Genomic DNA, 57,671 nt, shown 5'->3' on the forward strand with positions numbered 1-57,671 from the left:
GTCGCCTGGACGGTGGCGGACCTCGTCGGCCACGATCGGCCGGACGCCGGCGACGTCGGTCTCGCCCTGCAACTGCGCACCGGGGTGCCACGGGGCGTGCCCATGGCCATCGGGGCCCTGACATGACCGGGGGCCTGCCAGGGCGGGGGCACCGGTACGACGGGGCACCCGACACGGCGGAGGTACCGGCATGAGCGCGGGCGACCGGGAGCGGAAGCCGGAGCGGGAGCTGCTGGACCGGGTCTTCCTCACCCGGGTCGTCGAGCCGGGCGACGAGGTCGCGGGCCGGTGGCTGCGGAGGTACGGGCCGCGGGAGACGGCGCGGCGGCTGCGGGACGGCGGGGAGCCGCTGCCGGGGGTGAGCGCGACGCGGTGGGGCGGCCTGGTGGCCCGGGCGCGGCGGGCCGATCCGGAACGGGACCTCGACCAGGCGCACCGGGCCGGCGTGCGGTTCGTGGGCCCGGGGGACATGGAATGGCCCGGCCAGCTCGACGACCTCGGCGACGCGCGGCCCCTGGGGCTGTGGGTCCGGGGGCGGCCCGGGCTGCGGATGTGGGCCCTGAGATCCGTCGCCGTGGTCGGGGCCCGCGCCTGCACCGAGTACGGCACCCATGTCGCCGGGACGCTCGCCGCGGAGCTCGCCGAGCGAGGTTGGGTCGTCGTCTCGGGCGGTGCCTACGGGATCGACGGGGCCGCCCACCGCGGCGCCCTCGCCGCCGGCGGAGCCACCGTCGCCGTACTGGCCTGCGGTGTCGACCGCCCCTATCCGCGCGGCCACACCGCCCTGATCGGCCGGATCGCCGAACAGGGTCTGGTGGTCGGTGAGTTGCCGCCGGGCGAGCATCCGACACCGAGCCGCTTCGTCCTGCGCAACCGGGTGATCGCGGCCCTGACCAGGGGAACCGTCGTCGTGGAGGCCGCCTGCCGCAGCGGCTCGCTGGTCACCGCCCGGGCGGCGGCGCGTCTGGGCAGGCTCACCATGGGCGTGCCCGGACCCGTCACCAGCGGGCTCTCCGCCGGCGTGCACGACATGCTGCGCGGCGAGGCGGTCCTGGTCACCGACGCGGCCGAGGTGGTCGAAGTCGTGGGCGACATGGGTGAGCTGGCTCCGCCCCGGCGGGGGCCGGTCCTCCCGCGTGACCTGCTGGAGCCGGCCGCCCGCGCCGTGCTGGCCGCCCTGCCGGGGGATCGCGTGGCCCCCGTGGGTGAGATCGCGTGCGACGCGGGCACCACGCCGGACGACGCGATCGCGAGACTGTACGAACTCCGAGCACTTGGCTACGTCGAACGACACGGCGACGGCTGGAAGTTGACACGCCAGGCGATGATCTCCGCCCGGACCGGCCGGGAGGGATGTTGACCGAGCGTGTTCGGCCGTCCGGGGGAACCCCCTACATCCTTGGGAATTCCCGGAGTTGGCACCCGCGTCCGATCACGCAGAGCGAGCCGCGCGGTGCGGCGGCAGACCCGGTGGGGGAGGTGCGCGCAGGGGTGGTGCCTCGCTGTTCGCACACCGCGACTCCTCAGTCACGCTACGCTCACGAAGTCCGGGCGCAGAACGCGCCATCTCCACATCAGGCCGACAGCTCACCCAGGTGCCCCACATCGGTGCACGACCCCCAGGGCACCGCACCCACCCCACCACATCCCACCTCAGGTCACTTCCCCCGCTCCACGGCAGAACACGGCACTTCACGGCAGAACGGCACAAGGCGACGAATGCCCCAGCACACCTCCGGGTCAGACCGGGCGGCGATCCCCCCAGCCGCCCGCGACGGTGGCAGCGTGCGGCCGCCCGCTCCCTCGACGCTCGACGAGCTGTGGCGGTCGTACAAGGCGACGGGGGACGACCGGCTGCGGGAGCAGCTGATCCTGCACTACTCACCCCTCGTCAAATACGTGGCGGGCCGGGTCAGCGTGGGTCTGCCGCCCAATGTGGAGCAGGCCGACTTCGTCTCCTCGGGCGTGTTCGGGCTGATCGACGCGATCGAGAAGTTCGACGTCGACCGGGAGATCAAGTTCGAGACCTACGCGATCACCCGGATCCGGGGCGCGATGATCGACGAACTGCGGGCGCTGGACTGGATCCCCCGGTCCGTCCGGCAGAAGGCGCGCAACGTCGAACGGGCGTACGCGACGCTGGAGGCGCGGCTCAGACGTACCCCCACGGAAGGGGAGGTCGCCGCCGAGCTGGGCATGGAGGTGGACGACCTCCACGCCGTGTTCAGCCAGTTGTCGCTGGCCAACGTCGTCGCCCTGGAGGAGTTGCTGCACGTCGGCGGTGAGGACGGGGACGGGCTCAGCTTCATGGACACGTTGGAGGACACCGCCGCCGACAACCCGGTGGAGGTGGCCGAGGACCGGGAGCTGAGACGGTTCCTGGCCCGGGCGATCAACACCCTGCCCGACCGTGAGAAGACCGTGGTCACGCTGTACTACTACGAGGGACTGACCCTCGCGGAGATCGGGAACGTGCTCGGGGTCACCGAGAGCCGGGTCAGTCAGATCCACACCAAGTCGGTGCTCCAGCTGCGGGCCAAGCTGGCGGCCTTCGGGCGCTGACTCCTCCCTTCCGCGGTGGCGGGTCCGTAAAGTGGTTGACGTGCCAAGGATTCGAGCGGCCTCCGTGGCCGAGCACCGGTCGATGCAGCGAGCCGCCCTGCTGGACGCGGCTCGGTCCCTGCTGTCCGAGGGCGGGACGGAGGCGCTGACCTTCCCCGCCCTGGCCGAGCGCACCGGACTGGCGCGCTCGTCCGTGTACGAGTACTTCCGCTCGCGCGCCGCCGTCGTCGAGGAGCTGTGCGAGGTCGACTTCCCGGTGTGGGCGGCCGAGGTCGCGGCGGCCATGGAGCGTGCGGCGACGGCCGAGGACAAGGTCGAGGCGTACGTACGGCAGCAGCTCACCCTGGTCGGCGACCGGCGGCACCGCGCCGTCGTGGCGATCTCGGCGAGCGAGCTGGACGCGGGGGCGCGCGAGAAGATCCGGGCGGCGCACGGGGAACTGGTCGCGATGGTCGTGGAGGCCCTCCGCGAGATGGGCCACGAGCAGCCCCGGCTCGCCGCGATGCTCCTCCAGGGCGTCGTGGACGCGGCCGTCCGCCGCATCGAACTGCTCGCCCCGGAGGACCCCTCCACGGTGACGGACGCGGCGGTGAACATGGCCCTGCGCGGGGTCCGGGGCTGACCCCACCGACCCCGCCCGGGCCGCTGACGCCACCTGCCCTGCCCGGGGCGCCGACGCTGACGCCATCTGCCCCGTCGGCTCCGGCGAGCTCCCGCCGCTGACGCCGTCGGCCTCTCCGGGCATCCGCCGCTGACACCACCGCCCCCGCCGGGCAGCCCGCCGTCGACCCCACCGAGGCCCCCGCCGCTGACGCCGTCGGCCCCGCCGCTGACACCACCGCCCCCCTCACCGGCCACCCCGCGGCCCCCCACCGGCCACCCTGCCCCGCATCCCCGCCACCCCGCCCCGCCGCCCGCTGCCTCGTTCACCTGCCCGTGCCCGGCCGCACGCGGCGGCCGTCACTCCGGCAGGGGCACGCCCAGGACCGGCAGCAGGCGGGACGGGTCGTTGCGCAGCAGCCAGGGTGGGAGCAGGGACAGGGGGTTCAGGTAGGTCTCGCCGCGCAGCAGGCCCCAGTGGACGCAGGTCGTGGGGCAGTGCGGTGCCGGTGTCTCGACCGTGCCGACCACCTCGCCCGCCCGCACCTCGTCCCCCTTGCGCACCGACGCGCGTACCGGCTCGTAGGTGGTCCGGAGGTCCGTGCCCGTCAGCTCCACCGACACCACACCGCGCCCGGCCACCCGGCCCGCGAAGGACACCCGGCCGGCGGCGACCGCCCGTACCGGGGCACCGGGCGCCGCGCCCAGGTCGACACCCCGGTGCCCGGGCCCGTACACCGTCGCCGGCGGCTCCCAGCCACGCAGCAGCACCGGCCGCACCCCCACCGGCCAGGCGCGTCCGATGGCCGGAACGCCGTCACCGGCCGGCGGCGCGGGTGCCGGCGCCGGCACGTCCGCCCGGGCCGGGGGAGCCGGCACGGACACCGCGCAGACCAGCGGCAGACCCGCCCACAGAGCCACGTATCGCATCACCCGTCGCATACGAGAACCCTCCACCGGGCGAACCGGTCATGGCCGGGATCTGTGGAGAACCCACCGCTTGTGGACAGCGGCGTCACCCGCCGCTCCGCCGGTCCCGTACACTTCTTCTGGCGATCCGGGTCACCGGGTCGACTTCGCACGCCCCGGTACGGCATCCGGAAACGGTTCGTACCAAGCGCCCCTCGGTCCCTAGCGGCACGGCGCATCGCGGGCGTCAGGCGCGGCCGCCGTCCGGCGGGCGCGGCACAACCGAGAAATTCAAGGAGATACGGCCATGGCCGTCGTCACGATGCGGGAGCTGCTGGAGAGCGGCGTCCACTTCGGTCACCAGACCCGTCGCTGGAACCCGAAGATGAAGCGCTTCATCTTCACCGAGCGCAACGGCATCTACATCATCGACCTGCTCCAGTCGCTGTCGTACATCGACCGCGCCTACGAGTTCGTCAAGGAGACCGTCGCCCACGGCGGCACGGTCATGTTCGTCGGCACGAAGAAGCAGGCGCAGGAGGCCATCGCCGAGCAGGCCACCCGCGTCGGCATGCCCTACGTCAACCAGCGCTGGCTGGGCGGCATGCTCACCAACTTCTCCACCGTCTACAAGCGTCTGCAGCGCCTCAAGGAGCTCGAGCAGATCGACTTCGAGGACGTCGCCGCGTCGGGTCTGACCAAGAAGGAGCTTCTCGTGCTCTCGCGCGAGAAGGCCAAGCTGGAGAAGACCCTCGGTGGTATCCGCGAGATGCAGAAGGTGCCCAGCGCCGTCTGGATCGTGGACACCAAGAAGGAGCACATCGCGGTCGGTGAGGCCCGGAAGCTCAACATCCCGGTCGTCGCGATCCTCGACACCAACTGCGACCCCGACGAGGTCGACTACAAGATCCCGGGCAACGACGACGCGATCCGCTCCGTCACCCTGCTCACCCGCGTGATCGCCGACGCCGTCGCCGAGGGCCTCATCTCCCGCTCGCGCGTCGCCACCGGTGACAAGGGCGAGAAGGCCGCCGGCGAGCCGCTCGCCGAGTGGGAGCGCGACCTCCTCGAGGGCGAGAAGAAGGCCGACGAGGCTGCTCCGGCCGCCGAGGCCGCCCCCGCCGAGGCCGAGAAGCCGGCCGAGGCTCCCGCCGCCGAGGCCCCCGCCACCGAGGCCCCCGCCGCCGAGGCCGCCCCGGCCGCCGAGGGCGAGCAGGCCTGACGTCAGCGTTGACGGCGGGGGCGGCACCAGCAGCGCCCCCGGCGCGGTGAAGTCCGCCCCCGCCGTTCACCCGCAGGTCGGCACGCCGTCCGTTGTCCGCGATCACATGTGGACCGGAGCGTGCCGCTCTCCGATCTCCCAAGACTTCGAGAAAGACTCACAGACTCATGGCGAACTACACCGCCGCCGACGTCAAGAAGCTCCGTGAGCTCACCGGCGCCGGCATGATGGACTGCAAGAAGGCGCTGGACGAGGCCGAGGGCAACGTCGACAAGGCCGTCGAGGCGCTGCGCATCAAGGGCCAGAAGGGCGTCGCCAAGCGCGAGGGCCGCTCCGCCGAGAACGGCGCCGTGGTCTCCATCATCGCCGACGACAACTCCTCCGGCGTCCTCGTCGAGCTGAAGTGCGAGACGGACTTCGTCGCCAAGGGTGACAAGTTCCAGGCCGTGGCCAAGGCCATCGCCGAGCACGTCGCCAAGACGAACCCGGCCGACCTGCAGGCCCTGCTCGCCTCCGAGATCGAGGCCGGCAAGACCGTCCAGGCGTTCGTGGACGAGGCCAACGCCAACCTCGGCGAGAAGATCGTCCTGGACCGCTTCGCGCAGTTCACCGACGGCTACGTCACCGCCTACATGCACCGCACCATGCCCGACCTGCCCCCGCAGATCGGTGTCTTGGTCGAGCTCGACAAGCCGAACGCCGAGATCGCCAAGGGCGTCGCCCAGCACATCGCGGCCTTCGCGCCGAAGTACCTCGCCAAGGACGACGTCCCGGCCGAGGTCGTCGAGTCCGAGCGCCGCATCGCCGAGGAGACCACCCGCGCCGAGGGCAAGCCCGAGGCCGCGATCGCCAAGATCGTCGAGGGTCGTCTCAACGGCTTCTTCAAGGACGCCACGCTGCTCGGCCAGCCGTACGCGCTCGACAACAAGAAGTCGGTCCAGAAGGTGCTGGACGAGGCCGGTGTCACCCTGAAGCGCTTCACGCGCATCAAGGTCGGCATCTGAGTCCGTACCGCGATCGACGCTCGACCCCTATAGGGTCGACAGCAGTCGTCCGGGCACACCGCCACACCCAGGCATGTGGCGGACGGCAGCAGATCTGACGAGGAGGCCATTGCCGCGCATGGGAGCGAAAAGCGAACCCATCGGCAATGGCCTTCTTCGTATGTGCAACACGTGAAAGAGGCGGGATCTCCATGACCACCAAGGCCCAGAAGAGCGACGACGGCAAAGTACGCGGCCGGTTTCTGCTGAAGCTGTCCGGAGAGGCCTTCTCCGGAGGCGGGGGCCTGGGCGTGGACCCGGACGTGGTGCACAAGATCGCCCGTGAGATCGGGTCCGTCGTCCGCGACGGCGCCGAGATCGCGGTCGTCATCGGCGGCGGCAACTTCTTCCGCGGCGCCGAACTCCAGCAGCGCGGCATGGACCGGGCGCGCTCCGACTACATGGGCATGCTCGGCACCGTGATGAACTGCCTCGCCCTCCAGGACTTCCTGGAGAAGGAGGGCATCGACAGCCGGGTGCAGACCGCCATCACCATGGGCCAGGTCGCCGAGCCGTACATCCCGCTGCGCGCCGTGCGCCACCTGGAGAAGGGCCGCGTGGTCATCTTCGGCGCCGGTATGGGCATGCCCTACTTCTCCACCGACACCACCGCCGCCCAGCGTGCCCTGGAGATCGACGCCGAGGCGCTGCTCATGGGCAAGAACGGTGTGGACGGGGTCTACGACTCCGACCCCAAGACCAACCCCGACGCCGTCAAGTTCGACGCCCTCGGCTACGGCGAGGTCATCACCCGCGAGCTCAAGGTCGCCGACGCCACCGCGATCACCCTCTGCCGGGACAACAAGCTGCCGATCCTCGTGTTCGAGCTCCTGGCGGAGGGCAATATCGCGCGGGCCGTCAAGGGTGAGAAGATCGGCACGCTGGTGGGTGACCCCGGCAGCCGGGACTGACCGGCACGCCCCGTCGCCCGGGGCACGCCACCTGTCCGGGGGACGGACGGGACGCACCCTGGCCGGGGGATGGACAATGTCCTGCCGGTCGGGAACCGTGCAGGAAGAAGACGCGACGCAGCCGGCCGCCGCCCCTACGAGGAACCGCAGCCGGGCCTTACTCAAGACACGCAGGAGCAAGTGGTGATCGAAGAGACCCTCCTCGAGGCCGAGGAGAAGATGGAGAAGGCCGTCGTGGTCGCCAAGGAGGACTTCGCCGCGATCCGCACCGGCCGTGCGCACCCGGCGATGTTCAACAAGATCGTTGCCGACTACTACGGCGCCCTGACGCCGATCAACCAGCTGGCCTCGTTCTCCGTGCCGGAGCCGCGGATGGCCGTCGTGACGCCGTTCGACAAGAGCGCGCTGCGCAACATCGAGCAGGCGATCCGCGACTCCGACCTGGGCGTCAACCCCAGCAACGACGGCAACATCATCCGTGTGGTGTTCCCCGAGCTGACCGAGGAGCGCCGCCGCGACTACATCAAGGTCGCCAAGGGCAAGGCGGAGGACTCCCGGGTGTCGATCCGTTCCGTGCGCCGCAAGGCCAAGGACGCCATCGACAAGCTGATCAAGGACGGCGAGGTCGGCGAGGACGAGGGCCGCCGCGCTGAGAAGGAGCTCGACGACACCACGGCGAAGTACGTCGCCCAGGTGGACGAGCTCCTGAAGCACAAGGAAGCGGAGCTGCTCGAAGTCTGATGAGCGACTCTTCCTGGGGGGCACCGCCGGCGGCGGGGCAGGCCGGGTACTGGGGGCCCACCGCGGGTGGGCCTGTCCAGGGGGCTGCCACGGCGGGTCCCGCGTACGATGCGCCTCAGGCGCAGCAGACTCGCCCCATGCCCATCGTGCCCGACGACCCCGCCCACGGCGGGGCCCAGGACGACGACCGGGGGGCCGCTCGGCTGAGCGGCCCCTTGTTCCGGGACGAGCCGCAGGGCTTCACCCACGGTCAGACCGGCCCGACGCACGACCCGGCGCCGTACTCCACGCAGAGTGCGACGCCGTACCCCGCACAGAGTGCGACGCCGTACCCCTCGCAGAGTCCGACGCACAGTCCGACGCAGAATCCGGAGCCCATGTCCCACGCCCCGCAGCCGGCCCCCGCGCCGCAGAAGAAGAGCGCGGGCCGTGACCTGAGCGCGGCCATAGGGGTCGGCGTGGGCCTCGGTGTGCTGATCATCGCCTCCCTGTTCATCGTCAAGGCCGTGTTCGTCGGAGTCGTCGCGGTCGCCGTGGTGGTGGGTCTGTGGGAGCTGACCAGCAGGCTGCAGGAGCGCAAGGGGATCAAGGCGCCGCTGGTGCCGCTCGCGGTGGGCGGCGCGGCGATGGTGGTCGCCGGCTATGTGCGGGGTGCCGAGGGCGCGTGGGTGGCCATGGCGCTGACGGCCCTCGCCGTGCTGGTCTGGCGCATGACCGAGCCTCCCGAGGGCTACCTCAGGGACGTCACGGCGGGCGTCTTCGCCGCGTTCTACGTGCCGTTCCTGGCCACCTTCGTCGCGATGATGCTCACCGCCGACGACGGGTCCTGGCGGGTCCTCACCTTCCTGCTGCTGACGGTCGTCAGCGACACGGGCGCGTACGCGGTCGGCTGGCGCTTCGGCAAGCACAAGCTCGCCCCGCGCATCAGCCCCGGCAAGACCCGCGAGGGCCTGCTCGGCGCGGTGCTGTTCGCCATGGTCGCGGGCGCGCTGTGCATGCAGTTCCTGATCGACGGCGGCAGCTGGTGGCAGGGCCTGCTGCTGGGCCTCGCGGTCGCCGCCAGCGCCACGCTGGGCGACCTCGGCGAATCCATGATCAAGCGGGACCTGGGTATCAAGGACATGGGCAGCCTGCTTCCCGGGCACGGCGGCATCATGGACCGACTGGACTCCCTGCTGCCGACCGCTCCGGTGGTGTGGCTGCTGATGGTGGTGTTCGTCGGCTCGGCGTGACCGAACCGGTTCCCCGGCCGTAGGACTCACGGCTCCGCGGGCCTCGTCCTGAACACGGGACGGGGCCCGCCGGCGTGTCCGGCCCCGGCGTGCCTGCAACGGCCCGAGGGGGAGTGGCCGACCGGCCGCTACTCGGATTCGGGCTCGGGCTTGGCCTTGGGCAAGGGCTCGGCTTGAGGCTCCGCCTCGGCTTTGAGCTCGGTCTCGGGCTCGGCCTTGGGCAAGGGCTCGGCTTGAGGCTCCGCCTCGGCTTTGAGCTCGGTCTCGGGCTCGGCCTCGGGCTCGTCCTCGCCCGCGTCCCAGTCGGCCAGCGGCGCACCCCGCACGGTGGTGATCTCCAGCACCGTGCACCCCATGAGCCGTACGGCGGCGAAGAGCCGGTCACGGGCCGCGGCCCGGTCTCCGGGCGGGAAGGAGACGCGTATCTGGTGCGGGTGCGAGCGGTCGTAGGTGAGCTGCCAGTCCGTGTCGGCGGTCGCGAAGTGGTCCTGTCCGTGGGCGCCGTCCCCGGACTCCCACGAGCCGCGGTCCAGGGTCGGCGCGAGCACGTCCCGCAGGATGCGCAGCCGCTCGCCGTACGGCCGGGAGCCCTCCGACAGCCGCAGGCACCGGTGCGCCCGGGGCCGGAACGCGTTGAACCAGGGCGCGAGGTCCGGCTCCATGTCCTCCAGGACGGCGGAGCGCAGGCGCCCGGTCACCCACTCCGCGACGAAGCGGGACGTGGTCAGGGCGTGCTCCTCGCGTCCGGTGCCCCGCCCGACGATCACGACCGGCCAGGCGTCGGGGTCACCCTCGGGGCGCCAGCAGAGCCGGTCGGCGTCCATGGTGCCGCCCCACACGACCAGCCCGTCGTACCACTCCAGACCGTTGTGCGGGTTCGTCCTGAACGGCGTGCGCAGGTAGAGGTAGTCGCAGAACTCGCCCCGGCCGTACGTCTCGGCCAGCAGCCGGTAGTCCGCGGGGAGCCGCACCCCGAGCCGTGCCTCGACCCCGGCCCAGTCACCGTGCCCGTCGACCGGATCGGCCGGCGGGGCCACGGTCCGGGTGAGCGCGTCCAGGCCGGTCACGGCAGCTCGGCCCGGGCCAGCGCGCGGGCGGCCGGCTCCCCGCTGCGGCGGGCGTGGGCCAGCCGTTCCTTCACCTCACGCAGCGAGCGCGGCCGGAACCCCGGGCCGCCGCAGCAGGTCTTGTGGAAGCCCAGTCCCGCGTGGAGCAGCACCGTGAGCGTCCGCCAGGCCGCCCGGTCCCGCTTCGGCGGCGCCGCGAAGGCCGAGCCGGCGTACATCAGCGCACCGGCGCAGCGGGGGCAGACGCGCTCGCGCCACGGATCGTGCGGCTGCTTGTACGACACCCGGCAGGACAGGCACACGTACGACGTCTTGGCGGCAGGCATGGCCTCAGCGTAGGGAGCCGAGGGGTGCCGGCCAAGCGGTTTCGGGATGACCCGGACGTCGGACCCGTCGCTCAGGGGGTGCCCGAGCTGCGGATGGCGGCGATGTCGAACTGGAGGCGCACCTTGTCGCTGACCATGGCCCCGCCCTGGGCCAGCCGGGCGTCGTAGGTCAGGCCCCAGTCGGAGCGGTTGATGGTCGTTGTGCCGTCGAATCCGACGCGCTCGTAGCCGAAGGGGTCGGTCACATGGCCGATGTACGTCAGTTCGAGGACGACGGGGCGGCTGGTCTCCCTGATGGTGAGGTCACCGGTCATGCGGTACACGTCGGGACCGGCGAGGTGCACGGCGGAGCTGGTGAACGTCATCCGGGGATACGCGGCGGCGTCGAGGAACTGGCGGCCGACCAGATGCGCGTCGCGCTGCTCGACACCGGTGTCGACGCTGGCGGTGTACAGCACGAGGTCGGCCCGGGACCGGGCCGGATCGCTGCCGTCGAAGAAGAGACGGCTCTCGTACTCGGTGAAGGCACCCCGCACCGTCGTCACCATCGCGTGCCGCACGGAGAACCCGATCCTGCTGTGCGCCGGGTCGATCATCCACTCGCCGGTGAGGGAGGCGAGGCCGGGATCGGGCAGCACGGCGGTGCCACGGGAGGCCGGGGCGGCGGTCGCCACCGATGACACGGACGGCTCCGGGCGCCGGGGGTGAGAGTTGCGGCCGAAAAGGTTCATGGAGCACTTTGTTACGTCAGCCCAAGGCCCCCGGCAAGCCCCGACCAGGAAACCCTCCCGTTCACCGGCAGAACTTCACAAGAGGGCGGGGCGTCTCCTCGTCAGGGCTGGAGCCCGTTACGGCCGGCCCCGGCGCGCCTGTGCCGCTGCCGCTGCCGCTGCCGCTGCTCAGGGAAGGTCCGTCAGCTCCTCCGCGAAGACCTGGGACAGGGGCTGCGGGCCCACGTACTGCTGGCAGTTGCACTGGCCGGCCTCGAAGCGCAGGGGCTTCTTGTTCTCGTCCCAGGCCGTGGGCACCTCGACGCGTTCATGGCACCGGCCCTGCTTGTCGTGCTTGGCGAGGTGGTGGGTGCAGCCGCACACCGGCTCCGGCGGCTTGTGCGCCGCCTCGACGGCCAGGCGCTCCTGCTTCGCCGCCTCCAGCAACTGCATCTTGCGCTCATGCCTGTTGCGCAGCGCGGTGCGGACGTTGTCGGCCACCCACGCGAAACCACCCGTCCAGAAAATGATCAGAACCCACCAGAACCAGTCCATCGACCGCCCCTTCCCCCGTGTCCGTCTGCAAGCCAGCCTAGAGGGGCCGGGGGCATCTTGGCCTTGCCTTGTGATCCGCGGGTCAGCAGTTGCTCGCGTCCGGGCGCCAGTGTTCAGGGCCCACACCGCGCCAGTCGATCCACGGCACCTCCGCCACCTCCGCCGGGTCGATCTCCAACCCTGCTCGGCGGAGGAACTCGGCGACGTCGGCCACATTGTGGGCCAGGCCGAGGACCTCGCCGTCGGCGCGCACGCGTCGGCCGCCTGTCGCTGACGGCGGGTGAACGATCACGCGTATCGGGCCGGACACGTCCTCGGGGTCGTCCGGGACATGCGGCCACCCGTTCCAGCGCGTCATGGATGCAGCCGCTCACTCACGTGTCCGTCCGGCGCTTCCGGACCGCGTGGTGGCCGCCATGGCGCGGGGCTCGGGCGCCGTTGCTGCCAGTGCGGATGGAAATACAGGTGAGCCGACAGCCGGTACAGGCGCCGGCGCAGCTCGGTGTGGCCGGGCCGCTCGGCGAGGCGCCGGTACGTGGCGCCCCACTCCTGCTGCGCCTGGACCAGGTCGTCCGGGAACGATTGCATGGTCAAATTCAAGCATGTGTTCGATTTCTGGGTCCATTGAGGAGTCCATCGAAGATTCAGGGCACCGCGCATCTGTCTACGCTGGACCGGAGGAAGCCACGGCTGATCACCCCTGGGCCGTCTCCGGGCCGTGCCGGGCTGCTCGGCAGTGACCGGTGACACCCACGGACGCCGGCCGGAGCGCCCCACGGCCGCTGGTCATCCATGTGGATCTGCGACATTGATAGAGCCATGCCTAACCCCGGAGAACGAACGTTCCCCGGGCACGAAGAAGCCCCCTACCAGCGACGATGTCGCCAACAGGTGGTGTCTTGTACCCGCTGGGCCTCTCTGGGCCGTCAGGGTTCCCGGGCCGTGCCGAAGACCGTCGAGGGCCCGGCGGGCGCGCTCGCTGCTGCTGGGCATCAGGTGGGCGTACACCCGCAGCGTCATCGCCGGGTCGGAGTGCCCCAGGTATTCGCTCACGGCCTTGATGCTCTCGCCCGCGTCCAGGAGGACCGAGGCGTAGAAGTGGCGAAGGGCGTGCATCCCGTGCTGCCGGGCGGAGGCGTACGGCTCTCCGGGCCCGGGCGTCGGGATGAGGCCGGCCGCCGCGAGGGCGGGCTTCCACTCCAGGGCGTTGAAGTTGCTTCGCCAGACGATTCCGCCGGCCGTGTTGGTGAAGATCAGACGCCGTTCGGCGAGCGGGCCGTCAGGCCTGCCCCACGGCAGCTTGATCGCCACGGACGGGTGACTCGCCATGTGCCGCCGCAAGGCGGAGGCCACCGAGGACGGCAGCGGCACGTCCCGCTCCTTGTTGCCCTTCGGCGGGGCGAAGACCGCGACACCCCTGATCAGCTTGACCTGAGTGGTGACACGAAGCGTGTCGCTGTCGAGTTGAATCGTGTCCCCGGCCAAGCCGACGATCTCACCTTGCCGGAGACCGCACCCGCTGCCCACGTCGACCATGGCTCGGTAGCGCTCGGGCAGGGCGTCGCGGACCGCACGTACCTGGGAGGGGAGCCAGGGCACAACCCGTACAGCGGAGAAGGCAGGCGGCCGGACCGACGCCGCCGAGCACGGGTTCTGGGAGGTGGCCGTCGTCCACGGCGGCAGACAGCACCGCGCGGACGTTGGCGTAGATGTTGCGGGCGTAGGTGCTGCTGATCGTGTCGTTCTCAAGGTCCCGCACGAACTCTCGGATGTGGAGCGGCCGGAAGGACCCGAGCGGGCGCGACCCGATACGAGGGAAGGCATGCAATCGAAGGCGGGTCTCCGCTCCGATGCGTGTGTTCGCGTACCTGTCCGTGGCGTCGGTTGCCCCCGGTGGGTTCTCCCAGTCAGCGGTCAGTCGAACCGCATGGATGTTTTGAGCGTTTGGGCTGTGTGAGCGGGGTTGTGTTCCTACGCTGGGTCACTTGCAGCCAATGAGTGCGTGGGGGATCAAGTGAGTACCGAGATCGTGCAGTTGGTGGAGCAGGCGGGGCCGTTTCTGACGACTGCGGTAGGCACGTACGGGGCGGCGGTGTTCTCTCGCGCGGAGAGCGCGGCGGTGGATGCCACGGCGAATCTCGGACGGCGCATCCTGCAGACGGTGTGGCGCCGCCGCGATGCGCAGGGTCGGGCGGAGCTGGAAGCCGCGGTCCAGGATGCGGCCGAGGCACCGGAGGATGCGGACGCTGCGGCCGCGGTGCGTCAGCAGGTCAAGCGTGCGTTGCGGGAGGACGCCGAGTTGCTGGCCGAGCTGGCCCGGATGCTTCCCGCTTCCGGCGAGACGGTGACCGTGACGGCGTCGGGTGAGCGGTCGATCGCCGCGAAGACCATCGGCACTGCCGTCACCGGAGACAACACGACGATCCAGCCATGACAGAAGGTGCGGTAGCCGGAGGCGGCGGTCTGCAGGCGACGGGCGTGCGGTCCATGGCGGTGGGCGGCGATGTCAGCGTGGCGATCACCGGGGACGGGGCCCGGGTGGTGATGCTGCCGGCCGAGGCGGTGCGCTGGGCCAGAGAGGTGGAGGCGCCGCCGGGGGCCGGGAATCTGCCCGGGTCCGCGTCCGGGGTGTTCGTCGGACGTAAGAGTGAACTCGCTGAGCTGCGCCGGCTGCTGACAGCTGAGGGGGAGGCCGCGGTCACCCAGATCTCCGGGGTGCGGGCGATCCACGGCCTGGGCGGGATCGGCAAGAGCACCCTCGCTCTGCACTACGCCCACACCTACCGGCGTAGGTACACGCTGGTGTGGTGGATCAACGCCACGAGCACCGAGCAGATCGTCACCAGCCTGGCCGCTCTGGCCGTGCGGTTGTGCCCCCAGTGGGCGGCATCTACGGGGGTGCAGGAGCGGGCGGCGTGGGCGATGCTGTGGCTGCAATGGCATCCCGGCTGGCTGCTCGTCTTCGACAACGTCGAAGACGCCGCCGACATGCGCCACTACCTCGGCACTCTGCCGGACGGGCACCACCTGGCCACCAGCCGCACCGCGACCGGCTGGCACACCATCGCCCCCACCATGCCCCTGGGTCTGCTGGATGCCGAGGCAGCCGTGAACCTGCTGTGCACTCTTGCCCTCGAAGCAGAGCACGTCCCCACGCCGGCACAGCGCAGGGACGCCGCAGACCTTGCCGCCGACCTCGGCTATCTGCCGCTGGCGCTGGAGCAGGCGGGAGCCTACCTGTTTGAGACCGGCACCTCGCCGGCCGACTACCGGCAGATGCTGGGACGCGTCATAGATGCGGCCGCAGGCGGGATCGACCCTGAACGCACCATCGCCCGCATCTGGCACCACACCCTGACCGCCGTCCAACGCCGCAACCCGCAGGCCGTCACCCTGCTGAACGCCATGGCCTGGCTGGCACCCGAGGACATCCCCCGCACTCTGCTCGCCCCGCTCTGCCCCGACCCGCTCGCCCTCGGCGAGGCCCTGGGCACGCTGTACGCCTACAACATGATCGCCTACAGCGCCGATCGCCAAGCCATCAGCGTCCACCGTCTCGTGCAGACCGTCCTGCGCCACCAGCCCGCCGACTCCGACAGCTACGTGCCTGGCCGGCGAGACGCCGAACACCTCATCCAACACGCCACGTCGGGCGAGGACACGGACACGGACACCTTTCAGTGGGAACAGCTCCTGCCTCACGTCGTCGCAGTCGCCGACTCCACACCGTTCCGTAGCCCGGCATCGACCGACACCGCCAACGCCTACCAGGCCGCCGCCCAGTATCTGTCCCGGCAGGGACGCGAGGCCCACACCATTCCCCTGCGCACAGCCGTCCTCACCCAACACGAGCAGGTCCTGGGCGACACCCACCCCCACACCCTGACCAGCCGCAACAACCTCGCCAGCGCCTACCGGGCGGTAGGAGACCTGGGACGAGCCATCCCCCTGTACGAGGCCACCCTCGCCCAGCGCGAGCAAGTCCTGGGCGACACCCACCCCCACACCCTGGTTAGCCGCAACCACCTCGCCAGCGCCTACCGGGCGGTAGGAGACCTGGGACGAGCCATCCCCCTGTACGAGGCCACCCTCGCCCAGTTCGAGCAGGTCCTGGGCGACACCCACCCCGACACCCTGGCCAGCCGCAACGACCTCGCCAGCGCCTACGAGTCGGCGGGGGATCTGGGACGAGCCATCCCCCTGCACGAGGTCACCCTCGCCCAGTACGAGCAGGTCCTGGGCGACACCCACCCCCACACCCTGACCAGCCGCAACAACCTCGCCTACGCCTACCGGGCGGTAGGGGATCTGGGACGAGCCATCCCCCTGTACGAGGCCACCCTCGCCCAGCGCGAGCAGGTCCTGGGCGACACCCACCCCCAGACCCTGACCAGCCGCAACAACCTCGCCTACGCCTACCGGGCGGTAGGGGATCTGGGACGAGCCATCCCCCTGTACGAGGCCACCCTCGCCCAGGGCGAGCAGGTCCTGGGCGACACCCACCCCGACACCCTGGCCAGCCGCAACAACCTCGCCAGCGCCTACGAGTCGGCGGGGGATCTGGGACGAGCCATCCCCCTGTACGAGGCCACCCTCGCCCAGTACGAGCAGGTCCTGGGCGACACCCACCCCCACACCCTGGCCAGCCGCAACAACCTCGCTTACGCCTACCGGGCGGCGGGGGATCTGGGACGAGCCATCCCCCTGCACGAGGCCACCCTCGCCCAGTGCGAGCAGGTCCTGGGCGACACCCACCCCCACACCCTGACCAGCCGCAACAACCTCGCCAGCGCCTACCAGGCGGTAGGGGACCTGGGACGAGCCATCCCCCTGCACGAGGCCACCCTCGCCCAGTACGAGCAGGTCCTGGGCGACACCCACCCCCAGACCCTGACCAGCCGCAACAACCTCGCCAGCGCCTACCAGGCGGTAGGGGACCTGGGACGAGCCATCCCCCTGCACGAGGCCACCCTCGCCCAGCGCGAGCAGGTCCTGGGCGACACCCACCCCGACACCCTGACCAGCCGCAACAACCTCGCCAGCGCCTACCGGGCAGTCGGGGACCTGGGACGAGCCATCCCCCTGCACGAGGCCACCCTCGCCCAGTACGAGCAGGTCCTGGGCGACACCCACCCCCACACCCTGACCAGCCGCAACAACCTCGCTCGTGCTCGCCAAGCCGACCAAGCTGTACAGCAAAGGAGTACAGCAACCTCAACGGCCGCAGATGAAGGTCAGCAGCCGTCTACGGCCGATTGACCAGCCCAACAGACCTCAATGGCCGCTCAGCCGATAGTTCGGGACGACGGGGTGGTCGCCAAGGTGCCACTTATACGCTGCCGCCGTAGCGCCGCTCAGGCCGCCGGGGGCACAGCTAGGTTGCCGAGCGCGCCGAAGCTGGGCCGTCTCTGGGTCGTCCGAGGCCGCTCGGCAGTGGCCAATGACGACCAACGACGGCCACCAAGCGCACGTGCCCACCGCCTCTGAGCAGCGAAAACGCAGGTCGCCAAGATCCCCGACAAGACCCAGGGCAAGAAGACATGCCCTTGACTCGCCTATGAGTCGACGTCTGCGTGCACCCGGGCGCACCCCGAAGTGCGCCAAATCTGACTCGTGTTGAGCGACATGTCCCTACTCTGGGGCGCACGGATGCTCGGGGCGCGCTCCGGGGAAAGCCTGTGTGAGACGGGGGACGGCAAGGATGGGGCAGCGCATTGTGCAGGCCGTGTGGCGTCGCGTGGACGAGGCTGGGCGGGCTGAGCTGGAGCGCGCGGTGCGCGAACAAGCCGGCGATCCGGAGGGCCTGGACACAGCGGCAGCGCTCCGGGCGGTCCTGAAGCAGGCGCTGCGGAATTATCCCGAGTCGTCTGAGCAATTGGCCACTCTGGCGCCCGTACCGGCGGCGGGCTCGGTGACCATCTCAACGTCCGGTGAAAAGTCGATCGCCACCCTGCACATCGGGACTGCGATCACCGGGGACGGCCACACGCCGCGCCTATGAGCGGAAACGAGCCCCAGTCCTCGCGAGGAAGCTCGTTTGATGCAAGGGGGAAGGGGTCGATCGCCGCCCAGCACATCGGTATCGCGATTACCGGGGATGTGTTGCCGTCAGAGTCCCCGGACGCGCCGAAGAAGACGGAGGCTGCGCCTGGGACATCCAACCTTCCGGAAGGGGGGTTGTGTCTGGGACGTACGGAGGAGCTGGCCGAGCTGCGGCGGATGTTGACGAGCCAAGGTGAGGGCTCGATCACACAAAGCGGTGCAGTGCACGGCCTGGGCGGAGTCGGTAAGACAGCGCTCGCCCTGCACTACGCCCACCACCACATTCACCTCGGTGACTATTCACTTGTGTGGTGGATCGACGCAATGTCCCCAAACTCCATCGAGCAGTCCTTGGCCACACTCGCCGAGCGATTAGTGCCTGGCTGGGCAGCTGGCGCAGAGTCAGCGTCGCGGGTGGCGTGGGCGTTGCAGTGGCTTACCTGGCACCCAGGCTGGCTGTTGGTGTACGACAACGTCGAGAATCCGCGGGACCTATCCCCGTACACAGGCGCCTTGCACGGCGGGCATCATCTGGCCACCAGCCGCCGCACCACGGGATGGCCTGACCATGCGCCCACCCTGGCGCTGGGCATACTCGGCGCTGATGATGCCACCAACCTGTTGTGCCGACTCGCGTTTAAGGGCGGGAGTACGACAGCGCGGGAGCGGGCCGATGCAGCTGTGCTCGCTGCTGAGCTGGGTTTCCTGCCGTTGGCGTTGAAACAAGCGGGAGCCTACCTCTGCCAAAATCGCGGTATCTCCATCGACGCCTACCGTCGCCGGCTGCAGACGAACATGCGGGAGGCCGCGGACGGCATCGATGCCGAACGCACCGTCGCCCGCGTCTGGCACGTCACCCTAGACGCCTTGAGGAAGGCCGATCCACTCGCAGTGAGCCTGCTCGAAGTGGCTGCGTGGCTGGCGCCAGAGAACATCCCGCACTCTCTGCTCACCCCGTCCGACAGCCCACCACACCAAATCGCTAAGGCAATTGGGACCCTAGCCGCTTACAGCATGGTCACTGATAGCGGTACCACCGTCACCCTCCACCGCCTGGTCCAGACCGTCCTGCGGACAGCAACCCCGCGCCACTGGTGGTCCAAGGCGTGGAGACGCCGCCTCCCGCGAGGACGCGCTCAAGCGGAACGCGCTCTCCTACGCGCCCTTTCCTCGCCGACAAGCCAAGAAACAGCGGATGAGATCAGGTGGGACTCTCTCACACCGCACCTGGTCGCCCTCGCCGCCACCACTCCGGCGGGACACCCCGCCGCCATCCCGCTCGTCAACGCATACAGCATCGCTGCTCACCGTCTCCACCAGCAGAGTCACACTGCTCGCGCCATCCCCTTACTGCTGACCATCGTCGCCCAGCGCAAGCAGTCCCTCGGCGACACCCACCCCCACACTCTGACCAGTCGCAACGACCTCGCCCTCGCCTACCAGGACGCAGGAGACCTCGACCGCGCCATCCCCCTGCTCCAAACCACCCTCGCCCAACGCGAGCGGACCCTAGGCGACGCTGCCTCCGACACCCTGACCAGTCGCAACGACCTTGCCCTCGCCTACCAGGACGCAGGAGACCTCGACCGTGCCATCCCCCTGCTCCAGACCACCCTCGCCGAACGCGAGCACTCCCTCGGTAACGCCCATCCCGACGTGCTGACCAGTCGCAACAACCTTGCCCTCGCCTACCAGGACGCAGGAGACCTCGACCGCGCCATCCCTCTCTTACAGATCGTCCTCGCCCAACGTGAGCACTCTCTCGGTAACGCCCATCCCCATGCGCTGGCCAGCCGCAACGACCTTGCCCTCGCCTACCAGGACTCAGGAGACCTCGACCGCGCCATCCCCCTGCTCCAGACCACCCTCGCCGAACGCGAACGGATTCTCGGCGACACCCATCCCCATGCGCTGGCCAGCCGCAACGACCTTGCCCTCGCCTACCAGGACGCAGGAGACCTCGACCGCGCCATCCCCCTGCTCCAGACCACCCTCGCCGAACGCGAACGGATTCTCGGCGACACCCATCCCCATGCGCTGACCAGCCGCAACAACCTCGCCCTCGCCTACCAGGACGCAGGGCACCTCGACCGCGCCATCCCCCTGCTCCAGACCACCCTCGCCGAACGCGAACGGATTCTCGGCGACACCCACCCCCACACGCTGACCAGCCGCAACAACCTCGCCCTCGCCTACCAGGACGCGGGGCACCTCGACCGCGCCATCCCCCTGTACCAAGCCGCCCTCACCCAGCGTGAGCAGGTCCTGGGCGACGCCCACCCCGACACCGTGGCCAGCCGCAACAACCTCGCCAGCGCCGTAAAGCTGCGACTCTGCGGCAACCAGAGACAGGAACCTCAGCAACCGGCCTAGACCATCAGCCCGCCTCAAACCCAGCCGAACACTCGGCGTGTCCGTTCCCGACCACTCCCTGTCAGAACAGAGCAGAGGTCCATTCACGTGATCGCGAATGGACCTCTGAGGTGCGTACAGCAGCGGAGTGCAGCAGAGGCTATGCCTCTTGCTGGCCGTCCTCGCCCCCGGCTCAGGCCGCCCGACAGATGATCTGCGACACTGATAGAGCCATGCCTATTCCCGGAGAACTCACCTTTGTCGCGCCGCGCGGAGCCAAGAAGCCGCCGCGGCACCTTGCCGATCTCTCGCCTGCCGAGCGCAAGGACGTCGTGGCCGAGATCGGTGAGAAGCCGTTCCGTGCCAAGCAGCTGTCACAGCACTACTTCGCGCGGTACGCGCACGACCCGGAGCAGTGGACCGACATCCCCGCCGGGGCGCGCGGCAAGCTGCAGGAAGCGCTGTTCCCCGAGCTGATGACCGTCGTGCGGCATCTGTCGACCGACCAGGGGACGACCCGCAAGACGCTGTGGCGGCTGTTCGACGGGACGCTGGTCGAGTCCGTGCTGATGCGCTACCCGGACCGGGTCACGATGTGCATCAGCTCGCAGGCCGGGTGCGGGATGAACTGCCCGTTCTGCGCGACCGGACAGGCGGGGCTCGACCGCAACCTGTCGACCGCCGAGATCGTGCACCAGATCGTCGATGGCATGCGCGCGCTGCGCGACGGCGAGGTGCCCGGTGGGCCCGCGCGCCTCTCCAACATCGTCTTCATGGGGATGGGCGAGCCGCTCGCCAACTACAAGCGCGTCGTGACGGCCATCCGGGCCCTCACCGACCCCGCGCCCGACGGGCTCGGCCTCTCGCAGCGCGGGATCACCGTGTCGACGGTCGGGCTCGTGCCGGCCATCCACCGGTTCGCCGACGAGGGCCTCAAGTGCCGGCTCGCGATCTCCCTGCACGCTCCCGACGACGAGCTTCGCGACACCCTCGTCCCCGTGAACACGCGGTGGAAGGTGCGCGAGGTGCTCGACGCCGGGTTCGAGTACGTGGAGAAGTCCGGGCGCCGGCTCTCCATCGAGTACGCCCTGATCCGCGACATCAACGACCAGGCCTGGCGGGGCGACCGGCTGGGCCGGCTGCTCAAGGGCAGGCCGGTGCACGTCAACCTCATTCCGCTGAACCCGACGCCCGGGTCGAAGTGGACCGCCTCGCGGCCCGAGGACGAGAAGGCCTTCGTCGAGGCCATCGCGGCACACGGGGTGCCGGTCACCGTCCGGGACACCCGTGGCCAGGAGATCGACGGTGCCTGTGGTCAGCTCGCCGCCACCGAGCGGTAACCTGACCCGGTCAGTACATCTTCATATTCCGACAGGGGAGCGCCACAGCGCTGAGAGTGCGGCAACCGGGCCGCAGACCCTCTGAACCTCGCCCAGGTCATTCTGGGTAGGAAGTTCGGTCACCACTCAAGCTGTTGCGCCCTGCCCGTGCTCCCCCGCGGAGCCCGGGCAGGGCCGCGTCTCTTCCTGGCCAACCCCCAGGAGGACAACCAGTGCACCACAAGACCTTCGTGGCCGCGGCGGTCGGGCTCGGCCTGGTCGCCATGTCCGCGCTCACCGGCTGCGGGTCGACGGACGCCAAGGGGTCCACGGACTCCAGGACCGTGACCCTGGTCAGCCACGACTCGTGGGCCGTCTCCAAGAACGTGCTCAAGGACTTCGAGAAGCGGTCCGGGTACAAGGTCCGGGTCCTCCCGAACGGCGACGCCGGCCAGGCCGTCAACAAGGCGATCCTGACCAAGGACAACCCGCAGGGCGACGTCTTCTTCGGAGTCGACAACACCCTGCTGTCCCGGGCCCTCGACAACGGCCTCTTCCAGCCCTACGAAGCCAAGGGGCTCGGCACCGTCGGCACGCAGTACCAGCTCGACAAGGCCAAGCACCGCGTCACCCCGATCGACTTCGGCGACATCTGCGTCAACTACGACAAGGCGTACTTCGAAAAGCACCGTCTGCAGCCGCCGCAGACCTTCGCCGACCTGGCCAAGCCCGCGTACAAGAACCTCCTCGTCACCGAGAACGCCGCCACCTCCTCGCCCGGCCTCGGCTTCCTGCTCGGCAGCGCCGCGAGCTACGGCGACCAGGGCTGGCCGGACTACTGGAAGAAGCTCAAGGCCAACGGCGTCAAAGTCGTCGACGGCTGGGAGCAGGCCTACTACCAGGAGTTCTCCGGCTCGTCCGAGGGCAGGAAGGCCGGCGGCGACCGACCGCTCGTCGTGTCCTACGCCTCCTCGCCGCCCGCCGAGGTGATCTACGCCAAGAAGCGCCCCAGCACCGCACCGACCGGCGTGGCGGGCGGCACCTGCTTCCGGCAGATCGAGTTCGCCGGACTGCTGAGCAACGCGCACAACACCAAGGGCGGCAAGGCGCTCGTCGACTTCCTGCTGTCCAAGGAGTTCCAGCAGGACATGCCGCTGAAGATGTTCGTGTACCCGGTGGTGAAGGGCGCGGCCGTACCCGCCGAGTTCACCGAGTACGGCCCGGTCGCCAAGAACCCGGAGACCCTGGCCCCCGGGAAGATCGCCGCCAACCGTGACCAGTGGGTCAAGTCGTGGACCTCACTCGTACTGAAGTAGCCCCCCGCGGCCGTACCAGGAGCGCGGCGCGGCTCGGCCTGATGGCCCTGCCCGTCGCGTTCTTCGCGGTGTTCTTCGCCTGGCCGGTGGCCGCGATCGTCGCGCGCGGACTGAAGGTGGACGGCGTCTGGCAGTTCGGCCGGATGACGGACGTCGTCACCCAGCCGGACATCCGGCACGTCCTGTGGTTCACCACCTGGCAGGCCCTGGCCTCCACCGCGCTCACCCTGCTGCTCGCGCTGCCCGCCGCCTACGTCTTCGCCCGCCTCGACTTCCCCGGCAGACAGCTGCTGCGGGCGGTCGTCACCGTCCCGTTCGTCCTGCCGACCGTCGTCGTCGGCACCGCCTTCCTCGCCCTCGTCGGGCGCGGCGGGCTGCTCGACGAGCTGTGGGGCGTACGCCTCGACACCACGGTGTGGGCGATCCTGCTGGCGCACGTCTTCTTCAACTACGCGGTCGTCGTCCGCACGGTGGGCGGGCTCTGGGCCCAGCTCGACCCGCGGCAGGAACAGGCGGCCCGGATGCTCGGGGCCTCACCCCTGCGCGCCTGGCGGAAGGTCACCCTGCCCGCGCTCGGGCCCGCCGTGGCCGCCGCCGCGCTGATGGTGTTCCTGTTCACCTTCACCTCCTTCGGCGTCGTGCAGATCCTCGGCGGCCCCACCTTCTCCACCCTCGAAGTGGAGATCTACCGGCAGACCTCCGAGGTCTTCGACCTGTCGACGGCCGCCGTCCTCACCCTCGTCCAGTTCGTCGCGGTCGGCGCGATCCTCGTCGTGCACGCCTGGACGGTACGGCGCCGGGAGACCGCGCTGCGCCTGGTGGACGCGGCCTCGACCGCCCGCCGGCCGCGCGGCGGCGGACAGTGGGCGCTGCTCTCCGGGGTCCTCACCACCGTCGTCCTTCTCATCCTGCTGCCGCTCGCCGTGCTGGTCCGGCGCTCCCTCGACGCGCCCGGCCTCGGCTACTACCGGGCGCTGACCGACTCCGACGGCGGCACCTTCCTCGTGGCACCGCTGCACGCCGTGTGGACCTCGCTCCAGTACGCGGCGGCCGCCACCGCCATCGCCGTGCTCGTCGGCGCTCTCGCCGCCGCCGCGCTGACCCGCCGGGACGCGGGGCGGCTGGTACGGGGCTTCGACGCGCTGCTGATGCTGCCGCTCGGCGTCTCCGCCGTGACCGTCGGCTTCGGTTTCCTGATCGCGCTCGACAAGCCGCCGCTGGACCTGCGCCAGTCGTGGATCCTGGTGCCGCTCGCCCAGGCGCTGGTCGGCGCCCCGTTCGTCGTACGGACCATGCTGCCCGTGCTGCGCGCCGTGGACGGGCGGCTCAGGGAGGCGGCAGCCGTGCTCGGCGCCTCGCCCTGGCGGGTGTGGCGGGAGGTCGACCTGCCGCTGGTGCGGCGGGCGCTGCTGGTCGCGGCCGGGTTCGCGTTCGCCGTGTCGCTGGGCGAGTTCGGGGCGACCGTGTTCATCGCCCGGCCCGACAACCCGACCCTACCGGTCGCCGTCGCCCGGCTGCTGAGCCGCCCCGGCGACCTCAACTACGGGCAGGCGATGGCCCTGTCCACGATTCTGATGGTGGTGTGTGCGGCCGCGCTGCTGGTCCTGGAACGGCTGCGCACCGACCGGACGGGGGAGTTCTGATGCTGCTGAGCCTCGACGCCGCGACCGTGCGCTTCGGCGGGCGGCCCGCGCTGGACGCGGTCGACCTCGGCGTCGCCGAGCACGAGGTGGTGTGCGTGCTCGGACCCAGCGGCAGCGGCAAGTCGACCCTGCTACGGGCGGTGGCCGGGCTGCAGCCCCTGGACGGCGGACGGGTGCTGCTCGACGGCCGGGACCAGTCGGGCGTGCCCGCGCACCGCCGGGGGGTCGGGCTGATGTTCCAGGACCACCAGCTCTTCCCGCAGCGGGACGTCGGCGGCAACGTGGCCTTCGGGCTGCGGATGCACGGTGTGGCGAAGGGCGAACGGGAGGCCGAGGTCGGGCAGTTGCTGGACCTGGTCGGGCTTCCGGGGGCGGCTCGGCGGGCGGTGACCGCGCTGTCCGGGGGCGAGCAGCAGCGCGTGGCCCTCGCCCGGGCGCTCGCGCCCCGCCCCCGGCTGCTCATGCTGGACGAACCCCTCGGCCAGCTCGACCGCTCGCTGCGGGAGCGGCTGGTGGTCGAACTCCGCGAGCTGTTCGGCCGGTTGGGCACGACCGTGCTGGCCGTCACGCACGACCAGGGCGAGGCGTTCGCGCTGGCCGACCGGGTCGTGGTGATGCGGGACGGCCGGATCGCCCAGTCCGGGACACCGCTGGAGGTCTGGCAGCGCCCGGCGGACGCGTTCGTGGCCCGTTTCCTCGGCTTCGACAACGTGGTCCCGGCGACGGTCGCGGACACGGCCGCCGTCACCCCCTGGGGCAAGCTGCCCGTGCCCGACGGCTCCGCCGAGGGCGCCCGGCATCTGCTCGTACGGCCCGCCGGGGTACGGCTCGTGGCGGCCGACGAGGGGCTGGCCTGCACGGTGGCCGCCCGCACCTTCAGGGGCACCCACGTGGCCGTACGTCTCCAGCCCCGCGACGGCGGCCCGCGCCTGGAGGCGGCCTGCGCGCTGCGGGACGCTCCGGCGGTGGGGGACGCGGTGGGTGCGCAGTTCGACGTGGCCGAAATCGTCGTGCTCGGATGATCACCGCGGCCTAGGGTGAGGCGCATGACCTTGCTCGCACATGACCGATACTGCGACGAAATCGCCCACCAGGTAACCGAGTTGAGAACGGTCGTGGTCTCCGGCACGGACCTCGCCGCCATCGTGCCGACCTGTCCGGACTGGTCGCTCGAAGACCTCGTGCGTCATATGGGGGGTGCGCTGCGCTGGGTGAACGCCCTGGTGCGCGAGCGGGCGCAGGCGGACATCCCGTTCGACCGGATCCCGCGGTGCGGGGGCCCGGAGGAGCGGGGTGACGCGGCCGCGCTGGCCGCGTGGCTGGGCGAGACCGGCGACCTGGTCGTGGAGGCCCTGCGCGAGGCCGGTCCCGACACCGAGGTGTGGAGCTGGGCCGGCATCCCGACCTCCGGCTTCTGGGCGCGGCGCATGGCCCACGAGATCACCGTGCACCGCGCCGACGCCACGCTCGCCGCCGGGCTGCCCTACGCGGTCGCGCCGGACATCGCCGCCGACGCGCTCGACGAGTGGCTCCAGGTCGTGGAGTGGGTGCAGCGCACCGCGTCCGACCCGTCGGCGGCCGAACTGCGCGGCCCGGGCCGCACCATCCATCTGCACGCCACCGACACCGAGCCGGACCTGAACGCCGAATGGCTCATCGAGCTGGGCGAGAACGGTGTCGCCTGGCGGCGCGGGCACGAGAAGGCCACGGTCGCCCTGCGCGGCGCGCTCACCCCGCTGCTGCTCGCCTTCTACCGGCGTCTGCCGCTGGACGCCCCCGGCCTCGAGGTGCTGGGCGAGCGCGAGGTACTGGAGTTCTGGCTGGAGCGCTCCTCGTTCGGCTGATCCGCGCGACGGGCGCCGCCGGCCTGCGGGCCATCCGCCGTCCGCGGGCCGGCCCCCGGGCGTGCGCGGCCCGTCGTCCGCCGGCCACCTGCCTGCGGGTCGTGCGCCGCCCGCCGACAGCCGGCCGCGCACCGCCCGCGCGCTCCTCGACCACCGGTCTCCGGCTGTCCGCCGGGCGTCGGCCGCCCGCGGGCTGCCTGCCTGTCGTCCGCGGTACCTTGACCGTCTGCCGTCTGCCGTCTGCCGTCTGCCGTCTGCCGTCTGCCGGCCGCGCGCCAGTTGTTCGCTGCCCCGCCGGTCGCCTGCCAGCCGGCCATCGCCTGCCGTCAGTCGACCGCGCTCCGCCCGCTGTGCTCCGTCCGCCGCGCTCCGCGCCGGCTGCACGCCGTCCGCCGCCCCACCAGCCACCCGCCGGTTGCCTGCCCGCCGGCGTCCGCTGCCTCACCGGTTGCCGTCCGCCGCCCGTCCCCCCGGACACACGACCGCGGCCCGTCCCCCGGGTATACGGGGACGGGCCGCGGCCCTGAAGGAGCGGTCGTGTCGTGAGGCGGAGCGTCAGCTGCCGGCCTTGGCTCCACGGCGGCGCATGCCGAAGTAGACCGCGCCACCGCCGACGACGACCAGGGCGCCCGCGACACCGGCGATCAGGCCGGTGTTGGAGTTGGCACCGGTCTCGGCCAGGTTCGAGTCACCGGTCGCCGGCGACGGCGCGTTGCTGGCCGGGGCCGCCGGGGCGGAGCTGGTGCTCTCGGAGGCCGACGGGGTCGGCGTCGAGGCCGGGGTGGACTTCGACGGCTTCGGCTTCGGCGACGGGGAGGCCGGCGCGGTCGGAGTCGAGGACTCCTCCTTCTTGCAGGCCGTGGACTGCGTCACCAGGTTCGGCGTGATGTCGTTGTCGACACGGCCGGCCTTGACGTGGACGCGGTAGGTGGCGTTCGGCTTCCAGGCCTCCTGGAAGGTGACCGTGGTGCCGTCGGCGGAGCCCTTGACCTTCTGCGGCTCGCCGACCTGCTTCGCGTCGGCACCGTTGTTCTCCAGGAACACGGTGATCTCGGCGGGGGTCGCGGAGGCGTCGTAGTCGGTCACGACGATGACGCCCTTGTCGCCGTCGCACTTGGCTTCGGCCTTGAACTCGCTGATGTTGCACGCGAGCGCCTGGCCGGCGACGCCGAGGGCGAGAGCGGCGGTGGCGGAGGCAACACCCAGGATGCGCACGGAACGGCGTGCACTGCGGCGGGTTATGGACAACGTTTGTCCTTTACAGAGTGCAGAACTGCGGGGGGTTTCGAGGGAGTTGAGACACCCGGTCGAGGCGAGGCCCCAACGCCCCCTGGAGTCTCACAGGTTTATAAGCGCTCCATAAGAGGTGTCAATGCATATGCCCGCAGCCACCGTTGACTTTACCTGCTTATTACCCGCAGAGACGTTTCAACGCCTCGGGGGCCTGCTCGATCCGGTCAACGAGGGCGATACGGGATTCCATCGCCCGTCCCGCCGCAAGTGACCGCAGCAGCGGCCAGGCCGGCAACTCCCGCGTCCAGTGACCCTCGTCCACCAGCACCATGGGCGTGGGCTCGCCCCGCGACTCGTAGTAGTTGGGAGTCGCGTTGTCGAAGATCTCCTGTACGGTGCCGGCGGCACCCGGCAGGAACACCACTCCGGCACCCGACCGGGCCAGCAGGCCGTCCTCGCGCACGGAGTTGGCGAAGTACTTGCCGATGTGCGCGGCGAAGGCGTTCGGCGGCTCGTGGCCGTAGAACCAGGTGGGGATGCCCACCGACTCCCCGCCGCCGGGCCAGCGTTCGCGCACCTCGAAGGCGGCTCGCGCCCAGTCGGTGACGGAGGGCCGGAACGAGGGGGACTTGGCGAGGACCAGCAACGCCTCCTCCAGCATGCCGTCCGCGAACGGCGCCGCGTACGCGCCGAGGTTGGCCGCCTCCATCGCGCCCGGTCCGCCGCCGGTGGCGACCGTGAAACCCGCGCGCGTCAACTGCCGTCCGAGACGGGCGGCTCCTGCGTACTCCATGGTGCCGCGGGCCATCGCGTGCCCGCCCATGACACCCACCACCCGTGCGCCGTCCAGGAGTTCGTCCAGGGCGTCGGAGACGGCGTCGTCGTGGATCGCGCGCAGCATCGAGGCGAAGATGTCGCCGTCGCTCCTGGTGCGCTGGAACCAGGCGTAGGCCCGGGCGTCCGGGGTCGCCTCGTAGCCCGCGCCGAGCGAGTCGAACAACTCGTCGGGTGTGTAGGCGAATCCGCGGTACGGGTCGAAGGGGAGCCCCGGGACGGGCGGGAACACCAGGGCCCCGGACGCGCCGACGCGGGAGGCCGCCTCGGGCTCCATCGGGCAGCCGAGGAAGACGGCGCCCGTGGTGTCGACGGTGAGCAGGGTCTCGGTACGGGCCGTCAGATCGACGGCCTGGACCCGGAACCGGGCCAGTGAGCCGTGCGTGGCGACCGCCTCGTCGAACTCGGCGAGCGTTTCTATCTCGCGGTCGTGGGCGGCTCGGTGCGGCTGGGCGGGTGTCGGATGCACCCGCCCATGCTAGGCACCCCGGGTCGAACGGGACGCGCTCAGCCCTGCACGGCGGCCGGGTCCATCCAGACGACCTCCCAGGTGTGGCCGTCGAGGTCGTCGAAGGAGCGGCCGTACATGAAGCCGAGGTCCTGGGTCTTGTCGCCGGCCGAGCCGCCCGCCGCGACCGCCTTCTCGACCAGCTCGTCCACCTTCTCGCGGCTCTCCGCGCTCAGGCAGATCAGCACCTCGCTGGTGCGGGTCGAGTCGGCGATCTCCTTCTTCGTGAACGTGGCGTAGTGCTGCTTGCTGAGCAGCATCGCGATGATCGTGTCGCTGATGGCCACGCAGGCGCACTCGTCGCTGGAGAACTGCGGGTTGATCGCGTAGCCGAGTTCGGTGAAGAACTTCTTCGACGTCTCGACGTCGTCGGTGGCCAGGTTCACGAAGATCATCTGCTGGTACATGGGGTTCCCTCCGGTGGTGCCGTCCGTGTCGTTCGGGTGGGTAGACACCGGCCCGGCGGGAAACTCATCGCCGCGCCGGCGACTTTCTTCCGGGCGCTCGGCGGAAAGTACCCGGGGGCCTCAGCGGGCCGACGGAAGCGCCGCCAGATCGGCGACGGCCACGGTGAGCGGTCCGAAGAGGACGAGCAGCGCGGCCGCGCGCAGCAGGGCGGCCCCGCGCAGCATCGTGGCCGGGGCGCCCAGGCGCAGCAGGGCGGCGGTGGTCTCGGCGCGGCACTGGCGGGCCTCGACGGCCGCCGTCAGCAGCGTCGCCACCGTGCATCCGGTGACCACGAGCGCGCCGAGCGTGGTCAGCGGGCCGAAGGCGGTGGCCGGGCCGTGGGACAGGGCGGTCAGGGCGTAGGCGGCCGAGGTGACCGCGCAGAGCACGCCGAGCGGGCGGCCGATCCGGGTGGCCTCCGCCATGAGCCCACGGCCGGCCAGCAGCCGCAGGGCCCCCGGGCGCGCGGACTGCAGCAGGCGCCCGCACAGGTGGGTCAGGCCGGGCCCGGCGAGGACGAGCCCGAAGGCGGTGAGGGCCCAGCCGGCCAGCACGGCGACGGCGTCGGAGGGCAGGTGGACGAGCGCGGGGACGGTACGGCCCGCGTACGCCTGCACGGTGAGGCCCGCGGCGACGGTCGCGACGCCCCAGGGCAGACCGGCAGGCGCGGTGCGCGGCGCCGGGGGAGGAGCGGGGGCACCTGCCCCGTCCGGGTGGGCCTCCGGGGCGTCGGCCGCTCCGGTTCCCGCGGCGGTTCCGGTCTCCGCACGGCCCACAGGGGCGCCGCCGGCCCGGGCACCCTCCGCGCCACCCGTGCCGTCCCTGCCGTCCGCGCCGTCCGCCCCGCTCGGGCCGGCGGCCGCGTCGCCGGTGGTCCGGTCGCTCTCCGCTCGCCGCGCGGGGGCGCGCAGCCGTGTCCCGAACCTGCCGTACGCCCCGAACGTCTCCTTGCCGGCCGTGTGGCCGTACGCGCCGAAGCGACCGAAGGTGCGCGCGTCCCGGCGGGCCGGGCGCGGGTCGCGCGGCCTCAGGGCGAGGGCCACCGTCGCGCAGGCGAGCGCCGGGACCAGGGCCAGCAGGATGAGGGCGCCGGGGAGCGGCAGGGGTCGGCCGGCGGCCAGGAAGCCGGCCGCCGCGCCGTCGAAGGGCAGGCCCTTCAGGTCGCCGCGCAGGTGCAGGAAGGCCACCAGCGCGAGCAGCGAGCCCAGTGCGGTGGACACCGCCGTGGTCAGGGCGGAGACCGCCATCAGACGGGCCGGGCCGAGCCCGACGGCCGACAGGCCCGGGCGGGGCCGGGTGCCGGGGTCCGTGCGGGCCACCGCGAGCGCGAGGTGCACGGTGGCGGCGAGCGGCACCACGCACCAGGCCAGCCGCGGCAGGGCCGTGCCCGGAGTCTCGGGGTGGCCGAGGGCGTAGCCCAGGGTGCCGAGCAGCAGGAAGCCGGTGCCGCCCGAGGCGGCGGCCACCAGCAGGCGGCGCAGCTGGACGGCGGGCCGGGCCGCGCGGGTCAGGCGGAGAGCGAGCACGCGGCCCGGCCCTCCGCGTCGGCGGCCTCCGGCAGGTGCACGGTCTTCACGCACCGTCCGTCCCGCAGCGAGACGGTGCGGTCGGCGAGGGCGGCGGTCTCGGGGTCGTGCGTGGCCAGCACGACGGTGATGCCGTGCGAGCGGGCCGCCGTGGTGAGGGTGCGCAACACGTGGGCGCGGTCGGCGCGGTGCAGCGGGGCGGTCGGCTCGTCGGCGAAGAGGACCGTGGGGCCCGTGGCGAGCGCGCGGGCGATGCAGACGCGCTGGCGCTCGGCCTGCTGGAGCCCGTGCGGACGCTTGCGGGCCAGTTCGCCGACGTCGAGGCGCTCCAGCCACTCCTGCGCGGCCACCTTGGCCCGGCGGCGGCCGACGCCGCGCAGCATCAGCGGCAGGGCGGCGTTCTCCCAGACGTTCAGCTCCGGTACGAGCACGGGGGCCGGGTCGATCCAGCCGAACCGGTCGCGGCGCAGCCGCTCCCGGGCCACCGGCCCCATCGTGTGCACGGGCGTGCTGTTGAACCACACCTCGCCGTCCTGGACCGGGGCGAGGCCGGACAGGCACCGCAGGAGGGTGGTCTTGCCGCTGCCGCGGGGGCCGCCGACGGCCAGGATCTCGCCCTCGCGTACGCCGAGCGAGACGCCGGCCAGGCCGGGCGAGCCGTCCTGGTGCCTGAAGTGCAGAGCGCGTGCCCACAGCACGTCGTTGTCCGGCGGGGCCTCCATGGGCGTACACCTCGGTTCTGATCCGTTTTCCCGTGCCTCGTCCCCCGTTGGGCGGAACGACGGCAGGGCCGATCGGTCACTGGAACGCTAGGCAGCCCTGGCGGGGAGGCCGGACAGCACACGGCCCCGGGCCGCCGTTCTCACTCGAACGGACGGCACCGGGGCCGGTACCGGTCATCCAGTCGGATGATCAGAGCCTTCGGTGGTGGCTCAGAGCTTCGTCCACGCCTCGGTGAGGGTGGCGCGCAGGATCTGCTCGATCTCGTCGAAGGTCTCCTGGTTGGAGATCAGCGGCGGGGCGAGCTGGATCACCGGGTCGCCACGGTCGTCGGCACGGCAGTACAGGCCGTTGTCGAACAGCGCCTTGGAGAGGAAGCCGTACAGGACGCGCTCGGTCTCCTCGTCGTTGAAGGACTCCTTGGTGTGCTTGTCCTTCACCAGCTCGATGCCGTAGAAGAAGCCGTTGCCGCGGACGTCGCCGACGATCGGCAGGTCGTGCAGCTTCTGCAGGGTCTGCAGGAAGGCGCCCTCGTTGTCGAGCACGTGCTGGTTGAGGCCCTCGCGCTCGAACAGGTCGAGGTTGGCGAGGCCCACCGCGGCGGAGACCGGGTGGCCGCCGAAGGTGTAGCCGTGCAGGAAGGTGTTGTCGCCCTTGTAGAACGGCTCGGCGAGCCGGTCCGAGACGATGCAGGCGCCGATCGGGGAGTAGCCCGAGGTCATGCCCTTGGCGCAGGTGATCATGTCCGGGACGTAGCCGAACTTGTCGCAGGCGAACGTCGTGCCCAGGCGGCCGAAGGCGCAGATGACCTCGTCCGAGACGAGCAGCACGTCGTACTGGTCGCAGATCTCGCGCACGCGCTGGAAGTAGCCGGGCGGGGGCGGGAAGCAGCCGCCGGCGTTCTGCACGGGCTCCAGGAAGACCGCGGCGACGGTGTCCGGGCCCTCGAAGAGGATCTGCTGCTCGATCTGGTCGGCGGCCCAGCGGCCGAAGGCCTCCGGGTCGTCACCGAAGAGCGGGGCGCGGTAGATGTTGGTGTTCGGCACCTTGTGCGCGCCGGGCACCAGCGGCTCGAAGGGGGCCTTGAGGCCGGGCAGGCCGGTGATGGACAGGGCGCCCTGCGGAGTGCCGTGGTAGGCGACGGCGCGGGAGATGACCTTGTACTTGGTCGGCTTGCCGACCAGCTTGAAGTACTGCTTGGCGAGCTTCCAGGCGGTCTCGACGGCCTCGCCGCCGCCGGTGGTGAAGAAGACCTTGTTCAGGTCGCCGGGGGCCTCGTGAGCCAGGCGCTCGGCCAGCTCGACGGCCTTGGGGTGGGCGTAGGACCACACCGGGAAGAACGCCAGCTCCTGGGCCTGCTTGAAGGCGGTCTCGGCGAGTTCCGTGCGGCCGTGACCGGCCTGGACCACGAACAGACCGGCGAGACCGTCGAGGTAGCGCTTGCCCTTGTCGTCGTAGATGTAGGTGCCCTCGCCCCGCACGATGGTCGGGACGGGGGAGTGCTCGTACGAGGACATGCGGGTGAAGTGCATCCACAGGTGGTCGTACGCGGTGCGGCTGAGGTCCTTCTGGCTCACGGTTATCGGGTTCCCCACATGTAGGTCTGCTTCTTCAGCTTCAGGTAGACGAAGCTTTCGGTGGAGCGCACGCCGGGCAGGGCCCGGATGCGTCGGTTGATGACGTCCAGCAGGTGGTCGTCGTCCTCGCAGACGATCTCGGCGAGGATGTCGAACGAGCCCGCGGCCATCACCACGTACTCGACTTCCGACATGCCGGTCAGCGCGTCCGCGATCGACTCGACATCGCCCTCGACGTTGATCCCGACCATCGCCTGCCTGCGGAAGCCCACGGTGAGCGGGTCCGTGACGGCGACGATCTGCATCACGCCCTGGTCCAGCAGCTTCTGGACGCGCTGGCGCACGGCCGCCTCCGACAGGCCCACGGCCTTGCCGATCGCGGCGTACGGACGGCGGCCGTCCTCCTGGAGCTGCTGAATGATGGCGAGGGAGACGGCGTCCAGCTGGGGGCTGTTGCCGTTCCTGGACTCGCGGGGCGAGTCCCTCTGGTCTGCGCTTCGACTGGCCACGACCTCACTGTGCACGACGTCTCGATAGTTTTGCAAGGCCGCGGCGATGAAATTCGTTGTTTGCGAGGACAAGACTTGCGGATTTCGCAGAACGGGTGGCGATGGGGGTGTTGAAAACGTGGCTGTGCCGATTAGGGTGGGTGTCTCAGCCTTCGGACAGCCGCAGTGGCGGGCCGGGGCTGGACAGCTTGAACCCTCGAACCAGATCAGGAGGCCGGCAGTGAGCACCGAGCTGCGTCGTCTGCGCAACTACATCGACGGTGAGTTCCGGGACGCCGCCGACGGACGGACCACCGAGGTGGTCAACCCCGCGACGGGCGAGGCGTACGCCACCGCTCCGCTGTCCGGACAGGCGGACGTGGACGCCGCGATGGCGGCCGCCGCCGCGGCCTTCCCGGCCTGGCGTGACACGACCCCCGCCGAGCGCCAGAAGGCCCTCCTGAAGATCGCCGACGCGTTCGAGGAGCGGGCCGAGGAGCTCATCGCGGCGGAGGTGGAGAACACGGGCAAGCCCACCGGGCTCACCCGCTCCGAGGAGATCCCGCCCATGGTCGACCAGATCCGCTTCTTCGCGGGTGCGGCCCGGCTGCTCGAGGGCCGCTCGGCCGGCGAGTACATGGACGGCATGACCTCGATCATCCGCCGCGAGCCGGTCGGCGTCTGCGCCCAGGTCGCCCCGTGGAACTACCCGATGATGATGGCGGTGTGGAAGTTCGCCCCGGCCATCGCCGCGGGCAACACGGTCGTCCTCAAGCCGTCGGACACCACCCCCGCGTCGACCGTCCTCATCGCCGACATCATCGGCGCGATCCTCCCCAAGGGCGTCTTCAACGTCGTCTGCGGCGACCGCGAGACAGGCCGCGCGATGGTCGAGCACCCGACCCCGGCCATGGCCTCCATCACCGGCTCCGTGCGCGCCGGCATGTCGGTCGCCGAGTCCGCCTCCAAGGACGTCAAGCGGGTCCACCTGGAGCTGGGCGGCAAGGCCCCGGTCCTCGTGTTCGAGGACACCGACATCGCTAAGGCCGTCGAGGACATCTCCGTCGCGGGCTTCTTCAACGCCGGCCAGGACTGCACGGCCGCGACCCGCGTCCTCGTCCAGGAGTCCATCCACGACGAGTTCGTCGCCGCGCTCGCCAAGGCCGCGGCCGAGACCAAGACCGGTCAGCCGGACGACGAGGACGTCCTCTTCGGCCCGCTGAACAACCCCAACCAGCTCAAGCAGGTCTCCGGCTTCATCGACCGGCTGCCCGCGCACGCCAAGGTCGAGGCGGGCGGCCAGCAGGTCGGCGACAAGGGCTACTTCTACGCCGCCACCGTCGTCTCCGGCCTGAAGCAGGACGACGAGATCATCCAGAACGAGGTCTTCGGACCGGTCATCACCGTCCAGTCCTTCACGGACGAGGACCAGGCCGTCGAGTGGGCCAACGGCGTCGAGTACGCCCTCGCCTCCTCGGTGTGGACCAAGGACCACGGCCGCGCGATGCGCATGTCCAAGAAGCTCGACTTCGGCTGCGTGTGGATCAACACCCACATCCCGCTGGTCGCCGAGATGCCCCACGGCGGCTTCAAGAAGTCCGGCTACGGCAAGGACCTGTCGGCGTACGGCTTCGAGGACTACACGCGCATCAAGCACGTGATGACCTCGCTGGACGTGTAGGCGCGCGGCCGCGCGCACGCGCAGGGAACAGGACCGGATCATGCGGCCCCCGGACGGGATCACCTCCCCGCCCGGGGGCCGCTGCCGTCGTGCGTGCGCGGACCGCACTCGCGCGCCCGCGGGCCGCCGCACCGCCGTGGGGCCGGTCGACAAGGTGTCGGGTCCGCTCCGGCGCACTCGACGCAGCGTCGATTGTCCGCCCGCGCGCGGCGCGGGCATCCTTTCGGGTGTGCCCGAGACCTCCAGCAAGCCGCCGCTGACCCGTCGCTCCTTCCTGCGCGCCGTCGGCGGGACCGCCGCGCTCGGCGCCCTCGCCGGCTGCGGGGTGCCCGCCGCCTACGTCGAGCCCGGCGACCGGGCCGGAGCCGACGCCTCCACCGCCGACCGCAGGCTGGCCTGGGCCAACTGGCCGCTCTACATCGACACCGACGACGACAACCCGAACAAGCGGCCCACGCTGGAAGCGTTCGAGCGGCGCACCGGGATCTCCGTCGACTACGTCGAGGAGATCAACGACAACGACGAGTTCTTCGGCAAGATCAGCCCCGCGCTGATGAACCACCAGCAGACCGGCCGGGACCTGATCGTCATGAGCGACTGGATGTGCGCGCGCTTCGTCCGGCTCGGCTGGGTGCAGCGGATGGACCGCGCGCGCCAGCCGAACGTCGCCAAGTACCTCGACCCGCTGCTGCGTTCGCCCGCCTTCGACCCGGGCCGCAACCACACCGTGCCGTGGCAGTCGGGCATCACCGGCATCGCCTACAACCGCCGCAAGCTCGGCCGTGAGATCCGGCACGTGAAGGACCTCTGGGCGGACGACCTCAAGGGCCGGGTCACCCTGCTGTCCGGCCTCGACGAGGCGTTCGCGCTGCTGATGCAGGGCAACGGCGTCGACATCACCAAGTGGACGGCGGACGACTTCCACCAGGTCTGCGACGAGGTGGAGCGCGAGGTCGGGCGCGGCCAGATCCGCCGCTTCACCGGCAACGACTACACCAAGGACCTGGTCAGCGGCGACGTCCTGGCCTGCCAGGCGTACTCGGGCGACGTCATCCAGCTCCAGGCGGACAACCCCGACATCCGCTTCGTCGTCCCCGAGGAGGGCGCCGAACTCTGGTCCGACTCCCTGATGATCCCCGACCTGGCACGCCACAAGAGGAACGCCGAGCGACTGATCGACTACTACTACGACCCCGCCGTCGCCGCGAAGCTCGCCGCCTGGGTCAACTACGTCTGCCCGGTCCCCGCGGCCAAGGAGGTGCTGGCCGCCTCCAAGGACAAGGACACGGCAGCCCTGGCCGCCAACCCCCTGATCTTCCCCGACGACACGATGCGCCAACGCCTCGCCATCGCCCGGGACATCACGTCCACGGAACGGGTGGAGTTCGCCCAGCGGTGGAACAAGATCGTGGGGCTCTAGCGACGGAGCGGGCGTCCGCCCCTTGACCGCCGGTGCACTTTCGAACAGCCGGCACCCCGGTTGCTCGCTCCGGCCCGCCAGGCGGCCAAGGCCCTGGTCGACCGGGACATCGCCCGCACACCCAGGCCGACTGGGGCCGGGGCAACCGGCTGTTCGTCGGATTCGGCCGCGGCGAACTCGCCGCCGGCCTCGTGGACGCCTTCGCGGCGTGGTTGCGGCACTGAGACAGGGCCTCGATCCAGGGCGTGCTGCCCGGACGCCCTTGGCCGGCCCAAGTCCCCCTCGCTGGGCCTGCGTACGGCACTCCGGGCAGACGACCGTGCGCTGCACCGGCTGCGCCGGAACATGAGGCTCCCGGGGGGCACGTACCCCCCACCAATATTTTGAACACGTTCAAAACAAGGCGTACGCTGAGGTCATGAGCGACAGAGCTGCCCTGCTCAAGGGCATTCGCGTGTGGCTGGGTCTCTTCGTCGTGTGTCTCGTGCTCAGCGGGGCCACCGCCTTTCCGCTGGTGCACGAACTGCGCTGGGTCGAGGACGGGTTGCGGGCGCTGTCGGTGTCCGAGTGGCTGCCGGGGCTCGTGCGGTGGATCTCCCGGGTGCGCGAGGGGCTCGACACCGTCGACGCCGACTATCCGTTCGTGCTGTACGGGACGGACTGGCTGGCCTTCGCGCATCTCGTCATCGCCGTCGCCTTCTACGGGCCTTACCGCGACCCGGTGCGCAACATCTGGGTGGTCGAGTTCGGGATGATCGCCTGCGCCGGCATCGTCCCGCTCGCGCTCGTCTGCGGCCCGGTCAGAGGGATTCCCTTCTGGTGGAGCCTGCTCGACATGTCGTTCGGGATGTTCGGGGTCGTCCCGCTGTATGTCGTGCGCCGGAAGACCAAGCGGCTGGAGGCGCTCGACGGAGCGACGGCCGCGAGGCCGCTGCCCGCGGTCTGAAGGGTGAGGCCGTACGCGCGGCACACGGCCGGGACCCGTGATCGGGTCCCGGCCGGTGAACGGTGCGAAGTGCGGTGGCGCGTGCCGCGTCAGCTGTAGTTGTCGGGGACGAAGCAGAGGTCCACGCGGCCGATGCCGGGCATCTGGCCGCCCGGGTTGAGCGGCGGGAAGAGTCCCGAGTCGCTGTCGATGCCGTTGGGGAAGCCGGTGTTGGAGTCATAGATGTAGCGGTTGGCGTTCGGGCCGCCCGCGACGGTGACCTGGCGGACGGCGATGGAGTTCGGCTGGGCGATGCTGAACGCCATCTCCTTGTTGCCGTTGGAGAACGTGAGGGTGACGTCGCCGCTTCCGTCACCGGGAATGGCGACGTGGAACGTCTGCGGGGTGTTCGAGGCGGTCACGCTGAGCAGCTGCTGACCCGGCGCACACGCCGCGGCGGGGTGGCCCGGAATGAAGACGGGGGGAACCTCCGCGGCCAGTGCGGGGCCGGCGGCGACGCCGAGGGCCACCAGCGTGGTCACGCCGGCACAGGCGAGGCGCGCGGTCCACGCCCGCGTCGTCGAACGGGTAGTCACTCGCATCACGAGCACTCCTTCTTCTGCTTGGGCCCAGAGCTCGGGCACCAGATCTCACCCACGCGCACTCTCGTTCCGTCGCGGATTCGAGTGCTGGACCTTTGTCCACCGTCGGGCGTCGTCAACGTTTCCACCGCGTGACGGCCGACAAGCAGAGCGACTCCTTTCCGTAGACCATTTGAGGCGTATAAAACGACTGGAAAGGTGAGAGTGGCACCGGGGCCGTGCTGCCGATGGGTGACACGGTGGCCCTTCTCGGCCCGGGAGTCGCTCCAGAAATATCCGAGTTCAGTATCTTTGCGGCGCTCTCCCGCCTTCACCGCTTCCTGATCACACCCCCTCCACCCCGGGATGTTCCATGCGCCTGAGGAAAAACACGGCGAGGCTGGTCACCGGCACCTCCACCGTGGCCCTTCTCGCGGCCGCCTCGCTCACGGCCGCCCACGGCGCACCGGCGCCCGGCGTCAAGGCGCCGGCCCGCAGCGAGCAGACCCTGACCGCCGCCGCGCTGCCGACCTGGCAGACCGACGGCATCGTCTGGTCGGTCGCCTACGCGCGCGGTGTCGTGTACGTCGGCGGCACCTTCGACAGCGTGCGTCCGCCCGGCGCCGAGCCCGGCCAGAAGGCGGTCGCCCGCAAGAACTTCGCCGCGTTCGACGCCGTCACGGGCCGGCTGCTGCCGTGCGCCCACTCCTTCACGGAGGGCGAGGCGACGGTACGGGCCCTGAAGGCGTCGAGCGACGGCAAGGTGCTGTACGTCGGCGGATCGTTCGGCAAGGTCGACGACACGGCGGTGTCCAGCGCGGTCGCGCTCGACACGGCCGGCTGCTCGCTGCGCGCGGACTTCCGCCCCGCGGTCGCGGCCACGGTCCGCGCCATCGCCACCAACGGCACCACGGTGTACCTCGGCGGCGACTTCCTCACCGTCGACGGCCGCAAGAGGCAGCACCTCGCGGCCCTGCGGCCGGGCGGCTCCCTGCTCCCGCTCAGGGCGCGCATCGACGAGCCGGTACGCGCCCTGCTCGTGGCACCGAAGCAGGGAAAGCTCCTCGTCGGCGGCGACTTCCACCAGGTCGACGGTGAGGCCCAGCAGGCCCTGGTCGCCCTGAACCCCGCCACCGGTTCGACCGTCGCCTCGTTCCCGGGCTGGCTGCCCAAGGGGTCCTCGGTGAAGGCGCTGGCGAGCGACGGCAGGAACTTCTACGTCGCCGCCGAGGGCCGGGGGACCGGGATCTTCGACGGCCGCATCGCCGGGCGGCTGTCCGACGGGTCGATGATCTGGAAGGACTACTGTCAGGGCGCCACCCAGGCCGTCGTGGTGGACCGGGGCGTTCTCTACAGCGCCTCCCACGCCCACTACTGCATGCGCACCCCCGGCGGATTCCCCGACGGCCGCCGCCGCCACTTCCTGGCCCAGTCCGTCGGTGACAGCCGCATCCTGCACTGGTTCCCCGACACCGACGACGGACTCGGTGAGGGGATCGGCCCGCGCGCGCTGGCGATGGCCAAGGGCGTCCTGTGGGCGGGCGGTGAGTTCACCACGGTCAACGGCCGGCCCCAGCAGGGCCTGACACGCTTCTCGTCCGGGCCGGGGAACAGCGCTCCGCTGGCGGCACCCGAACCGGCCGCCCGCAGCGACAAGGCCGGGCGGATCACGCTCACCTGGCGTGCCACATGGGACCGGGACGACGCGGAGCTGACGTACCGGATCCGGCGCGACGGCGTCCTGGTGGCCTCGCGCAAGCAGCGCTCCACCGACTGGGAGCTGCCGGAGATGACGTACACGGACTCCGTCACCCCCGGCTCCCGGCACTCCTACACGGTCACCGTGACCGACGGCAGGAACACCGTGCCCCGCTCGGCGCCGCGCGCGGTGACCGTGTCCGCCCGGAAGTGAAGGGGCGGGGCACGACGGCGGTCAGCCCGCGTCGCGCACGACGTCGCCCCGCACGACGTCGTCCCGCACCATGTCGCCCCGCACGATGCCGTCGAGCTCGATGCCGTCCCGCAGGATCTCGCCCCGCAGGGCGGTGAGGACGTCGACGCGGTTCGTGGTGATCGAGTCGACGCCCACGTCCAGGAGGCGGCGCATGGAGCGGCGGGTGTCCGGTGTCCAGACGGACAGCAGGTACCCGCCGTGGTGGACACGGGCCGCCAGGTCGCGGTCCACCAGGGCGAAGCGGTAGTTGAGCCAGCGCGGGCGCACCGCGTCCAGCACCGCCGGACGGGGCGGCGCGAGCGAGGTCCAGGTCAGGGCGATCTCGGCGGCGGGATCGGCGGCCCGGACCGCGAGCACGGCCTCGGCGTGGGCGCTGTAGTACACCCGGTCCCCGGCCCCGCACTGCCGTACCACGTCCAGGGTCCGCTCCACGGACCGCCGGTCGACCCGCCCGCACAGGTCGATCATCACCCGGCTGCCCTCCGTCGCCAGGAGCGCCTCGGGCAGCGTCGGCACCGCTCCCCGGGTGAGCCCGCGCACCTCGTCCGCCGACAGCGCGCGCAGCGGCCGGTCGTGCGCCCACAGCCGGCGCAGGGTCTCGTCGTGCAGCAGCACGGGGACGCCGTCGCGGGTGAGCCGTACGTCGATCTCGACCGCGTCCGCGCCCAGGGCGAGCGCGGAACGCAGCGAGTCGAGGGTGTTCTCGCGGAACCGGTAGGGGTCGCCGCGGTGGGCCACGGCGGTCACGTTCTGCATGGCCCCATTGTGGGGTGTGTCAGGGCGCGAGCCAGGCCGCGGTGTAGGTGTCGATCTCGGCCTCGATCCTGGACTTGCCGGGGGCGTCGAGGAAGGACGCCCGCACGGCGTTCTTCGCCAGGTCGGCCAGGCCCCGCTCGTCGAGGTCGAGGAGGCGGGCGGCCACCGCGTACTCGTTGTTGAGGTCGGTGCCGAACATCGGCGGGTCGTCGGAGTTGATCGTGACCAGCACACCGGCCCGGACGAACTCGCCGATCGGGTGCTCGTCCAGGGTGCGGACCGCGCGGGTGGCGATGTTGGAGGTCGGGCAGACCTCCAGCGGGATGCGGTGCTCGGCGAGGTGCGCGAGGAGTGCGGGGTCCTGGGCGGAGCTGGTGCCGTGGCCGATGCGCTCGGCGCGCAGCTCCGTCAGCGCGTCCCACACCGTCTGCGGTCCGGTGGTCTCCCCGGCGTGCGGGACGGAGTGCAGCCCGGCCGCGATGGCACGGTCGAAGTAGGGCTTGAACTGCGGCCGGGGCACGCCGATCTCCGGGCCGCCGAGCCCGAACGACACCAGACCCTCCGGGCGGATCCGGTCGTCGGTCGCGAGGCGCGCGGTCTCCTCCGCGGACTCGAGGCCGGCCTCTCCGGGGATGTCGAAGCACCAGCGCAGCACGGTCCCGAACTCGGCCTCGGCGGCCTTGCGGGCGTCCTCGATCGCGGCCATGAAGCCCAGCTCGTCGATGCCGCGGCGGGTGGAGGAGAACGGGGTGATGGTCAGCTCGGCGTACCGCACCTGCTGCCGGGCCAGGTCGCGGGCCACCTCGAAGGTCAGCAGCCGGACGTCCTCCGGGGTGCGGATCAGGTCCACGACGGACAGGTACACGTCGATGAAGTGCGCGAAGTCCGTGAACGTGAAGTAGTCGGCCAGGGCCTCGGGGTCGGTGGGCACCTTGGAGTCGGGGTGGCGGGCGGCCAGTTCCGAGACGATGCGCGGGGAGGCGGAGCCGACGTGGTGGACGTGCAGTTCGGCCTTGGGCAGTCCGGCGATGAAGGCGTGCAGATCGCGGTCGGACGTGCCGACGGCCGGTACGGAGCTGCGGTCGGACAAGGGTTCCTCCCCGGGAACGGCGCCCGTGGACCTGGGGTCCGTGGTCCGGGCGCGGGTGATCGGCTGATCGGTGACTCCAGGTCATCGTAGGCCCCCGGCCTCGACGGCCCTGGCCTCGCCCGTAGCATGGCCGGACGTCCGACACAGGGGGGTCCTGAGCCATGTCAGAGCAGGTGCCGCAGCCGATACCGCCGGAGCACGGCGCCGGCGAGGGGTCCTTGGCACCTGAGGGCTCCGCGCCCCGGGTCTCGCTGGACAAGGGGAGTGGGCGGGAGCCCGTCGACTCCCCCCGGGCCGAGCGGTCCGCGCGCGAGGGAGCGGCGACGACGCCGGCCGCGGGCGTGGAGGCGGATCCGTGGGCACCTCGGGTGAGCCCGCAGGGGGCCGGCGCCACGGTCGTCTCCGACGCCTCGCCTTTCTCCGGTCTTTCGGACGCTCCCGCCGGCGAGGCCACCGCCCCGGCTCCCGCGCCGCAGCCCCCCGTCCACGACCAGCGGACGGTCGCCTCGCTCCCCGCCCCGGACGCACCCGCCGACGCGGTCCCACCGGCCTGGGCCAAACCGGCCGACCCCTTCGCCCCACCGGCCCCCGCACCGTCCGGGCCCGCCCAGGCGGACCCGTTCTCGCCCCCGGCCGGTACGCCGTCCACGCCCGGCCAGGCGGCGCCGTTCCCGCCCCCGGCCGGCGCGCCGTCGGCGGGCACCCCGGCGCATCAGTTCGCGCCCCCTTCCGGCGCGTCCGCGAACCCGTTCACTCCTCCTTCCGGCACGCCCGCGAACCCGTTCGCGCCGCCCGGGCCCGGCGCTCAGACCGGAGCACCGGTGCACCCCTACGCCCCGCCGGCCCCCGCCGGGCTCGGCAACCCGTACGCGCCGCCCCCGGCGGCCGCCGCCCAGCCTCAGGAATCGGCGCCCGTCCCGCCGCCGCCCATAGCCCCCGACGGCCCCGGCCAGGTGCCGTACGGCTATCCGGGCGCTCCGGCGGCGTACGGCTACCCGGCCCCGCAGCCGTACCCGGGCTACGGCGGGCCCGGCATCCCCGCCTACCCGGCGGCGGCCGGTTACGGCTGGCCGGGCATGCAGCCGCAGCCGAACAACGGCATGGGCACGGCCGCGCTGGTGCTGGGCATCCTGTCGGTCGTCGGGTTCTGCGCCTGGCCGCTGGCCATCGTGATGGCGATCCTGGCGGTGGTCCTCGGCTCCCTGGGCCGCGCCAAGGCCCGCCGCGGCGAGGCCGACAACCCGGGTGTGGCCCTCGCCGGCATCATCTGCGGTGCCGCGAGCATCGTCCTGATGCTGGGGCTTCTCGCCTTCGCCATCGCGTATTACAACTGAGCCCTCCGGGGCCGACCGGCTCACGGGCGGCTCGCCCGCAGCCGGCGCGGACCGCCCAGCTCACGCCCCACCTCCGCCTCTCGGCGGGGAGTGCGGTGCCGCCGGTGCCCGGCCTTAGCGGCTCCGCCGGGCGGCGGGCCGAGGCACGCCACGGTCCCGCCGCCCACCCCTTGCGAGACGTCGAACCGTGACGGTCAGCCCTCGCCGCCGGCCCCCTTGATGACGTCGCAGCGGTCGTGCCCCCGGTACAGGGGGACGGGTGCTGCCCCCCCAGGCCCAGCCCTCGGACGGATGACGTAGCAGTCGCGCCGGAACAGGTCCTGTCCCCGCGCCCGGTCCGTGCGACAGGCACCGCCCCTGCGCGCGGTCGGAGACCTTTATGCCCCCGCCAGCCTCTCCCTCGCCTCCATCAGGGCGAAGCCCAGCAGGTTCGGGCCGTGCCAGCGTTCCGGGTGCGAGGCCGCCTCGTCGTCGGCCGCGAGGCCGATGCCCCAGACGCGGTCCACGGGGCTCGCCTCGACCAGGACGCGGTCGCCGGTGTTCAGCAGGAACACGCGGAGCTCCTCGTCCGAGGCGAACTTGTGCACGCTGCCCTCCACGACGACGCGGAAGCGCTCCCGTCGCCAGACGGCCTCGTCGAAACCGCGGACCAGCCGGCCCGCCTTCTTCGCCTCGGCGGGGTGCGCGGCCGCCAGGATCCGGCGCTCCGCCTCCGCGTCACCGAAGAGCCGCGCCTTGCCGGCCATCATCCAGTGCTCGGCCGTCACGTACTCCACGCCGTCGACCACGAAGGGTGACGGCCACCACTGGCTCAGACAGCTCGCGCCGACGCGGCCGTCCGGGCGCGGCCGGTGGCCCCAGAAGTGCAGATACTTGATGCGGGCACCCGCCCGGACCTCCCTGAGCAGGGCCTCCACGCTGTCGATCTTCCCCATGCACGCGAGTGTGGCACGCACCACGGACACTCCGTCCGCCCTTTTCCGCGCCGACTCGACACCTGGTCGACAGATTCCGTCGCGTAACCAAAAGGCAACAACGGAATCACTTGTTGGAGTGCACTCGCTCTGTCAGGATCGGCACTCAAATCGAGCTGGAGCTACGCCACCTACCCCCCGGGACGGGGCGAACGGCGGAGGAGAGCGACATGCACAACCCGGGCACCCCGGAACGATTCGACGCGCAGGAGCGCCTCGCGGACGGTGCGCAGTTCATCGCGGGCCGACTCACCAAGGGCACCTCGGGCCGCACCCACGCCGTGGTCGACCCCTCGACCGGCGAGGAGGTGTACACCTACGAACTGGCCGGCGCGGACGACGTCGACGCGGCCGTGGCCGCCGCGCGCGAGGCGTTCCCGGGCTGGGCCTCCGCCACCCCGGGCGAGCGCTCCGACGCCCTGCACCGGTTCGCCGCCGTGCTCGCCGACCGCGCGGAGGAGTTCGCCCGCGCCGAGTCGCTGCAGTGCGGCAAGCCGCTGAAGCTCACCCGCGAGTTCGACGTACCCGGGACCATCGACAACACCGCCTTCTTCGCCGGCGCCGCCCGGCACCTGCAGGGCCAGTCCGCCGGTGAGTACTCGGGCGACCACACCTCGTACGTGCGGCGCGAGCCGATCGGCGTCGTGGGCTCGATCGCACCCTGGAACTACCCGCTGCAGATGGCCGCCTGGAAGATCCTCCCGGCGATCGCCGCGGGCAACACCATCGTGCTCAAGCCCGCCGAGCTGACCCCGCTGACCTCGCTGCTGTTCGCCCAGGCCGCCACCGACGCGGGCATCCCGGACGGTGTCGTCAACATCGTCACCGGGACCGGCCGGGAGGCGGGCGAGCGCCTCGTCGGGCACCCCGACGTGGCCATGACCTCCTTCACCGGGTCCACCGCCGTCGGCAAGCGGGTCGCCGAGATCGCCACCGCGACCGTCAAGCGCCTCCACCTGGAACTGGGCGGCAAGGCACCCTTCGTCGTCTTCGACGACGCGGACCTGGAGGCCGCCGTGCACGGCGCGGTCGCGGGCTCGCTCATCAACACCGGCCAGGACTGCACGGCCGCCACGCGCGCGTACGTGCAGCGACCGCTGTACGACGCCTTCGTGGAGCGGACCGCCGCCCTGATGGAGACCGTACGGCTCGGCGACCCGTTCGCGGCCGGCACCGACCTCGGGCCGCTCATCTCGCACGCGCAGCGCGACCGTGTCGCCGGCTTCGTGGACCGGGCGCGCGGCTACGCGCGCGTGGTCACCGGCGGCGAGGCCCCGCAGGGCGAGCTCGAGAACGGCGCGTACTACCGGCCGACCCTGGTCGCCGACGCGGCCCAGGACAGCGAGATCGTCCAGTCCGAGATCTTCGGTCCGGTACTGGTCGTCCTGCCGTTCGACGGTGACGATGAGGGAATCCGGCTGGCCAACGACACGCCCTACGGCCTCGCCGCCTCCGCCTGGAGCAGCAACGTCTACCGGGCCAACCGGGCCACCCGCGAGATCAAGGCGGGCTGTGTGTGGATCAACGACCACATCCCGATCATCAGCGAGATGCCGCACGGGGGTTACAAGGCGTCCGGCTTCGGCAAGGACATGTCGGCGTACTCATTCGAGGAGTACACGCAGGTCAAGCACGTAATGTTCGACAACACGGCGGTGGCGAGGAAGGACTGGCACCGCACCGTCTTCGGGGACCGTTAGTCACGATCCGGCCGGTGAGATGGCCGATTCCTCCCGAAAGGGCACCACGCGCATGGAGCAGTACGAGCCCGACCGCCTGACCCCGCCCCAACTGGCCGCGATGCGGCGCAGCCTGCGCAACGGCCGGGCGGCGATGACCCGCCGGTCACTGCTGCGCGCCTCCGCGGGCGGCGCGCTCACGGTCGGTGGTCTCGGGGCGCTGAGCGGCTGCGGGATCCCCGCGGCGGGCAGGACCCAGGGCGGCACGTCCGCCCAGGACCACTCGGCCCGGGAGAAGGTCGTGAACTTCTCCAACTGGACCGAGTACATCGACGTCGACGACAGCGGGAAGCGCCACCCCACCCTGGACGCCTTCCGGAAGCGGACCGGCATCGCCGTCAAGTACACCGAGGACATCAACGACAACAACGAGTTCTTCGGCAAGATCAAGCCGCAGCTCGCCGCGGGCCAGGACACCGGCCGCGACATCGTCGTCCTCACCGACTGGCTCGCCGCCCGGCTGATCCGCCTCGGGTGGGTCCAGAAGCTGGACCCGTCCAACCTGCCGCACGCCTACACCAACCTGTCGTCCCAGTTCCGTGACCCGGACTGGGACCCGGGACGGGCGTACTCCTACCCCTGGCAGGGCATCCCGACGGTCATCGCCTACAACAAGAAGGCGCTCGACGGCATCGAGGTGAAGTCGGTCTCCGACCTGCTCGACAACCCGAAGCTGAAGGGCCGCGTCTCCTTCCTGTCGGAGATGCGCGACAGCATCGGCATGACGCTGCTCGACATGGGCAAGGACCCGGCGAAGTTCACCGACGACGACTTCGACGCGGTCATAGCCCGGCTGCAGAAGGCCGTCGACAAGGGCCAGATCCGCCGCTTCACCGGCAACGACTACACGTCCGACCTCACCAAGGGCGACATCGCCGCCTGTGTCGCGTGGGCCGGTGACATCGTCCAGCTCAAGCACGACAGCCCGGACGTCGACTACGTCATCCCGGACAGCGGCTACATGACGTCCAGTGACAACCTTCTGGTGCCCAACAAGGCGCGGCACAAGACGAACGCCGAGCGGCTGATCGACTTCTACTACGAGCCGGAGCAGGCCGCCGCGCTCGCCGCGTACATCAACTACGCGACTCCCGTCGACGGCGTGAAGCCCTACCTTGCGAAGATCGACAAGGACGCGGCGAACAACCCGCTGATCGTCCCCGACAAGGCCATGCAGGCCAGGTCCCACTCCTTCCGCTCGCTGAGCCAGAAGGAAGAGACGGCCTACGAAGAGAAGTTCGCGAAGCTCACAGGGGCGTGACGACCATGACGACAGACAACAGCGGCGACGTCCGCCTCTCCGGTATCAGCAAGACCTACGACAACGGCTTCACCGCCGTACAGCCGCTCGACCTGGTCGTGCCGCAGGGTTCCTTCTTCGCCCTGCTCGGCGCCTCGGGCTGCGGCAAGACGACCACCCTGCGCATGATCGCCGGTCTGGAGGAACCTTCCTCCGGCACCGTGCACCTCGGCGACCAGGACGTCACCCACCTGCCGCCGTACAAGCGGCCGGTCAACACGGTCTTCCAGTCCTACGCCCTCTTCCCGCACCTCGACATCTTCGAGAACGTCGCCTTCGGCCTGCGCCGGCGCGGCATCAAGAGCGTGAAGAAGCAGGTCGAGGAGATGCTGGACCTGGTCCAGCTCGGCGAGCAGGCCCGCAAGAAACCGCACCAGCTCTCCGGTGGCCAGCAGCAGCGTGTGGCCGTGGCCCGCGCGCTGATCAACCACCCGAAGGTGCTCCTCCTCGACGAGCCGCTCGGCGCCCTCGACCTCAAGCTGCGCCGCCAGATGCAGCTGGAGCTCAAGCGCATCCAGACCGAGGTCGGCATCACCTTCGTGCACGTCACGCACGACCAGGAGGAGGCCATGACCATGGCCGACACGGTCGCCGTGATGAACGCGGGCCGGGTCGAGCAGCTCGGCTCGCCCGCCGACCTGTACGAGAACCCGCAGACCACGTTCGTGGCGAACTTCCTCGGCACCTCGAACCTGATCGAGGCCGAGGTCGACACCAAGAACGGCGACGACATCGTGCTCAAGGCGGGCGGCGGCAAGCTCGTCCTGCCCGGGGCGCGCTGTTCCGCCCCGGCGACGGCCGGCGGGAAGGTGCTGGTCGGCATCCGCCCGGAGAAGATCTCCCTCACCCACGCCGACGACGCCGGCTCCATCCCCGAGGGGCGCAACCGCCTCACCGGCAAGATCGCCGACGCGAGCTTCATCGGCGTCTCCACGCAGTACGTCATCGACAGCCCGGTCTGCGACGAGCTCGCGGTCTACGTGCAGAACGTCGAGCGCGACGGACGGCTCGTCCCCGGTGCCGACGTCGTCCTGCACTGGAGCCCGGCGCACACCTTCGGCCTGGACGCGGCCCAGGACATCGACGCCGGCGTCGAGAGCGTCGAGGAAGAGGCCGCGTAGACATGTCGACCCTCACCGAGGCGCCCCCGCCCCTGGCTCCGGCCGAGCCCGACAAGAAGCCGCCGCGCAAGCGGGGCCGGTTCACGCCGTACTGGCTGCTGCTGCCCGGCCTGCTCTGGCTGGTCGTCTTCTTCGCGCTGCCGATGATCTACCAGGCGTCCACCTCCGTGCAGACGGGCTCCCTGGAGGACGGCTACAAGGTCACCTGGCACTTCGCGACCTACTGGAACGCGCTGTCGGAGTACTGGCCGCAGTTCCTGCGCTCCGTCTTCTACGCGGCCGGCGCCACCGTGCTGTGCCTGCTGCTCGGCTACCCGCTGGCCTACCTGATCGCTTTCCGCGCGGGCCGCTGGCGCAACCTGATCATGATCCTGGTGATCGCGCCGTTCTTCACCAGCTTCCTGATCCGCACCCTGGCCTGGAAGACGATCCTGGCGGACAACGGCCCGGTGGTGCACGTCCTGAACACGCTGCACGTCCTGGACCTCACCGACTGGCTCGGCTGGACGGCGGGCGACCGCGTCCTCGCCACACCGCTCGCCGTGGTGTGCGGTCTGACGTACAACTTCCTGCCGTTCATGATCCTGCCGCTGTACACCTCGCTGGAGCGGATCGACGGACGGCTGCACGAGGCGGCCGGCGACCTGTACGCCAAACCGTGGACCACCTTCCGCAAGGTGACCTTCCCGCTCTCGATGCCGGGCGTGGTCTCCGGGACGCTGCTGACCTTCATCCCCGCGGCCGGTGACTACGTCAACGCCGAACTCCTCGGCTCGACCGACACCCGCATGATCGGCAACGTCATCCAGACGCAGTTCCTGCGCATCCTGGACTACCCGACGGCGGCCGCGCTCTCCTTCATCCTCATGGCCGCGATCCTGCTGATGGTGACGGTCTACATCCGCCGGGCCGGGACGGAGGATCTGGTCTAAATGCCTTTCGTCAACTGGCTCAAGCGCCATCTCGTGGTCATCGCGGGACTGCTCACCCTCGGCTATCTGCTGCTGCCGAACGTCGTCGTCACGGTGTTCTCCTTCAACAAGCCGAAGGGACGCTTCAACTACGAGTGGCAGCAGTTCTCCACGGACGCCTGGAAGGACCCCTGCGGGGTCGCCGACATGTGCGGCTCGCTGTCGATCAGCCTCCAGATCGCCTTCTGGGCGACCATCGGCGCCACGCTGCTGGGCACGATGATCTCCTTCGCGCTGGTGCGCTACCGCTTCCGCGCGCGGTCCGCGGTCAACTCGCTGATCTTCCTGCCGATGGCCATGCCCGAGGTCGTCATGGCGGCCTCGCTGCTCACCCTGTTCCTCAACATGGGCGCGCAGCTCGGCTTCTACACGATCCTCATCGCGCACATCATGTTCTGCCTCAGCTTCGTGGTGGTGGCCGTCAAGGCACGCGTGATGTCGATGGACCCGCGTCTGGAGGAGGCCGCCCGGGACCTGTACGCGGGGCCCGCGCAGACCTTCCTGCGGGTGACCCTGCCGATCGCGGCACCCGGTATCGCCGCCGGCGCGCTGCTGTCGTTCGCGCTCTCCTTCGACGACTTCATCATCACCAACTTCAACGCGGGCTCGACCGTCACCTTCCCCATGTTCGTGTGGGGCTCGGCGCAGCGCGGTACGCCTGTTCAGATCAACGTCATCGGTACGGCCATGTTCCTGGTCGCCGTGCTGCTCGTCCTGACCTCGATGCTCATCACCAACCGCCGCAACAAGCAAAAGGCATAAGCCCCTGTAGGGAGTTGAAATCATGGCCCCGAGCGCCATGAGCCGTGGCAAAGACAACTGGATCGCCTCTCTCTCCGAAGCCCAGCCGGTCCCGTACTGGCTGGAAGACCCCGGCAAGCCGCAGACCGAGCCCGCCCTCACCGGCGTCGAGACCTGCGACCTGCTGGTGGTCGGCGGCGGCTACAGCGGACTGTGGACCGCGCTCAACGCCAAGGAACGCGACCCGCAGCGCGACGTGGTGCTGCTCGAAGGCCGCGAGGTGGGCTGGGCCGCCTCCGGCCGCAACGGCGGCTTCTGCGCCGCCTCCCTCACGCACGGCCTGCCCAACGGCCTCACCCGCTGGCCGGACGAGATCCTCAAGCTCCAGGAGCTGGGGATGCGCAACCTCGACGAGATCGAGGCCGCGGTCGCCCGGCACGGCATCGACTGCGAGTTCGAGCGCAGCGGTGAGATCGACGTGGCCACCGCGACCTACCAGGCCTGGGAGCTGCGCGACTGGCACCGTGAGATGACGGACAAGGGCCTGGCCGACGGCGTCGAGTTCCTGGACACCGACGCCGTGCGCGAGCAGGTGAACTCGCCCACCTTCGAGGCCGGCCTGTGGGACCGGCGCGGCGTGGCCATGCTGCACCCGGCCAAGCTGGCCTGGGGCCTGAAGCAGGCGTGCGTCAGGCTGGGCGTACGGGTGTACGAGCACACGCCCGCGCTGACCCTGAAGCAGTACGGCGCCGGCATGGCCGTACGCACCCCGTACGGCTCGGTCCGGGCCCGCCGGGTCGCGCTGGGGACGAACATCTTCCCGAGCCTGCTGCGGCGCGTGCGCTCGTACACCGTCCCGGTCTACGACTACGCGCTGATGACCGAACCGCTCAGCGCCGACCAGCTCTCGGCGATCGGCTGGAAGAACCGCCAGGGCCTCGGCGACTCGGCGAACCAGTTCCACTACTTCCGGCTGTCCGCCGACAACCGGATCCTGTGGGGCGGCTACGACGCGATCCACCACTACGGCGGCCGGGTGCGCGCGGAGTACGACGACCGGCCGGAGACGTACGCCAAGCTCGCGGGCCACTTCTTCACGTGCTTCCCGCAGCTGGAGGGCGTCCGCTTCACCCACGCCTGGGGCGGCGCGATCGACACCTGCTCCCGCTTCTCGGCGTTCTTCGGCACCGCCCACCAGGGGAAGGTGGCCTACGCCGCCGGCTACACGGGCCTCGGCGTCGGCGCGACGCGCTTCGGCGCGGACGTGATGCTGGACCTGCTCGCCGGGGAGCGCACCGAGCGGACCGAGCTGGAGATGGTGCGCAAGAAGCCGCTGCCGTTCCCGCCCGAGCCGTTCGCCTGGACGGGGATCGCCCTGACCAAGTGGTCGCTGGCCCGCGCGGACGAGCAGGGCGGCCGGCGCAACCTGTGGCTGCGGACGATGGACCGGCTGGGGCTGGGCTTCGACAGCTGATCGTCGACCGACCCCGGGGCCGGGAACACCGCCCCCGGCCGGCGGGTGACCCGGCTCACCCGAAAGAAGAGCGGAAACCCGCGTAATGCGGGCCGGAGGCCTCCCTCTCCCTGGTGACGCGACCGCGTCCACGGGCGAAAGGGAGGCCTTCTCATGACTGGGGCGAAGACGGCGGTCGAGTGGCTGGCATCCGTCGCACCGGACCCGGAGACCTGCCGCTGGGAATGGGAGCGCAACCCCCTCGGGGTCGCGCTGCTGCCCGCCGGCCGGGCCTGGGACGTGCTGATCCTGCCGGCCGGTCTCGGCCGTCCCACGCTCGACGTGCTGTTCCGGGTGCTCGACCGGCCCGGCCCGGTGCTCGCCGACTTCGGCGACAACCGCGTCGGCTTCTTCGTGCCGCCGGGCACCGCGGCCCGCTGGCTCGGCACCGGCATCAGGACCGCGGGTCCCGGCACCTGGATCGTGGTGCCCCACCCCGGCCGGGCCACCCAGGGGGTGCGCTGGCTGGTCCCGCCGGACGGCTCGGGCACGCTGACCGACCCGGCGCTGCTGGAGCTGGCGATGCACGAGGCGGCGGCCGGTCCGAGCAGAGGGCGGTGACGGGTAGCGCCCTGACACCTTGACAACATGATTGGTCTGGACCAAATTGTGTGCGCTCCGCTCCTCCAACTCCCCCAGACCCCGGAGGCCCTTGTGGACCGCGCCCGACCCGCGCGCAGCGCCGGACGCCCCAGATCCGTCCTCGCCCTGCTCACGGCCGCACTGCTGGCCGTGCCCGGCGTCACCGCCCTCTCGTCGGCCGCCGTCGCGGCCGACGCCGACCTCGTCCGCAACGGCGGCTTCGAGTCCGGCCTCGACAACTGGTCCTGCACGGCCGGGAAGACGGTCGGCTCGCCGGTGCACGGCGGCAGCGCCGCGCTGCAGGCGACCCCGGCCGGCAGCGACAACGCCCAGTGCGCGCAGACGGTCACCGTCCAGCCCAACGCGCAGTACACGCTGTCCGGTTACGTCCGCGGCTCCTACGTCTACCTCGGCGCGAGCGGCACCGGCACCACCGACGTGTCCTCCTGGACCCAGTCCGCCCCCGACTGGCAGAAGCTGACCACCACCTTCACCACCGGCGCGGCCACCACGAAGGTGACCCTCTACACGCACGGCTGGTACGGCACCGGCGCCTACTACGCCGACGACGTCTCCCTGGTCGGCCCCGGCGGCGGCACCGCCCAGCCGCCCGCCCCGCCCACCGGCCTCAAGGCCGGCACCGTCACCTCGTCCTCGGTCGCGCTGTCCTGGTCGGCGGTGACCGGCGCCACCGGCTACGCGGTCTACCGCGACGGGGTCAAGACGCAGACGGTGAGCGGCACTTCGGCCACCGTCTCCGGACTCGCGGCCGCCACGGCGTACAGCTTCCAGGTCACCGCGGCCAATGACGCGGGCGAGTCCGCGAAGTCGGCCGCCGTGACCGCGACGACCTCGGCCGGTACCGGCGGCGGGTCGCCCGGCCTGCCCGCCCACGCCCTGGTCGGCTACCTGCACACCACCTTCGCCAACGGCTCCGGCTACACCCGCCTCGCCGACGTGCCCGACAGCTGGGACGTCATCGACCTCGCCTTCGGTGAGCCCACCTCGGTCACCTCCGGGGACATCCGCTTCAACCGCTGCCCGGTCACCGAGTGCCCGAACGTCGAGAGCGACGCGGACTTCAAGGCGGCGATCAAGGCCAAGCAGGCGGCCGGCAAGAAGGTGCTCATCTCGATCGGCGGCCAGAACGGCCAGGTGCAACTGACCACCGCGGCCGCGCGGGACACCTTCGTCAGCTCCGTCTCGAAGATCATCGACGACTACGGACTCGACGGCCTCGACATCGACTTCGAGGGCCACTCGCTGTCCCTGAACACGAACGACACGGACTTCAGGAACCCCACCACGCCCGTGATCGTGAACCTCATCTCGGCCCTGAAGACCCTGAAGGCGAAGTACGGCGCCGCGTTCGTGCTGACGATGGCCCCGGAGACGTTCTTCGTCCAGAACGGCTACCAGTTCTACGGCACCGGCAAGTGGGGCGGCCAGGACCCGCGCTGCGGCGCCTACCTCCCGGTCATCCACGCCCTGCGGGACGACCTGACCCTGCTGCACGTCCAGGACTACAACTCGGGCCCGATCATGGGTCTGGACAACCAGTACCACTCCATGGGCGGGGCCGACTTCCACATCGCCATGACCGACATGCTGCTCACCGGCTTCCCCGTGGCGGGCGACCCGAACAACGTCTTCCCGCCGCTGCGCCCGGACCAGGTGGCGATCGGCATGCCGGCGTCGACGAACGCGGGCAACGGCTACGTCTCCCCGGCCGAGGTCACCAGGACCCTGGACTGCCTGACGAAGAGGACGAACTGCGGCTCGTACACGCCCCATGGGACCTGGCCGGCCCTGCGGGGTCTGATGACGTGGTCGGTGAACTGGGACCGGTACGCGAACTGGGAGTTCCAGAAGAACTTCGACGCCTACTTCGGCTGAGCACGAGGGACAGGGTGGTCAGCAGCACGGTGCTCAGGCACCAGCTGGCCACCACGTCCAGCGGCCAGTGCCAGCCGCGCCGGACCAGACCGAAGGACACCCCGAGGACGAGGGCCGCGCACAGGCCGACGAGCGCGCGGCGGGCGGCGGGGGAGCGGAGCCAGGGCAGGAGCAGCAGGGTCGCCGAGCCGTACGCCATGGCCGCCGTGGCCGTGTGGCCGGACGGGAAGTAGCCGACCCCCGGCGGCACCACCGGGGTCCCCGCGCGTGCGGTCCACTCCTTCAGCGGTACGACCACCGCCGGGACGAGGGCCATGAGTACGGCGGCGGCGAGCGGGGGCAGCCACCACAGGGCCGCACCCGCGGCCCGGCCGCGCCAGGCCGACCAGACCAGTGCGACGACGAGCACCGGCACGGCGACCTCGACGTTGCCGAGGTCGGACAGGCCGGCGGAGAACCGGTCCGGGTGCAGCAGGGCGCGGCTGAGCCGCTCGTCCACGCGCAACAGCGGGCCGTCGGCCACGACCTGCCAGGTGATCAGCGCGAACAGGGCGGCCGCCAGGCCGGGGAGGAGGAGCAGGACGGAGACCGGCCGCCGTGCGGCGGGGGGCCTGCCGTCGTGGGCCGTCGGCCCGTGTCCCGGGTCCGGATTCTGCGAGCTCGACACGGTGCACAGTCTGACAGCCGCGGAGCCTCGTGCCCGGACATGTCCGGAAAGAGAAAGAAGGAGGTCGGCCGCCCCGGAACAGGGGGGGTGGTTACGGGGCGGCCGTCCGGACCGGAACGTCGCTCGCCCCGGGGGGTTTGGGGCGGCGACCGTCCGATCGGTGAGGAGATCCCGGAGCCCTCAGGCCCCGGCTGTGTGCGCGAGGGCACGACCAGGTCGAAGCTGGGGAGGCCCCGGCCTGAAATCGCCCACAGTCCCCTGTGGGCGGGGTGTATCTCTCATCTGGGTAGAACCTACGGCAGCCCGAGGCGCTTGGGCAGACGGAACCGCGTCCCGCCATCCACCCCGCACACCTTCTTCACACGGCTGCCGCAGGCGCCCGACAGAGGTGCGGATCCCTCGCTCAGATGCGCGAGAACGCCTGCTCGATGATGTCCAGGCCCTCGTTGAGCAGGTCGTCGCCGATGACCAGCGGCGGCAGGAAGCGCAGCACGTTGCCGTAGGTGCCACAGGTGAGGACGAGCAGGCCCTCCTGGTGGCACGCCTTGGCGAGGGCGGCGGTGGCCTCCGGGTTCGGCGCCTTGGTGCCGCGGTCCTTGACCAGCTCGATGGCGATCATGGCGCCGCGGCCGCGGATGTCGCCGATGACGTCGAACTTCTCGGCCATGGCGCCGAGGCGGGACTTCATGATCGCCTCGATGTTCTTCGCCTTGGCGTTGAGGTCCAGCTCCTTCATCGTCTCGATGGCGCCGAGCGCACCGGCGCAGGCGACCGGGTTGCCGCCGTAGGTGCCGCCGAGGCCGCCCGCGTGCGGGGCGTCCATGATCTCGGCGCGGCCGGTGACGGCGGCCAGCGGCAGACCGCCGGCGATGCCCTTGGCGGTGGTGATCAGGTCCGGGACGATGCCCTCGTCCTCGCACGCGAACCACTGGCCGGTGCGGCAGAAGCCGGACTGGATCTCGTCGGCGACGAAGACGATGCCGTTGTCCGTGGCGAACTGGCGGATCGCCGGCAGGAAGCCCTTGGCGGGCTCGATGAAGCCGCCCTCACCGAGCACCGGCTCGATGATGATCGCGGCCACGTTGTCCGGGCCGACCTGCTTGGTGATCTGGTCGATGGCCTGGGCGGCGGCCTCGGGGCCCGCGTTCTCCGGGCCGGTGGGCCAGCGGTAGCCGTAGGCGACCGGGACGCGGTAGACCTCGGGCGCGAACGGACCGAAGCCGTGCTTGTACGGCATGTTCTTCGCCGTCAGCGCCATCGTGAGGTTCGTACGGCCGTGGTAGCCGTGGTCGAACACGACGACCGCCTGGCGCTTGGTGTACGCACGGGCGATCTTGACCGCGTTCTCGACGGCCTCGGCGCCCGAGTTGAACAGCGCGGACTTCTTGGCGTGATCACCCGGGGTCAGCTCGGCCAGCGCCTCGGCGACGGCGACGTAGCCCTCGTACGGGGTGACCATGAAACAGGTGTGGGTGAAGTCGGCGAGCTGGGCGCTCGCGCGGCGTACGACGGCCTCGGCGGAGGCGCCGACGGAGGTCACCGCGATACCGGAACCGAAGTCGATCAGGCTGTTGCCGTCGACGTCCTCGATGACACCGCCGCCGGCGCGCGTGACGAAGACCGGCAGCGTGGAGCCCACGCCCTGGGCGACCACGGCGGTACGGCGGGCCTGAAGCTCCTGCGACTTCGGGCCGGGGATGGCGGTGACGACGCGGCGCTCCTGCGGAAGTGCGGTCATGGGGGGCTCCCTGAAGATCTTGCGTACCGGGTGTTCCCGGGGGGTTCCGGACGGTGCGTTTTTCGGACGCTTGTCTCTTTCTTCGCAGGCTAGGGCCGAGAACGGAGGGTGGGCATGCTCCATGTGGGCGTTGTCGCGAGGATTCGTTGTCCGTGGTGGACATAGCACTGGGTGACGGGCACGGCCGACCGGTCCGTCCCTACGGCCGCGTAAGCGGTGAACTCCCTTGGTCGGGGCGTTAGATTGGCTCGCGGATGGTGGATGGAACGGCTGGTCAGGGGGCAGGGGCGATGGACAGCGACGGCACGCGGGACGTACGCGGCACGCATGCGACGCCGGTGCCACAACCGACGCCGCCGCTGGACGGCCCCGCCGGGTCGTCCAACGGTGCGACACTGCCGCCACGCCCGACACGAGCGCCGGACGTGCCGCCCCCGTACGCCCCGAGCACCCCGCAACCACGCATGCCCGTCGCCGACTGGCTGGACCAACCCCGGCCGGACGTCAAGCCCGGCATCTGGCGTTACGGCTACCGGATGCCCAAGACCGCTCACCAGGGGCACCACCTGGCCCCCGTCACCATCGTCGGCTTCGTAGTCCCGCTGCTGGCGGGCCTGCTTCTGTGGTCGCTGTGGCGGCACGGCAGCCTCCCCTACCAGTGGGCCGTCCTGAAGCTGCTCACACCGGACGACTGGTGGTGGGGCGGCACCACGTCACCGAAGGGATACCAGGGCGCCGAGGCCCTCACCGTCGCCGACGGCGTTGTCTTCGCCATCCTCGTCTACGTCATGGCACGTCTGGGCAGCTGGCCCGACATCATCCGGCACGTCGTCACCCGCCGCCCGCAGCCCGCCCGCGCCCTGATCGCCGCCCTGGGCGCGCTGATCGCCTTGACCTTCGTGTTCCCGAGCGCCTTCCCCGGCGTCGGCTGGGACGCCCTGCCCGTCATCGCTCCATTGTT

Annotated in this window: 51 protein-coding genes, 4 pseudogenes and 1 riboswitch (2 of these 56 cut by a window edge); of the genes and pseudogenes, 33 read left to right on the top strand and 22 right to left on the bottom strand. The window is 71.0% G+C overall.

Going from position 1 to position 57,671, the window contains the following annotated elements:
- From B446_RS26470 to B446_RS26485, 4 genes are all read left to right on the top strand, one after another.
- A protein-coding gene (locus B446_RS26470; protein ID WP_020942495.1) for a YifB family Mg chelatase-like AAA ATPase crosses the window boundary here: on the top strand, positions 1–126 show its 3' end. The gene continues 1,500 nt to the left of window position 1, outside the view; 126 of the gene's 1,626 nt are visible here — the last part of the coding sequence; its start codon lies beyond the left edge, outside the window; the stop codon is at positions 124–126.
- Between the two features lie 64 nt (positions 127–190).
- Entirely contained in the window at positions 191–1,360 is a 1,170-nt protein-coding gene (dprA, locus tag B446_RS26475) for a DNA-processing protein DprA (protein ID WP_020942496.1), read from the top strand.
- Positions 1,361–1,719: 359 nt separating this feature from the next.
- A complete protein-coding gene (whiG, locus tag B446_RS26480; protein WP_020942497.1) occupies positions 1,720–2,562 on the top strand; it encodes an RNA polymerase sigma factor WhiG in 843 nt (280 codons plus the stop codon).
- Positions 2,563–2,626: 64 nt separating this feature from the next.
- Positions 2,627–3,184: a TetR/AcrR family transcriptional regulator gene (locus B446_RS26485; protein WP_043476492.1), complete on the top strand. Its 558-nt coding sequence runs from the start codon at positions 2,627–2,629 to the stop codon at positions 3,182–3,184.
- A gap of 338 nt (positions 3,185–3,522) precedes the next feature.
- Here the strand turns inward: B446_RS26485 and B446_RS26490 are convergent, their stop codons facing one another.
- Entirely contained in the window at positions 3,523–4,092 is a 570-nt protein-coding gene (locus B446_RS26490; protein ID WP_043479141.1) for a murein hydrolase activator EnvC family protein, read from the bottom strand.
- 286 nt (positions 4,093–4,378) lie between these two features.
- On the opposite strand from B446_RS26490, the gene rpsB reads away from it, so the two are divergent.
- From rpsB to B446_RS26515, 5 genes are all read left to right on the top strand, one after another.
- A complete protein-coding gene (rpsB, locus tag B446_RS26495; protein WP_020942500.1) occupies positions 4,379–5,293 on the top strand; it encodes a 30S ribosomal protein S2 in 915 nt (304 codons plus the stop codon).
- A 167-nt stretch (positions 5,294–5,460) separates the two neighbouring features.
- On the top strand, positions 5,461–6,297 hold the full coding sequence (tsf, locus tag B446_RS26500; RefSeq protein ID WP_020942501.1) for a translation elongation factor Ts: 837 nt from the start codon (positions 5,461–5,463) through the stop codon (positions 6,295–6,297).
- Between the two features lie 191 nt (positions 6,298–6,488).
- Positions 6,489–7,247, top strand: a complete 759-nt coding sequence (gene pyrH / locus B446_RS26505; protein ID WP_020942502.1) for a UMP kinase — start codon at positions 6,489–6,491, stop codon at positions 7,245–7,247.
- 183 nt (positions 7,248–7,430) lie between these two features.
- Positions 7,431–7,988 carry a ribosome recycling factor gene (gene frr / locus B446_RS26510; protein WP_020942503.1) on the top strand — a complete coding sequence of 186 codons (558 nt, stop codon included), beginning with the start codon at positions 7,431–7,433 and terminating at the stop codon, positions 7,986–7,988.
- Complete coding sequence (locus B446_RS26515) at positions 7,988–9,220, top strand: phosphatidate cytidylyltransferase (RefSeq protein WP_043476494.1); 1,233 nt, start codon at positions 7,988–7,990, stop codon at positions 9,218–9,220. The genes frr and B446_RS26515 overlap by 1 nt, the downstream gene beginning before the upstream one ends.
- A gap of 128 nt (positions 9,221–9,348) precedes the next feature.
- Here B446_RS26515 and B446_RS26520 read toward each other — a convergent pair whose 3' ends face one another.
- The 7 genes and pseudogenes from B446_RS26520 to B446_RS26545 all read right to left on the bottom strand — a co-directional run.
- Entirely contained in the window at positions 9,349–10,287 is a 939-nt protein-coding gene (locus B446_RS26520; protein WP_020942505.1) for a hypothetical protein, read from the bottom strand.
- Complete coding sequence (locus B446_RS26525; protein ID WP_043476496.1) at positions 10,284–10,613, bottom strand: hypothetical protein; 330 nt, start codon at positions 10,611–10,613, stop codon at positions 10,284–10,286. The genes B446_RS26520 and B446_RS26525 overlap by 4 nt, the downstream gene beginning before the upstream one ends.
- Before the next feature lie 71 nt (positions 10,614–10,684).
- On the bottom strand, positions 10,685–11,344 hold the full coding sequence (locus B446_RS26530; protein WP_043476498.1) for a YceI family protein: 660 nt from the start codon (positions 11,342–11,344) through the stop codon (positions 10,685–10,687).
- 168 nt (positions 11,345–11,512) lie between these two features.
- The gene (locus B446_RS26535; protein ID WP_020942508.1) at positions 11,513–11,878 is read right to left on the bottom strand and encodes a hypothetical protein; all 366 of its coding nucleotides are present in this window, start codon (positions 11,876–11,878) and stop codon (positions 11,513–11,515) included.
- An 82-nt stretch (positions 11,879–11,960) separates the two neighbouring features.
- Positions 11,961–12,236 carry a hypothetical protein gene (locus tag B446_RS26540; RefSeq protein WP_328285328.1) on the bottom strand — a complete coding sequence of 92 codons (276 nt, stop codon included), beginning with the start codon at positions 12,234–12,236 and terminating at the stop codon, positions 11,961–11,963.
- Positions 12,233–12,466, bottom strand: a complete 234-nt coding sequence (locus B446_RS37405; RefSeq protein ID WP_078614804.1) for a hypothetical protein — start codon at positions 12,464–12,466, stop codon at positions 12,233–12,235. Before B446_RS37405 ends, B446_RS26540 begins: the two co-directional genes overlap by 4 nt.
- A 198-nt stretch (positions 12,467–12,664) precedes the next feature.
- Positions 12,665–13,736: pseudogene (locus tag B446_RS26545) on the bottom strand (tyrosine-type recombinase/integrase); the annotation flags it as partial.
- A gap of 156 nt (positions 13,737–13,892) precedes the next feature.
- Here B446_RS26545 and B446_RS26550 point away from each other — a divergent pair.
- From B446_RS26550 to B446_RS26590, 10 genes and pseudogenes are all read left to right on the top strand, one after another.
- Positions 13,893–14,312: a hypothetical protein gene (locus tag B446_RS26550; protein ID WP_020942511.1), complete on the top strand. Its 420-nt coding sequence runs from the start codon at positions 13,893–13,895 to the stop codon at positions 14,310–14,312.
- The gene (fxsT, locus tag B446_RS26555) at positions 14,309–17,137 is read left to right on the top strand and encodes an FxSxx-COOH system tetratricopeptide repeat protein (RefSeq protein WP_078614805.1); all 2,829 of its coding nucleotides are present in this window, start codon (positions 14,309–14,311) and stop codon (positions 17,135–17,137) included. The genes B446_RS26550 and fxsT overlap by 4 nt, the downstream gene beginning before the upstream one ends.
- Positions 17,138–17,579: 442 nt before the next feature.
- Positions 17,580–17,879: a hypothetical protein gene (locus B446_RS26560; protein WP_020942513.1), complete on the top strand. Its 300-nt coding sequence runs from the start codon at positions 17,580–17,582 to the stop codon at positions 17,877–17,879.
- A gap of 218 nt (positions 17,880–18,097) precedes the next feature.
- A pseudogene (locus B446_RS40980) lies at positions 18,098–18,655 on the top strand (NB-ARC domain-containing protein); the annotation flags it as partial.
- Between the two features lie 279 nt (positions 18,656–18,934).
- Positions 18,935–20,293, top strand: coding sequence for a tetratricopeptide repeat protein (locus B446_RS39290; RefSeq protein ID WP_158506778.1), 1,359 nt, complete (start codon positions 18,935–18,937; stop codon positions 20,291–20,293).
- A 212-nt stretch (positions 20,294–20,505) separates the two neighbouring features.
- Entirely contained in the window at positions 20,506–21,612 is a 1,107-nt protein-coding gene (gene rlmN / locus B446_RS26570) for a 23S rRNA (adenine(2503)-C(2))-methyltransferase RlmN (protein WP_020942515.1), read from the top strand.
- A gap of 23 nt (positions 21,613–21,635) precedes the next feature.
- Positions 21,636–21,743, top strand: a riboswitch (TPP riboswitch).
- A gap of 81 nt (positions 21,744–21,824) precedes the next feature.
- The gene (locus B446_RS26575; protein ID WP_020942516.1) at positions 21,825–22,907 is read left to right on the top strand and encodes a thiamine ABC transporter substrate-binding protein; all 1,083 of its coding nucleotides are present in this window, start codon (positions 21,825–21,827) and stop codon (positions 22,905–22,907) included.
- Positions 22,908–22,948: 41 nt separating this feature from the next.
- Entirely contained in the window at positions 22,949–24,550 is a 1,602-nt protein-coding gene (locus tag B446_RS26580) for an ABC transporter permease (protein WP_020942517.1), read from the top strand.
- Positions 24,550–25,572 carry an ABC transporter ATP-binding protein gene (locus B446_RS26585; protein WP_020942518.1) on the top strand — a complete coding sequence of 341 codons (1,023 nt, stop codon included), beginning with the start codon at positions 24,550–24,552 and terminating at the stop codon, positions 25,570–25,572. Before B446_RS26580 ends, B446_RS26585 begins: the two co-directional genes overlap by 1 nt.
- 24 nt (positions 25,573–25,596) lie before the next feature.
- Positions 25,597–26,394, top strand: coding sequence for a maleylpyruvate isomerase family mycothiol-dependent enzyme (locus B446_RS26590; RefSeq protein WP_043476500.1), 798 nt, complete (start codon positions 25,597–25,599; stop codon positions 26,392–26,394).
- 555 nt (positions 26,395–26,949) lie between these two features.
- Here B446_RS26590 and B446_RS26595 read toward each other — a convergent pair.
- The 7 genes from B446_RS26595 to B446_RS26625 form a co-directional block, all read right to left on the bottom strand.
- Complete coding sequence (locus tag B446_RS26595; RefSeq protein WP_043476502.1) at positions 26,950–27,642, bottom strand: LAETG motif-containing sortase-dependent surface protein; 693 nt, start codon at positions 27,640–27,642, stop codon at positions 26,950–26,952.
- A gap of 163 nt (positions 27,643–27,805) precedes the next feature.
- On the bottom strand, positions 27,806–28,930 hold the full coding sequence (locus tag B446_RS26600) for an LOG family protein (RefSeq protein ID WP_020942521.1): 1,125 nt from the start codon (positions 28,928–28,930) through the stop codon (positions 27,806–27,808).
- Between the two features lie 38 nt (positions 28,931–28,968).
- On the bottom strand, positions 28,969–29,376 hold the full coding sequence (locus B446_RS26605; protein WP_020942522.1) for a VOC family protein: 408 nt from the start codon (positions 29,374–29,376) through the stop codon (positions 28,969–28,971).
- A gap of 120 nt (positions 29,377–29,496) precedes the next feature.
- Positions 29,497–30,942 (bottom strand): hypothetical protein, encoded by a 1,446-nt coding sequence (locus B446_RS26610; RefSeq protein ID WP_020942523.1) that lies wholly within the window; start codon positions 30,940–30,942, stop codon positions 29,497–29,499.
- Complete coding sequence (locus tag B446_RS26615) at positions 30,924–31,664, bottom strand: ABC transporter ATP-binding protein (protein ID WP_020942524.1); 741 nt, start codon at positions 31,662–31,664, stop codon at positions 30,924–30,926. Before B446_RS26615 ends, B446_RS26610 begins: the two co-directional genes overlap by 19 nt.
- A 210-nt stretch (positions 31,665–31,874) precedes the next feature.
- Positions 31,875–33,257, bottom strand: coding sequence for an aspartate aminotransferase family protein (locus B446_RS26620; RefSeq protein ID WP_078614807.1), 1,383 nt, complete (start codon positions 33,255–33,257; stop codon positions 31,875–31,877).
- Positions 33,242–33,763 carry an Lrp/AsnC family transcriptional regulator gene (locus B446_RS26625; protein WP_020942526.1) on the bottom strand — a complete coding sequence of 174 codons (522 nt, stop codon included), beginning with the start codon at positions 33,761–33,763 and terminating at the stop codon, positions 33,242–33,244. The genes B446_RS26620 and B446_RS26625 overlap by 16 nt, the downstream gene beginning before the upstream one ends.
- 205 nt (positions 33,764–33,968) lie before the next feature.
- Here B446_RS26625 and B446_RS26630 point away from each other — a divergent pair, with 205 nt between their 5' ends.
- The 3 genes from B446_RS26630 to B446_RS26640 all read left to right on the top strand — a co-directional run bounded on the left by B446_RS26630 (position 33,969) and on the right by B446_RS26640 (position 37,774).
- A complete protein-coding gene (locus tag B446_RS26630) occupies positions 33,969–35,408 on the top strand; it encodes a gamma-aminobutyraldehyde dehydrogenase (RefSeq protein ID WP_020942527.1) in 1,440 nt (479 codons plus the stop codon).
- 229 nt (positions 35,409–35,637) lie between these two features.
- Positions 35,638–36,828, top strand: a complete 1,191-nt coding sequence (locus tag B446_RS26635) for an extracellular solute-binding protein (protein WP_020942528.1) — start codon at positions 35,638–35,640, stop codon at positions 36,826–36,828.
- Between the two features lie 418 nt (positions 36,829–37,246).
- Positions 37,247–37,774, top strand: a complete 528-nt coding sequence (locus B446_RS26640) for a hypothetical protein (protein WP_043476505.1) — start codon at positions 37,247–37,249, stop codon at positions 37,772–37,774.
- Between the two features lie 89 nt (positions 37,775–37,863).
- On the opposite strand, the gene B446_RS26645 is transcribed toward B446_RS26640, so the two are convergent.
- Positions 37,864–38,358, bottom strand: coding sequence for a hypothetical protein (locus B446_RS26645; RefSeq protein ID WP_148305752.1), 495 nt, complete (start codon positions 38,356–38,358; stop codon positions 37,864–37,866).
- Between the two features lie 349 nt (positions 38,359–38,707).
- On the opposite strand from B446_RS26645, the gene B446_RS26655 reads away from it, so the two are divergent.
- Positions 38,708–40,246 carry a hypothetical protein gene (locus B446_RS26655; protein ID WP_020942531.1) on the top strand — a complete coding sequence of 513 codons (1,539 nt, stop codon included), beginning with the start codon at positions 38,708–38,710 and terminating at the stop codon, positions 40,244–40,246.
- A gap of 21 nt (positions 40,247–40,267) precedes the next feature.
- On the opposite strand, the gene B446_RS26660 is transcribed toward B446_RS26655, so the two are convergent.
- Together B446_RS26660 and B446_RS26665 are read right to left on the bottom strand one after the other, a co-directional pair.
- Positions 40,268–41,044 carry a glycerophosphodiester phosphodiesterase gene (locus B446_RS26660; RefSeq protein ID WP_020942532.1) on the bottom strand — a complete coding sequence of 259 codons (777 nt, stop codon included), beginning with the start codon at positions 41,042–41,044 and terminating at the stop codon, positions 40,268–40,270.
- A 19-nt stretch (positions 41,045–41,063) separates the two neighbouring features.
- Positions 41,064–42,194 (bottom strand): adenosine deaminase, encoded by a 1,131-nt coding sequence (locus tag B446_RS26665; protein ID WP_106960617.1) that lies wholly within the window; start codon positions 42,192–42,194, stop codon positions 41,064–41,066.
- A 101-nt stretch (positions 42,195–42,295) separates the two neighbouring features.
- Here B446_RS26665 and B446_RS40415 point away from each other — a divergent pair, with 101 nt between their 5' ends.
- Positions 42,296–43,468: a DUF4190 domain-containing protein gene (locus B446_RS40415; RefSeq protein ID WP_078614808.1), complete on the top strand. Its 1,173-nt coding sequence runs from the start codon at positions 42,296–42,298 to the stop codon at positions 43,466–43,468.
- Positions 43,469–43,845: 377 nt separating this feature from the next.
- Here B446_RS40415 and B446_RS26675 read toward each other — a convergent pair whose 3' ends face one another.
- A complete protein-coding gene (locus B446_RS26675) occupies positions 43,846–44,403 on the bottom strand; it encodes an NADAR family protein (RefSeq protein ID WP_043476508.1) in 558 nt (185 codons plus the stop codon).
- A 209-nt stretch (positions 44,404–44,612) separates the two neighbouring features.
- Between B446_RS26675 and B446_RS26680 the strand changes: the two genes are divergently transcribed.
- The 8 genes from B446_RS26680 (at position 44,613) to B446_RS26715 (ending at position 54,305) form a co-directional block, all read left to right on the top strand.
- Positions 44,613–46,142 (top strand): gamma-aminobutyraldehyde dehydrogenase, encoded by a 1,530-nt coding sequence (locus B446_RS26680; protein ID WP_020942536.1) that lies wholly within the window; start codon positions 44,613–44,615, stop codon positions 46,140–46,142.
- A 52-nt stretch (positions 46,143–46,194) separates the two neighbouring features.
- Positions 46,195–47,442, top strand: coding sequence for an ABC transporter substrate-binding protein (locus B446_RS26685; RefSeq protein WP_020942537.1), 1,248 nt, complete (start codon positions 46,195–46,197; stop codon positions 47,440–47,442).
- Positions 47,439–48,602, top strand: coding sequence for an ABC transporter ATP-binding protein (locus B446_RS26690; RefSeq protein WP_020942538.1), 1,164 nt, complete (start codon positions 47,439–47,441; stop codon positions 48,600–48,602). The genes B446_RS26685 and B446_RS26690 overlap by 4 nt, the downstream gene beginning before the upstream one ends.
- A 2-nt stretch (positions 48,603–48,604) precedes the next feature.
- Entirely contained in the window at positions 48,605–49,534 is a 930-nt protein-coding gene (locus tag B446_RS26695) for an ABC transporter permease (protein ID WP_020942539.1), read from the top strand.
- Positions 49,535–50,335 carry an ABC transporter permease gene (locus tag B446_RS26700; protein WP_020942540.1) on the top strand — a complete coding sequence of 267 codons (801 nt, stop codon included), beginning with the start codon at positions 49,535–49,537 and terminating at the stop codon, positions 50,333–50,335. It abuts the gene before it with no gap.
- Positions 50,336–50,357: 22 nt separating this feature from the next.
- Positions 50,358–51,788: an NAD(P)/FAD-dependent oxidoreductase gene (locus B446_RS26705; RefSeq protein WP_020942541.1), complete on the top strand. Its 1,431-nt coding sequence runs from the start codon at positions 50,358–50,360 to the stop codon at positions 51,786–51,788.
- A gap of 153 nt (positions 51,789–51,941) precedes the next feature.
- Positions 51,942–52,388: a hypothetical protein gene (locus B446_RS26710; protein ID WP_020942542.1), complete on the top strand. Its 447-nt coding sequence runs from the start codon at positions 51,942–51,944 to the stop codon at positions 52,386–52,388.
- 93 nt (positions 52,389–52,481) lie between these two features.
- The gene (locus tag B446_RS26715; protein ID WP_020942543.1) at positions 52,482–54,305 is read left to right on the top strand and encodes a chitinase; all 1,824 of its coding nucleotides are present in this window, start codon (positions 52,482–52,484) and stop codon (positions 54,303–54,305) included.
- A gap of 55 nt (positions 54,306–54,360) precedes the next feature.
- Here the strand turns inward: B446_RS26715 and B446_RS40985 are convergent.
- The 3 genes and pseudogenes from B446_RS40985 to gabT form a co-directional block, all read right to left on the bottom strand.
- Positions 54,361–54,621, bottom strand: a pseudogene (locus B446_RS40985) (phosphatase PAP2 family protein); the annotation flags it as partial.
- 405 nt (positions 54,622–55,026) lie between these two features.
- Positions 55,027–55,254: pseudogene (locus B446_RS40425) on the bottom strand (phosphoesterase); the annotation flags it as partial.
- A 121-nt stretch (positions 55,255–55,375) separates the two neighbouring features.
- Entirely contained in the window at positions 55,376–56,710 is a 1,335-nt protein-coding gene (gene gabT, locus B446_RS26725; RefSeq protein WP_020942545.1) for a 4-aminobutyrate--2-oxoglutarate transaminase, read from the bottom strand.
- 290 nt (positions 56,711–57,000) lie between these two features.
- Here gabT and B446_RS26730 point away from each other — a divergent pair, with 290 nt between their 5' ends.
- Positions 57,001–57,671 carry the 5' end (the start) of an ATP/GTP-binding protein gene (locus B446_RS26730; protein ID WP_043476509.1) on the top strand. 1,759 nt of this gene lie beyond the right edge of the window, so only the first 671 of its 2,430 coding nucleotides appear in the window; it begins with the start codon at positions 57,001–57,003; its stop codon lies beyond the right edge, outside the window.

The sequence above is a fragment of the Streptomyces collinus Tu 365 genome (assembly GCF_000444875.1).
GTDB lineage: Bacteria > Actinomycetota > Actinomycetes > Streptomycetales > Streptomycetaceae > Streptomyces > Streptomyces collinus_A.

Bases quoted from the DNA above. Each gene is read 5' to 3' on its own strand.
- dprA (WP_020942496.1), top strand. From the start codon at position 191: ATGAGCGCGGGCGACCGGGAGCGGAAGCCGGAGCGGGAGCTGCTGGAC.
- whiG (WP_020942497.1), top strand. From the start codon at position 1,720: ATGCCCCAGCACACCTCCGGGTCAGACCGGGCGGCGATCCCCCCAGCC.
- B446_RS26490 (WP_043479141.1), bottom strand. From the start codon at position 4,092: ATGCGATACGTGGCTCTGTGGGCGGGTCTGCCGCTGGTCTGCGCGGTG.
- rpsB (WP_020942500.1), top strand. From the start codon at position 4,379: ATGGCCGTCGTCACGATGCGGGAGCTGCTGGAGAGCGGCGTCCACTTC.
- tsf (WP_020942501.1), top strand. From the start codon at position 5,461: ATGGCGAACTACACCGCCGCCGACGTCAAGAAGCTCCGTGAGCTCACC.
- pyrH (WP_020942502.1), top strand. From the start codon at position 6,489: ATGACCACCAAGGCCCAGAAGAGCGACGACGGCAAAGTACGCGGCCGG.
- B446_RS26515 (WP_043476494.1), top strand. From the start codon at position 7,988: ATGAGCGACTCTTCCTGGGGGGCACCGCCGGCGGCGGGGCAGGCCGGG.
- B446_RS26525 (WP_043476496.1), bottom strand. From the start codon at position 10,613: ATGCCTGCCGCCAAGACGTCGTACGTGTGCCTGTCCTGCCGGGTGTCG.
- B446_RS26530 (WP_043476498.1), bottom strand. From the start codon at position 11,344: ATGAACCTTTTCGGCCGCAACTCTCACCCCCGGCGCCCGGAGCCGTCC.
- B446_RS26535 (WP_020942508.1), bottom strand. From the start codon at position 11,878: ATGGACTGGTTCTGGTGGGTTCTGATCATTTTCTGGACGGGTGGTTTC.
- B446_RS26540 (WP_328285328.1), bottom strand. From the start codon at position 12,236: ATGACGCGCTGGAACGGGTGGCCGCATGTCCCGGACGACCCCGAGGAC.
- B446_RS37405 (WP_078614804.1), bottom strand. From the start codon at position 12,466: ATGCAATCGTTCCCGGACGACCTGGTCCAGGCGCAGCAGGAGTGGGGC.
- fxsT (WP_078614805.1), top strand. From the start codon at position 14,309: ATGACAGAAGGTGCGGTAGCCGGAGGCGGCGGTCTGCAGGCGACGGGC.
- B446_RS26560 (WP_020942513.1), top strand. From the start codon at position 17,580: ATGGGGCAGCGCATTGTGCAGGCCGTGTGGCGTCGCGTGGACGAGGCT.
- B446_RS39290 (WP_158506778.1), top strand. From the start codon at position 18,935: ATGGTCACTGATAGCGGTACCACCGTCACCCTCCACCGCCTGGTCCAG.
- rlmN (WP_020942515.1), top strand. From the start codon at position 20,506: ATGCCTATTCCCGGAGAACTCACCTTTGTCGCGCCGCGCGGAGCCAAG.
- B446_RS26580 (WP_020942517.1), top strand. From the start codon at position 22,949: ATGGCCCTGCCCGTCGCGTTCTTCGCGGTGTTCTTCGCCTGGCCGGTG.
- B446_RS26585 (WP_020942518.1), top strand. From the start codon at position 24,550: ATGCTGCTGAGCCTCGACGCCGCGACCGTGCGCTTCGGCGGGCGGCCC.
- B446_RS26590 (WP_043476500.1), top strand. From the start codon at position 25,597: ATGACCTTGCTCGCACATGACCGATACTGCGACGAAATCGCCCACCAG.
- B446_RS26605 (WP_020942522.1), bottom strand. From the start codon at position 29,376: ATGTACCAGCAGATGATCTTCGTGAACCTGGCCACCGACGACGTCGAG.
- B446_RS26615 (WP_020942524.1), bottom strand. From the start codon at position 31,664: ATGGAGGCCCCGCCGGACAACGACGTGCTGTGGGCACGCGCTCTGCAC.
- B446_RS26640 (WP_043476505.1), top strand. From the start codon at position 37,247: ATGAGCGACAGAGCTGCCCTGCTCAAGGGCATTCGCGTGTGGCTGGGT.
- B446_RS26655 (WP_020942531.1), top strand. From the start codon at position 38,708: ATGCGCCTGAGGAAAAACACGGCGAGGCTGGTCACCGGCACCTCCACC.
- B446_RS26660 (WP_020942532.1), bottom strand. From the start codon at position 41,044: ATGCAGAACGTGACCGCCGTGGCCCACCGCGGCGACCCCTACCGGTTC.
- B446_RS40415 (WP_078614808.1), top strand. From the start codon at position 42,296: ATGTCAGAGCAGGTGCCGCAGCCGATACCGCCGGAGCACGGCGCCGGC.
- B446_RS26675 (WP_043476508.1), bottom strand. From the start codon at position 44,403: ATGGGGAAGATCGACAGCGTGGAGGCCCTGCTCAGGGAGGTCCGGGCG.
- B446_RS26680 (WP_020942536.1), top strand. From the start codon at position 44,613: ATGCACAACCCGGGCACCCCGGAACGATTCGACGCGCAGGAGCGCCTC.
- B446_RS26685 (WP_020942537.1), top strand. From the start codon at position 46,195: ATGGAGCAGTACGAGCCCGACCGCCTGACCCCGCCCCAACTGGCCGCG.
- B446_RS26695 (WP_020942539.1), top strand. From the start codon at position 48,605: ATGTCGACCCTCACCGAGGCGCCCCCGCCCCTGGCTCCGGCCGAGCCC.
- B446_RS26700 (WP_020942540.1), top strand. From the start codon at position 49,535: ATGCCTTTCGTCAACTGGCTCAAGCGCCATCTCGTGGTCATCGCGGGA.
- B446_RS26705 (WP_020942541.1), top strand. From the start codon at position 50,358: ATGGCCCCGAGCGCCATGAGCCGTGGCAAAGACAACTGGATCGCCTCT.
- B446_RS26710 (WP_020942542.1), top strand. From the start codon at position 51,942: ATGACTGGGGCGAAGACGGCGGTCGAGTGGCTGGCATCCGTCGCACCG.
- gabT (WP_020942545.1), bottom strand. From the start codon at position 56,710: ATGACCGCACTTCCGCAGGAGCGCCGCGTCGTCACCGCCATCCCCGGC.